This is a genomic window from Streptomyces sp. TS71-3, from assembly GCF_018327685.1.
Taxonomy (GTDB): Bacteria; Actinomycetota; Actinomycetes; order Streptomycetales; family Streptomycetaceae; genus Streptomyces.
Genome location: NZ_BNEL01000001.1, coordinates 2,991,176 through 3,048,846, shown reverse-complemented (window position 1 = coordinate 3,048,846; position 57,671 = coordinate 2,991,176). Strand labels below are relative to the sequence as shown.

The 57,671-nt window shown below is 72.7% G+C and carries 25 protein-coding genes (2 of these 25 running past the window's edge); 5 read left to right on the top strand and 20 right to left on the bottom strand.

What is annotated here, in order from left to right:
• A protein-coding gene (locus Sm713_RS12335; RefSeq protein WP_212909672.1) for a CocE/NonD family hydrolase crosses the window boundary here: on the bottom strand, positions 1-1,222 show its 5' portion. Its footprint begins 674 nt before the window's first position; the window shows 1,222 of its 1,896 coding nt (coding positions 1-1,222); the start codon lies at positions 1,220-1,222; the stop codon falls past the left edge of the window.
• A gap of 371 nt (positions 1,223-1,593) precedes the next feature.
• Here Sm713_RS12335 and Sm713_RS12330 point away from each other — a divergent pair, with 371 nt between their 5' ends.
• Entirely contained in the window at positions 1,594-2,496 is a 903-nt protein-coding gene (locus Sm713_RS12330; protein WP_212909671.1) for a YceI family protein, read from the top strand.
• Positions 2,497-2,590: 94 nt separating this feature from the next.
• Here the strand turns inward: Sm713_RS12330 and Sm713_RS12325 are convergent, their stop codons facing one another.
• The 15 genes from Sm713_RS12325 to eccD form a co-directional block, all read right to left on the bottom strand.
• On the bottom strand, positions 2,591-4,156 hold the full coding sequence (locus Sm713_RS12325; RefSeq protein WP_212909670.1) for a metallophosphoesterase: 1,566 nt from the start codon (positions 4,154-4,156) through the stop codon (positions 2,591-2,593).
• 111 nt (positions 4,157-4,267) lie between these two features.
• Positions 4,268-6,952 (bottom strand): ABC transporter substrate-binding protein, encoded by a 2,685-nt coding sequence (locus tag Sm713_RS12320; protein ID WP_212909669.1) that lies wholly within the window; start codon positions 6,950-6,952, stop codon positions 4,268-4,270.
• A gap of 130 nt (positions 6,953-7,082) precedes the next feature.
• A complete protein-coding gene (locus Sm713_RS12315) occupies positions 7,083-8,303 on the bottom strand; it encodes a PQQ-binding-like beta-propeller repeat protein (RefSeq protein WP_212909668.1) in 1,221 nt (406 codons plus the stop codon).
• 893 nt (positions 8,304-9,196) lie between these two features.
• Entirely contained in the window at positions 9,197-10,576 is a 1,380-nt protein-coding gene (locus Sm713_RS12310; protein WP_212909667.1) for an RICIN domain-containing protein, read from the bottom strand.
• Entirely contained in the window at positions 10,573-11,412 is an 840-nt protein-coding gene (locus tag Sm713_RS12305; RefSeq protein ID WP_249416252.1) for a type VII secretion system-associated protein, read from the bottom strand. Before Sm713_RS12305 ends, Sm713_RS12310 begins: the two co-directional genes overlap by 4 nt.
• Before the next feature lie 274 nt (positions 11,413-11,686).
• Positions 11,687-12,442 carry a type VII secretion system-associated protein gene (locus Sm713_RS40320; RefSeq protein ID WP_249416251.1) on the bottom strand — a complete coding sequence of 252 codons (756 nt, stop codon included), beginning with the start codon at positions 12,440-12,442 and terminating at the stop codon, positions 11,687-11,689.
• 472 nt (positions 12,443-12,914) lie between these two features.
• Positions 12,915-34,019, bottom strand: a complete 21,105-nt coding sequence (locus tag Sm713_RS12295) for a hypothetical protein (protein WP_212909665.1) — start codon at positions 34,017-34,019, stop codon at positions 12,915-12,917.
• Between the two features lie 18 nt (positions 34,020-34,037).
• Positions 34,038-34,388 (bottom strand): hypothetical protein, encoded by a 351-nt coding sequence (locus Sm713_RS12290; RefSeq protein ID WP_212909664.1) that lies wholly within the window; start codon positions 34,386-34,388, stop codon positions 34,038-34,040.
• Positions 34,389-34,392: 4 nt separating this feature from the next.
• Positions 34,393-34,887 (bottom strand): YbaB/EbfC family nucleoid-associated protein, encoded by a 495-nt coding sequence (locus tag Sm713_RS12285; protein ID WP_212909663.1) that lies wholly within the window; start codon positions 34,885-34,887, stop codon positions 34,393-34,395.
• Entirely contained in the window at positions 34,887-37,907 is a 3,021-nt protein-coding gene (locus Sm713_RS12280; protein WP_212909662.1) for an AAWKG family protein, read from the bottom strand. Before Sm713_RS12280 ends, Sm713_RS12285 begins: the two co-directional genes overlap by 1 nt.
• Positions 37,908-37,966: 59 nt before the next feature.
• A complete protein-coding gene (locus Sm713_RS12275; RefSeq protein ID WP_212909661.1) occupies positions 37,967-38,428 on the bottom strand; it encodes a type VII secretion system-associated protein in 462 nt (153 codons plus the stop codon).
• Between the two features lie 128 nt (positions 38,429-38,556).
• Positions 38,557-38,880 carry a WXG100 family type VII secretion target gene (locus tag Sm713_RS12270; RefSeq protein ID WP_212909660.1) on the bottom strand — a complete coding sequence of 108 codons (324 nt, stop codon included), beginning with the start codon at positions 38,878-38,880 and terminating at the stop codon, positions 38,557-38,559.
• Positions 38,881-38,925: 45 nt separating this feature from the next.
• Positions 38,926-39,276, bottom strand: coding sequence for a WXG100 family type VII secretion target (locus Sm713_RS12265; protein WP_212909659.1), 351 nt, complete (start codon positions 39,274-39,276; stop codon positions 38,926-38,928).
• Positions 39,277-39,355: 79 nt separating this feature from the next.
• A complete protein-coding gene (gene eccB / locus Sm713_RS12260; RefSeq protein ID WP_212909658.1) occupies positions 39,356-40,906 on the bottom strand; it encodes a type VII secretion protein EccB in 1,551 nt (516 codons plus the stop codon).
• An 18-nt stretch (positions 40,907-40,924) separates the two neighbouring features.
• The gene (gene eccD / locus Sm713_RS12255; protein ID WP_212909657.1) at positions 40,925-42,325 is read right to left on the bottom strand and encodes a type VII secretion integral membrane protein EccD; all 1,401 of its coding nucleotides are present in this window, start codon (positions 42,323-42,325) and stop codon (positions 40,925-40,927) included.
• A gap of 216 nt (positions 42,326-42,541) precedes the next feature.
• Here eccD and eccCa point away from each other — a divergent pair, with 216 nt between their 5' ends.
• The gene (eccCa, locus tag Sm713_RS12250; RefSeq protein ID WP_212911962.1) at positions 42,542-46,465 is read left to right on the top strand and encodes a type VII secretion protein EccCa; all 3,924 of its coding nucleotides are present in this window, start codon (positions 42,542-42,544) and stop codon (positions 46,463-46,465) included.
• 80 nt (positions 46,466-46,545) lie between these two features.
• On the opposite strand, the gene Sm713_RS12245 is transcribed toward eccCa, so the two are convergent.
• Positions 46,546-47,475, bottom strand: coding sequence for a DMT family transporter (locus Sm713_RS12245; RefSeq protein WP_212909656.1), 930 nt, complete (start codon positions 47,473-47,475; stop codon positions 46,546-46,548).
• A 107-nt stretch (positions 47,476-47,582) separates the two neighbouring features.
• On the opposite strand from Sm713_RS12245, the gene Sm713_RS12240 reads away from it, so the two are divergent.
• A complete protein-coding gene (locus Sm713_RS12240; RefSeq protein ID WP_212909655.1) occupies positions 47,583-48,179 on the top strand; it encodes a TetR/AcrR family transcriptional regulator in 597 nt (198 codons plus the stop codon).
• Between the two features lie 137 nt (positions 48,180-48,316).
• Here Sm713_RS12240 and Sm713_RS12235 read toward each other — a convergent pair whose 3' ends face one another.
• Both Sm713_RS12235 and Sm713_RS12230 read right to left on the bottom strand, forming a co-directional pair.
• A complete protein-coding gene (locus Sm713_RS12235; protein WP_212909654.1) occupies positions 48,317-49,513 on the bottom strand; it encodes a S8 family serine peptidase in 1,197 nt (398 codons plus the stop codon).
• A 314-nt stretch (positions 49,514-49,827) separates the two neighbouring features.
• The gene (locus Sm713_RS12230) at positions 49,828-53,160 is read right to left on the bottom strand and encodes a right-handed parallel beta-helix repeat-containing protein (RefSeq protein ID WP_212909653.1); all 3,333 of its coding nucleotides are present in this window, start codon (positions 53,158-53,160) and stop codon (positions 49,828-49,830) included.
• A gap of 329 nt (positions 53,161-53,489) precedes the next feature.
• Between Sm713_RS12230 and Sm713_RS12225 the strand changes: the two genes are divergently transcribed.
• Both Sm713_RS12225 and Sm713_RS12220 read left to right on the top strand, forming a co-directional pair.
• Complete coding sequence (locus tag Sm713_RS12225) at positions 53,490-56,537, top strand: SMI1/KNR4 family protein (protein WP_212909652.1); 3,048 nt, start codon at positions 53,490-53,492, stop codon at positions 56,535-56,537.
• 351 nt (positions 56,538-56,888) lie between these two features.
• Positions 56,889-57,290: a hypothetical protein gene (locus tag Sm713_RS12220; RefSeq protein ID WP_212909651.1), complete on the top strand. Its 402-nt coding sequence runs from the start codon at positions 56,889-56,891 to the stop codon at positions 57,288-57,290.
• Positions 57,291-57,438: 148 nt separating this feature from the next.
• On the opposite strand, the gene Sm713_RS12215 is transcribed toward Sm713_RS12220, so the two are convergent.
• Positions 57,439-57,671, bottom strand: partial view of a helix-turn-helix transcriptional regulator gene (locus Sm713_RS12215; RefSeq protein WP_212909650.1) — the final stretch only. It continues 865 nt past the right edge of the window; only the last 233 of its 1,098 coding nucleotides appear in the window; its start codon lies beyond the right edge, outside the window — the gene reads right to left on this strand; its stop codon occupies positions 57,439-57,441.

Here is a 57,671-nt window from a genome sequence, read left to right as displayed (position 1 = left end):
GGTCCGCGACCGGCCACGTCTGCTGTGCGCGCCAGGCGCCCGTGGACGTCTCGACGGAGTAGGCCGGGTAGTGGACGGCGGGCCTGATGCCCTTGAGGTACTGGTCGTAGAACGAGAGCGTCTCGTCGTACCAGCCCTCACGCCCCATGGCCAGGCGCCCGTCGCTCACGCGGTCGCCGCCGCGCACGTGGTCCCACTGGCCGAGCCAACCGCGCTCGGGACCCCTGTGGTTGGTGAGGTACTCCTGCATCTCCTCGGGCTTGGTGTTGTTCTCGATGAAGCCCTGGGTGACGAAGAGCGGGGTGTCCGTGCCCCTGGCCATCTTCGCCAGGTCGCGGGAGGTCCAGTGCTTGTCCTTCTGGTCGGCTATGCGGTACCCGGCCAGCGCGCCGGTCAGGCACCCCGGATGGCTCTCCTCCCAGCGGGAGTTGGCCAGGTAGTGCGCGTCGTCGTCCGGCATCTGGTCCATCGTGGCGATGCCGTTGTACGCCTCGGCGGTGCCGGTGACGTTCGGACGGGGCACACCGTTCGAGTAGATGTACTGGTACATGTCCCACAACGGCTCACCGGCGACGACCGCCTTGAGCGGGCGCTGGTCGAGGTCGTTGCCTATGAGACCCGTCACGGCGTCGTACGACTTGCCGTACATGCCGACGGCGCCGGTCGACCACGGCTGCTTCGCCGACCAGTCGATCGCCGCCTTGACGTCGGCCTGCTCGCCGGGGCCGCCCCAGTCGAGGCAGCCGGTGGAGCCGCCGAAGCCGCGCAGGTCCACCATGACGAACGCGTAGCCGTGGGCGAACAGGTCGGTGCCCTCGATGAAGTCCTGGAAGCGGGACGAGGGTCCGGTGTGCGTCCACCCTTCGGGACCGGTCTGCCCGGAGTGCCCGAAATACGGGCCGATGGACAGGATGACGGGTACCCGCTGGTGTGCCCTCATGCCCTCGGGCAGCAGGACGTCCGCGTGCAGTTGGGTGCCGGAGTGGTCGGAGGACGGGAAGTAGTGCTGCGTCCAGACCGAGCCCTGCGGGACCCGGTCGTTCTCCTCGTGCGTGACGGGGCGGGTGGCGGTGGCGACTTCCTTCGCCGGGGATCCCGCGGTGGTGCCGGAGCCGGCCGCGGGGGCGGGCTCCGCGGCGGCGGGACCGGTGAGCCCCCCGGCCAGCATGCATGCGGTGACGAGCGCTGAGGCGGCCCAGGCGGCCGCGCGACGTCTTATCACTTGCTCCTCCCGAGGTGGTGGGTACGGGGTGGCGCAGGCGGTGCGGTCGGGCAGCGGCCCCTTCCGTCCCGTCAACAGGGCGTCAACAGCGCGACGGCAGGCGGGCGGGCGCCCCCGCGGTGCTGGATCGCGGGCGCGAAGATGGACCGACAACGCGGATCATATGATTTTCGTGAGAATTCTTCATCGGTCCGGCGTGTCCCCTGTGTTACCTCGGGTTGCACGGTCCCGGGGCCTGGGGTGCGTTTGCTTCCTTCAGATATGTTTGCGTCGTCTGAGCACGGTGGCCGAACGAGGTTCGCCCACCCCCATTCGCCATGACGGTGAGTTGCTCTCCTCGCCGCACCACCTGCAGAGGGACGCGTTAGAAAATGATCAGCCGCTTGCTTGGCCGTAAGTCCGCCGCGAAGCGCGGGGCGGGCCCGTTGTCCGGTCTCTCCGTGCCACCGACCGCGGGGGTCCTCACCTGCCGGGTCCTCGACCCGGTCAGCGAGCCGGTCAGGCAGGCGGAGTACACGCTGACCGACGCCCAGGGCCGCAAGGTCGCCGGTGGGGAGACCGATCCCTTCGGCAGCATCGTGGCGATGGTGCCGCTCGGCGAGTACCGCCTGTCGGTCTCGGCCGAGAGCTTCAGCCCCTACCGCGGAGGCGTCTCGCTCCTGGAGGGCGGCAAGATCGTCTCCCTGGGCGACGTCACCCTCCAGATAGCCCCGACGCTGCCCATGCCGGAGCCGGGCGACTGGGAGATAGAGGCGGCGCACACCCGCATCGGCTTCACCGCGCGCCACATCGGCCTCGCCCAGGTGTACGGCCGCTTCGACAACTTCGCGGGTGCGATCAGGATGAGCGATCCGATCGAGGACTCCGCGATGCACGTCGTGATCGACGCCAGCTCGATCGACACCAACGTCCGCATGCGCGACGACCACCTGCGGTCGGCGGACTTCCTGGACGTGGAGCGCTTCCCGACCCTGGAGTTCTACAGCGACCAGTTCCAGCACCGCGGCGGCAACAAGTGGATCGTCACGGGCGGCCTGACACTCCACGGCGTCACCCGCACGGTGAACCTGGACGCCCAGTACCAGGGCATCCGTGTCGGCATGGAGGGCGAGACCCGCGCGGCCGTCAAGGCCACCACCGAGCTCCACCGCGAGGACTTCACGATCAACTGGCAGACCATGCTGGCCCGGGGCATCGCCGTCGTCGGCTCCAGCATCAAGATCGACCTCGACATCCAGATCGTCCCGAAGGGGACGGAACTCAAGTTCAAGTGACCTCCGCGCGGCGCCGGGGCCCCTCGGCCGGCCCCGGCGCCGGCCGCGCTCATGCCGGCCTCACTCGCGCCCACCGCACTCGCACCCGCGGCGCTCACGCCTGAACGGTCAGGTCCCTCACCCCGGCGGGTTCGCCAGGAGCCGCCGCGCCGGCACGGACGGTCAGCGGGATGACCACCTCGTCCTCGACCGGCGGGTGGAGTTCCTGGGCGCGCTTGCCGGTCGCGGAGAAGCAGCGCAGCGTGACGGAGTCCGGTGTCACGTCCAGCCGCAGGAACGACTTGAAGAACGGCGGCCAGTACGTGGCCGAACTGGAGGAGAAGAGGTCGGAGCAGACCTCCCACACCGGAAGGCGGAAGCGGGAGCGGCCCTCGCGGCGGCGGCCCGCGCCGAGCAGGCTCGCCACCAGGCGGACGCGCCAGGTGATCCGGACGGGCGCGCCCCCGGTGCGCTCCGCCGGGACCCCGAGCCGCTCCGCCACGACGGCCGTCGCCTGCGCCGCGGTGAGCGCGAAGAAGCGGCGCAGGCGCAGCCGGCGCCCGTAGAGCACGCTGTACAGGGCCAGCGAGTCGCCGCGCAGCGGATAGCACCGGAAGTCCCGCTCGGTGACGTTCCCGACGGACACCGCGGGGATGGTGTGCGTGGCGTGCATGAACGCGCCGCCGCCGCCCGAGACCACGTACTGGATGGTGCGGCCGTCCACGTCCACCGGATACCGCTGATAGTTGTGGATGTCGCCGCCCACCGCCGCCACGTAGTGGTGTGCCGGATCGCGGACGATGTCGTCGACGGTGCCACCGCCCTCGATGGCGCAGGGGTGGCGCTCGCCGTTCACGTACAGGGGTGAGCCGGTGATGAGGATCTTCGGGCGGGGCCCCTGCGACACCTCGCGCAGCCACGCGCCCTGCTCGGCGTCGACGGTGCCGAGCAGGCCGGTGTCTATGCCCACGATCCGCAGCGGTCCCGCGTCGACGGCCCAGTACGGACCGGGCTGGACGGCCTGCTGCGCCGGCTGGGAGCGCAGCTCGCGCGCCTCGGCCAGGCGCCGCTCGTCGGCCGGGCGCGGCCGGTGCCACAGCAGCCGGCGCCACCAGGCACGGCCCAGCGGCCGGGGCGCGGGCTCGGGCGCGAGGGGCGGTGCGTCGCCGCAGAACACCCGCATGAAGCCGCCGAGGCCCTCGTACCAGTCGTGGTTGCCCGGTATCGCGTAGACGGGCGCCGGGTAGTCCCGGTACGGGCGGAAGAACTTGGGGCCGTACTCGTCGGTCCTGCCCACCGGGTAGATCACATCGCTGGCTATCACCGCGAACGCGGTGCCCCGGGCGGCCTTCAGGAACCCGGGCACCACCGCGTACTGGGCGTCGCCGCCCTCGCCGGTGTCCCCCAGCACCATGAAGGAGAAGCGGTCCGGGTCGTCGCGCCGCACCACCTTGTCCGCGGGGGCGCCGGCCTCGGCCCGCTGCGCCACCCACCGGCTCCGCTCCCGGCCCGTGGGGTCGCCGAACCAGGACGCCAGCAGGCCGTTGCGGGCCAGCCACAGCGTGCGCGGGTCGAGCCACGAGACCCGCTTGACGTCGGCGGGCATCAACCGGCGGTAGGTGCCAGGTCCGGCGCTCCCCCAGCCGGCGCCCTCGCCGGTCTCGCGTGACGAGTCAGACATGGGGGAACGGTAACCCGGCGGGTGCCCGCCGATCGCGCCAAGTGTGGTGTGTCACGGCTCTCTTGACACTTTCCTCACCGCCCCGGTCCCGGGGCCGCGATGTGGGCCGGGTCAGCCCCCGCACGGCACCCCCTGCGTCCGGCTGGGCACGTCGGGACCGTACGCCCCGCACACCGCGACGACCTCCGGCTCGTCGGCCAGCTGGCGGACCAGCACGAGGGTCTTGTCCTGCGGGGCCCCGTTGACACCCTTCTTGTACGAGACCAGTCCGGTGGCACCGTCGAAGGTGATGCCGGCGCCCAGGGTGAGCAGGACGGACGACCTGCTGATGGCCTTGTCGACGTGGCCCGCCTGGTCGACGGCCTCCGACAGCACGTGGAAGGCGTCGTAGGCGACCGCGGAGTGCCCGTCCTGCGCCCAGGGGTCCTCCCCGCGCGTCGTCTTCCGCACGAACGCCTCGTACATGGCGACGAACTGCCTGGTCCTCTCGCTGGCCCTGCGGTCCCCGGCCGGCAGGCGGTGCATCGAGTAGTACAGCCGCAGCCAGCTCTTGTTGCTGTACACCCCGGTCATCGAGACGTTGGTCAGCTCGTTGCCGCCGAGGACGGTGATGTCGTCGCTGGTGCAGGTGCCCTGGCGGTCGACGGCGTTGATGAACGCGGAGAAGTCGCGCGCCCGCGCCGACCAGTACACGACCGAGTCCGGTTCCGCCTTCAGCACCCGGCACACCTGGTCCGAGAGCTCGCCGGCGTCGGACAGGGGCACCGCACCGGACGGGGTGTGCCCGAAGACGTCGTCCTGGTTGTAGTCGAACACCTGCGGCCGGGGGCCGGTGAACTTCTCGATGAACTTCGCGGCGAGGCTGCGGCTGTAGAGGTCCTCGGCGTTCTCGATCACGATGGCCCGCCGGGCCGGGGAGCAGCTGTCCTGCGTGCCCGGCCGGGCCACGATGTTCTCCTTGCGGGCGAAGTCGGCCTCGATGGCCGCTTCGCGCGAGTTGGTGGGTGTCAGGGGCCAGTAGGTCTGGTGGGCCTGGCCCTCCAGCAGCTCGTCCGCGGTCGCGGTGGTGCCGATCGCGGGGATCCCGGCCCGGGCGAGCACGTCGAGCGCGGCCTTGGTCTCGCCCCGGCTCTGCGCGTACCCGAGCACGCCGACGACCTTCTCGTACTCCTTCTTCCCGGGCGCGTTCTCGCCGCGGACCCGCTGGACGAGCTTCTCGGCCTCCGGCACGGCGTCCTTGAACCCCGTCCCGGTGGGGCGCACGTCCACGCGCAGGAGGACCTGGGAGTCGTCGGAGTCCGCCTCCTGGTTCTGCCGCATCTGCCACAGGGCGATGCCGCGCAGCTCCGGAATGGTCCCGTCGAACAGCGCGTCCGTCTCGGACCGGGGAGAGTTGGACCCGAAGGCCACGACGGTCCGCACCGTCCGCTTCGCCGCCAGGTCCTCCACCCGCCGGTTCTCGGTGTCGACCGCCTCGCGCGCGGAGTCGTACCAGGTCTTGGGAAGCACGCGGGTGGGCGTGGCCTGGGCGGACTCGGCCACCGAGTCGCTGCCGCCGACGCACCGGGTGTCCACGGGCTTGGGGACGGTGTAGAGCGAGGCGCCGATCAGCGCGAGCACCACGACCGACACTTCGAGCCACGCCTCCGTGCGCCAGCTGAGACCGTGCCCCTTCCGCGGCACCGGGGGTACCGGCAGTCCCGGCCGCTCCATCGCGTTCGCGCTCAGGGGCACCAGCACGACCGGCGCGCCGTCCCGGTGGCTGAGCCGGTGCGCCGCCTGCGCCAGATCGCTCTCCGCGGGGCTGCCCAGGTCCCTCAGCAGGGCCTCGGTGGGCTGCCCCACGGCGACGACGAGGGGACCCGGCTGCCGGGCCCCCTCCTGCGCCTTGTGCAGCGCGCGCAGGAAGCGCTCGGCCGCCCGGGAGCCCTCCTGCCCGGGCGGCGGAACCGCCACGATGATCACCGGCCGCCGTGTCCTGCGGCGCCGCCTGGGCAGGATGCCGCCCACCCTCGGCACCCGCAGGTCCTCCAGCAGGGCCCGGGTGAGCAGGTCCTCGAACGTCTGGAGCGCCTGCTCGTCGAGCCGGTCCACCCGGAGCCGGGCGGCCTGCACGGCGGCGATCTGGTCCATCGCCGGGAACAGCTTCCTGTTGCCGCCCGCCATCTTCAGACCGGCGAGCCACCCCCGCATCACCTTCCGGGAGCGCCACCAGGCCCACAGCCGGCGCGGCACCTCACCGAGCGTCAGGGCCCACGCGAGCCGCAGCAGCAGGTTCCTGACGGTGACGTCGCCCAGCACCGGGGGACTGCCCGGAAGCGCCCCCAGCAGGCCCAGCTGCTCCGCCTTGTGCTGCTCGCACACGTACGCGCGCAGCTCCCTCACGTGCTCCCCGGGCCAGCTCTCGGGGTGCTCCCTGATGTACGCCACGAGCTGCCGTATGACGTGGAAGTTCGGATGGCGGTCGGGTGTCATGTGCTCAGGGCCCGGCACGGGCCTGCGGCCGGCCATGCCGTGCCTCTCGTACAGCAGCCGGTCGTCCTGCACGGCGTCCAGGTACGCGTACGGCACGAGCTTGCCGTCGTTGTCGATCGACCCCCGCAGCGCCTCCACGACGCGGTGCACACCGGCCCGGCACGCGGCGGCGTCTCCCGGGACCCGCAGGACGAGCAGCGGGCTCCTGTCCGCCAGGTCCCCCCGGTCCGCGGGCGCCACGCTCGCCTGGAACCCGCTGACGAAGACGTCCGCTCCGAAGTCGTCCGGAAAACCGGTGAGTCTGTCGGCCGGTACACCCATGAAGAATCCCCCCTCGGAACACGGCGCATGGCGCCACCCCCAACCCGCCCCGCACGGGGCGGAGTTGGAAAGGGGCTCCGAGGCTACGCTCCGCGACGAGCCGTCACAACGACCTTGTGAGCCAGGAAGTTCAGGACTCGCTCTCGAACGCGCGCAGGGTCAGCGTGTCCTTGCCGGTGCGGCCGTCGTCCGTCACCACGTACAGCACGTTTCCCGACCAGGTGAAGCCGGCTCCCTGGAGGTCGGTGGCCGAGGGGTTCCCCGCGACGTAGAGGGTCCCCATGGTCTTCACCGCACCGCTGTGCAGGTCGATGGAGACCAGCTTCGACGGCTTGCTCATGTCGCCCGAGCCCTGCACGGCGATCGCGCCGCCGTCCCCGGTCCCGACGGTGACCGTGTTCTTCTTCGACCAGAGCAGCTTGCCGGTCCTGAGGTCGACGGCCCCGGTCCCCGTGTTGTCGTCGTACGAGGAGACCATCACCGACTGGTCGGAGTCGACGTAGACGCCGTTCCGGTCGAACTGCACCTTGGCGGGCAGCTGGAACGCCTTCTGCGGCTTGCCGTCGTCGTAGGTCTGCACCGACTCGGGCGAGTCGTCGTCCTTGCCCTGGAAGACGACGGTCAGCGGGCGGTCGCCCGCCACGAGCTGGACGTCGCGGGCGTCGCCCGGGAACTTGTAGGTGTCGCCGAACTCCAGGTCGCGGATGTCGAGTTCGTTCTTAGGCTTCGCGTCGCTGCAACTGCTCGACGTGGCGAGGTGGTCGCCCGTCCAGTCCGCGTCGTCGCCGCAGTCGTGACCGCGGGCGTAGGGGATGAACACGACGTGGCCGCCGGAGACGGAGTACATCCGCACACCGCCGCCCGCGTCCGTGATCACGGCGTGGCGGCCGACGGCGATGCGCGGGGCCGTGCTCTTGTAGCCGCTCGCGAGGTTCTTCGTCCACAGGGTCCGGCCGGTGTCGGTGTCGAAGACGTCGAGGAACGCGCAGTCGTCGCCGCCCGCGTCGAACGCGACCGCTCCCACGCCGTCCGGGCTCGGCTCCGGGGCCGCGGCGCAGACCTCGCTGGCCCCCTTGGGCGTCTGGAGGGTCCACAGCTTCCTGCCGGTGGCGTGGTCGAAGGCGCGGACACCGCCCTTCTCGTCGGCGTATACGGGGTTGTCGGTCTTGGTGGTCCAGAGCGCGGGGAGCCCGCCGAGGGAGCTGCCGACGGTGTCCGGCTTGGGCAGCTGCGTCTGCCACCGGATCGGGAGCGCGTCGGCGGGCTTCTTCGGCGTGTCCGGATCCGCGGAGTGGATGATGCCGGAGCGGTCGAGGAGGAAATACCCGCCTATGCCCGCCCCGGCGAGCACCGCGAGGACGACGACGAGTATCAGGACCGTCCTTCCGCCGCCGCTTCGGGCGGCCGTGGGCGGCGCGGGCGGAAACGCCTGCCCCGGGCCGCTCCAGCCCTGGGGCGGCTGCCCGGCCTGGCCGTACGGGGTAGGGGACGGGGGCCGGCTGCGGGGCGGCGGGCGAGCCGTATACGGGTTGCCCCGGCTGTCCGTACTGTCCCGGCTGCGGCTGGGGCGGTGGGCCGAAGGCCCCCGGAGCGGGCGGGCCCTGCGGCTGTCCGAACGCCGGCGGCTGCCGGCCGAACGGCCCGGGGGCGGGCTGCTGTTGCGGCCAGGCGCCGGGCTGGGCGCCGGGCGGACCCGGCTGCTGCGGCGGAACGGGCGGGACGGGAGCGGCGGCGGGCGGCCGCGAAGGCATCGGCGGGGGTGCGGCGCCGCCCGGATCCTGCGGCTCGTCCTGGCCGGGCGGCGTGCCGCCCCTGTTCCCGTCGTTCCCGGACATCCCTCGGGCCCCCGGATCACCTGCTGTGGAGACCACCGGCCGCGGTGCGGCGGTGGCCACGGTGTGGGCTGGATGATAGCGAGGCCCGGAGCAGGGGCCCGGCCCGCGTCGGGGAACGTCCCCAGAACCGCCACAGCGTCGTGCGGGCCGGGCCGCGTTCGCCGGAGGTGCGGACGCCGACCAGCACGGCCTCTGTGCCTCACGGCGGGGCGCACGCGGGCCGGGTGGGGTGGGCTGATGCGAAACGTGTCCGGCGCGGACGCGGCAGGGCGGCGCGTGCGGCACGGGTGCGTTGGACGCGAAACGGCGGCGCGGCCACGGGTCGCCGTGGTCGCGCCGCCGTGTGGCCCGCGACGGGATGCCGGCCGGAGGACCGGCACCCCGATGGGGCGGCGGTGTCAGGCACCGCTCAGGCGCTGCTCCACTTCTGGTTGTCCTGCCCGTTGCAGGTCCACAGCTGGAGGCGGGTTCCGTTGGCGGTCCCCTGGTCCTTCACGTCCACGCACTTGTCGGCGCCCGGGTTGACCAGGTCGTGCGCGGCGACCAGGCGGAACTGCTGCGAGGAACTGCCGTTGCAGTCGTTCAGCGTGATCGGGGTGCCGTTGGAGGTCGACCCGGAGGCCAGCGTCATGCACTTGCCCAGCGAGCGGACGGTGCCGTCGGAGTAGAAGCTCCACTGCTGCCAGGCGACGCCGCCGCAGTCCCACACCTGGAGCGGCGTGCCGCTGGCCTTCTGGCCGTCCACGACGTCGATGCAGCGGCCGGACGCATGGCTCTGGATCCGGCTGACGGACTGCACGGTGGGACCGCTGCCGCCGGAGCCGCCGGACCCGCCGGACCCGCCGGACCCGCCCGATGAACCCCCGGCGTGCGTGCCCGTGGATCCCGCGTGGGCCTTCGTCGGCGTCTGGGAGGTCGCCTGGTGGTGCGAGGTGTGCCCGTCCGGCGACTTCACGTCGCTCGGGGAGCCCGACCCGTGCCCGGTCGGGGCCCCGGCCGCTCCCGCCGCGTGCTGCGCCGGGTGGTGGTGGCGCGGATCGGAGCCGGAGGACGAGGGGGACTCGGCGCCGAAGACACCGGACGACGAGCCGGCCGCCTGACCGTCCGACAGCACGGTCCCGGCCGGTGCGTCCGACCGGACCGCCTTCTCGCCCCCGCCGCCGTTCCCGGTGAGCAGGAACGGTACGGATATCAGCAGCGCACCCGCGATGGCGGCGCCGGCCAGCATGCTCTTGCGGGGCCTGCCGGGCGCGGGTTCGGCCGCCGCGGCGGGCTCTGCCGCCGCGGCGGCGAGTGCGTCGGAGGCGGCCTCGGCCTCCGGGGCGGCCTCGGCGGAAGCGGCGTGCGCGTCCGCCTCGGTGCCGGTCTCCGTGCGGGCCTCGGCAGCGGCTTCGGAGGCCGCTTCGGAGGCGGCCTCTGACGCCTCGCCGGCTTCGGACACCGCTCCGGCGACGCCGGGCTCCGGGACCGGCTCCGCTTCGGGCGCCTCGGCCTCTGCCGCCTTCACGGCCGGCTTCGCCTGGGGTGCCTTCGCGGCGGCCTTCGCCTCGGCCGCCTTCGTCGCTCCGGCCTCGGCCGCCGCCTCCTGCTCGGCAGGCTCGGCCTCGGGCGGAAGCGCGGCCGCCGGCGCGGTGGCCCGCGTCGCGGCGGACCCGGAGAGGAGTGCGCTCTCGGCCCTGGCGGAGGCCCCGGATCCGGACTCGGCCGGCGCGGAGGACGTGCGCTGGGGTTCCTCGGACGCGGCCTGCTCACGTCCGTCGCCGTGGGGAGGGGATGGGGAAGCCGTCATGGCGTCCTTCCGGTGGAGGTGGGGAGGTGGGGGTCGGGCGCGGCCTGAGTGGTCGTGGGGGCGGGGGTGTCCCCGGAGGGCGTGGCATCCCCGGTGCGGGGTGTGTCCTCGGAGGGCGTGGCGTCCTCGCTGCGGGGTGTGTCCCCGCTGCGGGGTGTGTCCCCGCTGCGGGGTGTGTCCCCGCTGCGGGGTGTGTCCCCGCTGCGGGGTGTGTCCCCGCTGCGGGGTGTGTCCCCGCTGCGGGGTGTGTCCCCGCTGCGGGGTGTGTCCTCGGTGCGGGGTGTGCTCTCGGAGGAGGTGGCGTCCTGGGCACGCAGTACCTCGTCCGCGCCGACGACGAGGTGTGCCGGGCCCGCGGGGTTGACGCTCAGCGCGGTACCCTCCGCCGCGAGGGTGCGCGCGAGTTCGCCGGCGGCCACGGTGTCGTGGGCGAGCGCCGGGAGGAAGGGCTGATGGCGCCCGGCGGTGAAGACGGGCACGAGCGGCGAGCCGTCGGGCCCCTCGGCGAGCAGCGGTCCGCCGCCGGGCGCACGCAGCACGGCCACCTCGGCCGCGGACAGGGCGCGGACGGCGTCCTCCCGCGGCCCGTAACCGGTGACGGCGAGTTGGGCGGCCTCGTCCACCGGGTCGGAGGGCTCGGGCCAGCCGCGCATCCGGGGGGAGGGACGGTAGTCGTCGTTGGGCCGCCACTCCTCGACCTGCCCGGTCGGCCCGGACCGCCACTCGCCGATGACGGCCCAGTCCGGCGGTGGTGCTTCGTCGGTCCACCCCGGGTCCACCATGCCCAGCCAGTGGTCGGGGGCGCTGCGGGCCGCCTCGCGGATGTCGTCGGGCACCGGCGGGCCATCGCCCGCGGGTGCACCGGCCGGCTGCGCACCGGCCGGCGGCGGAGCCGATCCTGAGCCCGGTGGGACGTTCGGCGGCACCCCGGCGTCCGGCGGCGCGTCCGTGGGAGTCCGCGGCGGGGCCGCCTCTTGGTCGGACGGCGTGCGGGGCATCGGGGGCATCTCCAACTGGTTCCTGTCCTCGCCTGTTCATGACCTGCGCGACCGCCGCCTCGGTTCCCGTTTCGCGTTCCCGATCGGCGGCGGGACTGTATGCCGGCGTGTCCTACCCGGCTGCCTCGCGGATCGCCTCCATGAGTGCGTCGTGGTCGACGACGAACCCGACAGGACCCGCCGGATTAAGGTACAGCCGGTGTCTTTCGGGGATCTGGCCGACCAGTTCCGATACGGGCACGACCCGGTGCCGGAAAGCACCCATCTTCGTCACATGCGACTGCGAGCTGAAGGCCGGCACCACCGCCGTGCCGTCCGGTGCCGCCGCCGTGACGGGCGTGTCCGCCGCGTCCACGAGCACCGCGACCTCCGCGGCTGCGAGCACCCTCGCGACCTCCGCCACGGGCCCGTACCCGGTGGCCGCCAGCTGGACGGCCTCGTCCACGGCGTCCTGCGGGTCGTCCCAGTCGAGCATCGCGGGCGAGGGACGGTAGTCGGGGTTGTCCGCCCACTCGACCACCTCCCCGCCGGCGTCCGACCTCCACTGCCCGACGATCGCCCACGCCGGGGGGTCCTTCTCGTCGTCCCACATGGGGTCGACGACGCCCAGCCAGTGGTCGGGGACGAGCCGTGCCGCCTCGCGGACGTCGTCGGGCACCTCCGGGACCGCCGCGGCGCCGTCGGACGTCGAGGGCGCGGTCCCGTCCTGGGTGCCGACGGGGACGGCACGCAGGCGCGCCGCCCAGCCGCCGAGGTCCGGGGCCCGGGCGCCGTCGTCCGCGACGGCCACGGTGCCGTCGGCCCCGGGGCCCGCAGCGGGCTCCGGTGCGTCCCGTCCGGGCGCCTCCTGAGGTGTCTGGCCGCTCACAACCGGCCCTTCCTTCCTGGCCACTCGGCCACGTTCCGCGCCTTTTGCCCACCCGGCTCACGCGGCCGGTCAGCGACCATCCGGTTCTCCTCGGCGGCCGGTTCCGGCCCGCCGGGCGCTCCGACCCTGTGCACTCGGGGAGTGTCCCGCTCTTCCCCGCGGGACTCCGGCCGTTCTCCTCGTCCCGTTCGATGATCGGTCCGGGCGCGCCGGACGGGACGGGAACGCGGCCGAAGGTGTCCGCCCGCATGTCCTGTTGGTGCCGCTGGTCCTGCCGAGCCCCGGGTGCCTTCGGATCCGTGTCCGGAACCGGCGCCTTCCCGAACAGCTCGCGGGTGGCCCGCCTGGCCGCTTCGCTCCGCACCGCGTGCAACTGGAACCTCACCGTTCACACCGGCGGCCTCATGATGCCAGACCGGGTCGACGCCCTGGTAGCCCGTACCGCCCCGGGTGTTCCGCTGGCGGCTGTGCATCATGTCGATGCCTGGCCACGGTCCGGCGGTGGGATGGCGGGGGTGGGTGTGGGCTCGGTGGCCCCGTGAGCGATCTCGTCGGGGAACAGCCCGTTCACGGCGACGTGCTCCCGCAGTTCGTCCTCGGTCAGCGGGGCCAGGTACCGGTACCGGCTCCACCCGTCGACGTAGCGGACCTCGTAGGATCCGTTGTGCATGTCGTCCCACAACTGGGCCGACCTCATCACCTCGTGCAGGCTGTGGTAGCCGACCACGAGCATGTGCCCGGTCAGACCCAGCCGTATCTCGTTCAGGTCGAACTGCTGGCCCGTCGCTTCCTGGAGGCGCGTGGCCGTTTCGAGGATCAGCGCCAAGGAGCCGGACGTTCCCGTGGCCACCAGGGCACCCGTTTTCTGTCCTCTCTGGTGCAACGGCGCCTCAAGCGGCAGATGCATCTGGTCGATGCCCCTGACCCACGTCAGACGGGTCTTGCCGAACGGGCGGTACTCCACGACCTCCTTGCGTTCGGCGTCACTGAGCGGAGGCACCGCGTCCTCCGGCCGGAACACACGGCGGCCGGGCCGCCTCTCCTCTCGGCGCCACACACGTTCATTGTCGACGTCCGGGATATCCGCGTGCGTGGGGACGTCGATGGAACCCTTCAGTGTTTTCGAACTGACCGAGTAGAAGAGCAACGCAGCCAACTCGCGCATATTCCCACTGCTTATGACTTCGCGCAGGGTACGTACGTTCTGTCCCACACTGCCGGGGGCGCCATCGCGCCGGCCCAGGTGAATCACCTGTTCGGGCGCGTCCGTCACAAGGGTGTCCCACATCGCCTTGGCGAACGTCCGAGCCGCCTCCGTCGCCTCCGGACGCTGGATCAGATAGCGGCCGAGCCGCTCCTCGAAGGCCTCCGCGGCCTCGGAGAAACGGATACCCCGGAGATCGGCCTCGCTCGCGGGTGGTGCGGTGGCAGGCGGTGCGGTGGCGGCCGCCTGCTGCGGGACCTTCTTCCGGAAGGGCAGGGACGGGCTGAACTCCGCGGATTCCAGGACCTCCTGGGACGGGTCCTCCGGCACGGCATCCGCCGCGGTCACGGCCGCGTCCTCCGGGGATTCCCCGTGACCCGTGCGGCCGGCCACCGTTCCCCGAGACGGGGTGAAGCGCCGGAACCTCAGCTCACCGGGGGCCGGCCTGCCGGACTTCGAGGACCGCAGGTACAGCGAGGTGCTGCCGTCCGCCCGGCGCTCCACACCGATCACGGCCGTCGGCGCGAAGACGACCCGACCGGTGGCGTCCGCAACGGCCTGCGCCCTTGCCGGGGTCATCACACCCGACCCGTTCACGCCGTCCGCCCCCGACTCGCACGAGACCGCGACGAGCGGCGTGGACGCGGGCAGCTCACCCAGCGCCCCGTTCACCGCGGTGGCATCCGCCCCCGCGAGGGAACCGTCCTCGTCGACCAGGGTGTCACCGTGGGCCACCACGAAGAACGGCTCCGCCGCATCCTCACCGCGCCGCGACCACGGCACCTCCCACGAACGGTCGCCACCCGTGCCCTCGGCACTCTTGATCCGGAACCGGCGGGCCTTCGCCAGGCCGCCCAGCAGGCGTTCCCGCTGCTTCCACTCCGAGTCCGCCAGCCTCGCAGCACCGATGGTCCGGCCCTCGGGGTCCCTGATCGTGTGGAAGCCGGGAGGGGGTGCGGTGACCTGCCCGTCCGGGGGCACGGTCGGCCTGGTGCCCGTGTCCGTGCCGGTGTCCGTGGGTGTGGGTGTGCCGGTGGTCGTATCCGTGTCCGTGGTCGTATCCGTGTCCGTGGTCGTGCTCGTGTCCGTGGACGTGCCCGTGGTCCCGTCGTCCGCGGCGGTGTTCCTCGGTACGGCGGCCCTGAAGCCGTCCGAGCCGGTCGCCAGCACCACCGGTGCCTGCCCGTCCGGGGCGGGGAAGCGCGTCACTTCACCGCTGCGGGTGTCCACCAGGTCGACGCCGACCGACAGCGTCCTGGCCGCGGTGCTCGCCACCGCCCGGGTCATCGTGTCGTTCCAGGGGCCGGGCGAGCGCAGCAGGACGGCGAGTTGCTTGTGGGGGGACAGCCCGGCGTCGGCGAGGGGCAGCCGGCCGCCGAGCAGTTCGGCCTGGGCGCGCTCCGTGGCACCCAGGGTGACTCCCGCGGCGTCCAGTTCGTCGAGGGAGACGTCCACACCGTCGACGGGCAACGGGCCCTCCGGCGGCATGTCGCTCTCCCCGACCTCGGCGGCGAGAGTGCGCCGCAACGCGTCGGCGACGCTCTCCCCCGGGTGCGGGGTCAGCCCCGGCGACCGCCTACCGTCCGGCCCGAGAGCGTCGGCGAGCGCCTCGGTGAAGCCGGTGGCTCCGGTGTCCCGCACGTCGAGCACCGTGCCGTCCCCGGCGGTCAGCTCCGACGGGCCCGACACCGTGTAGGCGGGCTCCGGCTCCGGGGCGGGCTCCTGGGCGAGCCGCGCCGGGGTGTCCTGTGTCGGGGTGTCCTGCGCCGGGGTGTCCTGCGTCCCGGTGGCGCCGGTCTGCCCGTCGCCCGCCTCCTCGGGAGCCGGCCCCCGGCGCGGCTCGAACCTCACCCAGCCCGCGGTCTGCCGCTTCGTCCCCGGGGCCACGATCGCCTCGACGTTCACCAGGCCGCTGGGGGCGTACACCACCCGCCCGGTCTCGTCGGCGACGAGCTGCGCCACCAGCCCTGCGTCCTGCTCCGTGCCGTCGCCCGTCGAGCAGGACACGAGCACGACGGGCGTGTCGGAGGAGAGCTGGGACAGGCTCGGGCGCCGGCGCAGGAAGCGGCCCAGTTCCGAGCCGTTCACGTGCACGCTGCGGTACTCCGTGCGGTCCGGCTGCGTCCGCCCGCCGACGACGGTCTGCAGCGTCACCGAGGTCGGGTTGCCGTGGGCGTTGAAGAAGTACGGGGTGCGGCCCGCGGCGATGTCCGCCGCCCACGGCACCTCGGCCTCCGGCTGCTGCAGGCTCCACAGGTGGCCGTCCACCGCGCGCCCGGGGAGGTAGCGGACCCGCCGGTGCAGGTCCTGCTGGTGCTCCTCGCGAGCTGCCTGGTCGGCCTGCGTGTGGGAGGCGCGCCCCACCGACCGGTGGGTGGGACCGGTGATCGTGTGCGTGACCACGTCGCGGTCCAGCAGGACGGTCCCGCTGGTGGTGCGGATGACTCCGGGCGCCGGCGACCCGCCGCCGTCCGCGGTGTCGCGCCGGTCCAGGTCGCCGGGCCGGCTGACGATCCAGTTGCCGACCGGGTCGACGGCCCGGGGCAACCGGAACTGGCTGATGACCCGCTTACGGGAACCGGGCACCGGCAGTGCCTCCAGCGCTCCGCTGGTCGACCACACCTCGCGCCCGGTCCTGGCCGCCACCAGACGGGGCAGGTCGAGTCCCCGTGCGCCGCCGAACGGCACGAGCAGGACCACCGGCGTACCCGGATCGGCGCCCTGGAGGTCGGGGTCGGCGGCGAGCAGGTCGGCGAACTCGGCGGGGCTCAGCTTCGTGGTCGTCCCGTCGCCGAGCTGCACCGTGACGCCGTGGGGGCCGCCCACCGCCCTGACCACGAACGGTGCGGGCCGGTCCTGGCCCGACCAGGGCGCCCGCACCCGGGTGAGGGTGTACTTCTCCTCGCCTTCTTCGTCCGCGAGTGCTACCTCGTCGGTCACCAGACCGGCGAGTCCCCCGGCCTCGCGGTCGGCGAACGGCGTGAAGTCCCGCCCGATCGTCCGCTGCGCGCTGCCGGTGCCCTTCGTCAGCGGGGTGCCGACCGGCGCCGACGGATCCGCCTCGGAGCCGGAGTCGGGGTGGAAGCCGGCCGGGGTGGCACCGGGGGCCGGGGAGAGCGAGACCTTCAACGCCAGGCCGTGCTCGCGGGCGAAGTCCTTCAGCCGCGTCCTGTTCAGGCGGGCCTGCTCGTGGGAGGCCTCGTCCGTGTACGTGAGCACGATCTTCTCGACGTCCCACCAGCGCAGGTCCCCGTGGATCAGGGCCCCGAAGCGGGCGTCCGTGGCCGGCCGTCCCGCGGTGAGCCGCCGCCGCAGATCGTGGTCGAGCGCGAACTTCGTCGCCTCGCCGAGAGCCAGCCGTACCGCGTTCGCGTCCCCGTGGGCGATCAGGGGGTGCAGCGAGGACAGCGTCGCGCCGTGGCCGGGGTCGGCCGGTGCGTGGACGTCGTCCGCGCTGAAGGTGTGGACGGTGCGCCGGCGGACGTTCTGCTCCCAGTGGATGACCGCGTTGCCCAGGCCCGGGGCGCCCGCCTTCTGGAACCTGCTGGAGACGAGCGCGGCCGGCAGCGAACCGTCCTTCGGGTCGGCCGCCGCACGCGCGCCGCCGGTGCCCGCCAGCACCCCGCCGAGGTCCACGTCCGGCCCGGCGGTCAGCGCCGCCAGCAACGGGCCGCCGTCGGTCCCGCCGTCCAGGTTGACCTGGCTGACCAGGGACATCCCCTCGGTCAGATGCCGGTGCACGGTGTCGAAGAACTCCTCGACCTCGTCGTCCGGAACGGGGTAGAGCCGCGCCGTGGCGGGGGTGGTCGCGATCCGGTCACGTGCCGCCTGCACGTCCCGGGCCCCGAGCTGCTTCGCGCGCCGCTCGGCCATCACCAGCCGCAGGGCCGCGGCCTGGCCGACCCGCCTCCAGGTGCCCCACCGCTTCACCAGGGACTGGTAGACGCTCAGGTCCTCCTCGGCACGGGCCATGCGGTGCTCGACGAGCTGCCGCAGGGAACCGTTCCCGTCGTCGTCGGCCGGCTGCGCTGCGTCCGGTCCCGTGGCGCCGAGCTGCCGGCTGCGCATCGACAGCTCGGAGGTCTCGTCCCACATGGTGTCGAGCACGTCCTCGGGGTCGGCCCCCGAGGTCAGCAGCCGGGTGATCCGCATGTCGCCCAGGCCGGGCACCATCTGCTGCGTGTGCGGCACGCCGGCCTCGCGCCGCGCCACCTCCGCGCGGATCTGCGCCTCCTCGGCCGCCAGCACCGCCAGCTCGTCCGAGAGGTCCTGGTGGTGCCTGCCGCCGCGGGAGCGTCCCGACAGGGCGCGGCGCAGTTCGCGGATGCGGTCCTGGCGCACTTCGAGGCCCTCCGCCAGATCGGCGTCGGGACCGGCCAGGAACGGGGTCAGATCGCTGTCGAGCAGGGTCTCCCTGAGCCCGGCGACCTCCTCGGCCATCCGGGCCGCCTCGTCCTGGCGCGTCACGGGGTCCGCCGTCCGGTCGTCGAGCGTCCGGGCGATGGCGGAGGACAGCTTGCGGATCCTCCAGCGGCGTACCTGGTCGGCGTCGAAGTGGTCCTCGACGGCCCGGCCCGTGCGCCGGCGCGGGGCGTCGGACGGGTGGGTGGCGACGGGCATGGGGGCGTCCGCGGGCGCGGTGTCCGCCGGCGCCGTGTCCGCGGGTGCCTGGCCGGTGCGGGACGGGTCGTCCGCGACCGGTGCCGTCCGCCGGGGCAGCAGGTAGTCGGTGATCTGGTCGAGGTCGGCGTCGGAGAAGCCCTTCGCGGCATCGCGGAAGTACTCCTCGGGCTTGGGCTTCCTGGGCTTGGCGACGAACAGCCACGTGGGGAAGCGGTGGTTCGGCAGCTTGTTCTTCTCGGCCTCCGGCGTCGCGGGGTCCTCGGCCACGGCCTGGACCCGCTTCATCACCTTCCCGGTACGGGTCGGCGGCTCCGCCACCAGGATGCGCTCGTACCCCGCGGCCAGCCCGCCCCGGCCGGTGCTCAGCGAGTTGTTCGCGGCGTGCCAGATCGTCATCCGGTCGCCGCCGGCGCTGTCGGGCTCCTCCATGTACCGCACGGTGTAGCCCAGCATCGCGAGGGACTCCATGTTGCCGCTGCGGAAGCCGAGGTGGTGCGTGGTGCGGCTGTTGCGCTGCAGGTACTCGTAGAGCTTGAGCTGGCCGATGCGGTCGTCGCCGCCCCAGGCGTGCAGTGCCTCCTTGTCGCCCTTCCAGTAGTTCGTCAGGTTTCGGACGTCCAGGCCGAGGGCCCGGGCCTCCCGGACGATGTCGGTGTACTTGTCCTTGTGGTCGGGGTCGGCGTACGCGTCACCCGTGATCACTACCAGCGGCGCTTCCCCGCGGTCACGCGACCGGTCCGCCAGGCGGCGCAGGATCTGCCGCATTCCCTCGTACGAGGTGTCGTGCTCCGCGTGCGCGCTGCCCGTCTTGCCGCTGAACCGCGACCACAGCACGACCGTGTCCCGGTCGCTCCGCGGCACCACACCCTTCTCGTCCAGCCACGCGCCGACCGTCTCCTGCGTCGCCGGCGGGAACCCGGCATCGTCGACGCCCCACGCCTTGCGCACCGCCCGGCGCACGTCCACGGTGAAGTTGGCGGCCACCCACTTGGTGCCCGCGTTGATCCTCAGCAGGTCCTTGTGCCGGTTGAAGTCGCCGGGCAGCTTGCGGCCGAGGATCGTCTCCGCCTCGCGCTGCCCCGCCTCCTCCAGCTTCCGGCCCCGTGCCTCGACCAGGTGGACCCGCTCCGGGGGCACGCCGCTCTTGAGGTAGTAGTCGGCGATGCCCTGTGCCGTACCGGGTTTGACCTTCTCCGGGGTGAGCCCGGCGACGACCACGACGTGCAGGTTCGGGTCGCTGATCAACGCCGCCGCGATGCCGAACTGGTCGCCTGTCGCGTACCCCTGGTGGACGAGCACCCGCGGGCGCGACGGCCGCTGGTCGCCGTCCTGCCGCCTGGACAGCGCGGCGGACAGCTCGTCGTCGAGCCCGCGCACGTGCATCACGAGCCTGGCCCGGTCCACGTGGCTCAGCCCCAGCGAGCCGACCCTGACCTGGGTACCGGCGCGCACCGGGCCCTGTCCGGTGATCCCCAGGTCCGCCAGGTCCCGGCCCCGCACCTTCTTGTCCAGCAGGCCCGGCTCGTCCAGGCGGCGGCGCATGTCCTCCGTCAGGTCGCTGTCGAACAGGTCGGGGAGCCGCCGCGGTTGGGGCTGGCTCGGCTGGGCGTGAGCCGTCTGCGCCTGGCTCGCCGGCGTCCGGTTCGCCGGGTGCTGACCGCCCTGGGGACGGTTCGGCCCTGACCGCCCCGGCTGCCGCTGACCGCCCTCTGGCCGGTTCGTCTGCGGCCGGCTCGCCTGTGACGGGCCGGGCTCGGACTGGTTCGCGCGTGCCCGGCTCGGGTCCGACGGGCCGGCCTCGGACTGGTTCGTCCCCGGGTGGGACGCCTCCGACTGGCCCGTCTGCTGGTCCGGCTGCTGATTCGGCTGTGACTGGTTCGTCTGGGCCTGGCGGCCCCGCTGCTGGCGCGCCCTCCGGTCCCCGTTGCCCTCGCTCAACGAGTCGAAGCCGTGCTCCAGCGGGTCCCGGAGCCGGATCGCGGGCCGGGGCGCGGGGCGGGCGAGCAGGAACTCGCCGCCGCGCCGGTACAGGGTGACCGTCCGGCCGTCCCGCACCCCGGCGCCGGTGTAGGTGCGTGCGCTGCCGTCCTCCGACACGACCGTGACGGTGGCGTGGTAGACGTCGGCGGCGAGCTGGGCCGCGGTCCCCGAGGTGGCGTCGTCCCAGTGGCGGGCGGTGTGCAGGTGGGTGCGGAGCAGGGCCCGCTCCTGTGCCGGCGACAGTGCCAGGTCCGCCGGGAGCCTGCCGCCGTCGCGGCGGAACTGCTCGGACTGCTCGGCGTCCAGTGCGACCCGGGCCCGTTTCAGCTCGTCGTGGCTGAAGCGGGCGCCCCTGTCGAGCACCGCGGTCGAGGGCAGGCGCGCGCCCTGGACCATGCCGACCGTGTCGCGCTCGCGGTTCGGGTGGAAGGCGGCGGCGAGGGCGGGCCAGAAGCCGTTGCCGTCCCCGGTGGGTGCGACCAGCGTGTGCGGGGTGCCGTCGGGGCCGGTGAGCACGGGTGCGCCCGTCCCGGTGCCGTACCGCCATCCGGCGCCCGTCCGCGCCGTCCACGGCATGGTGTCGTGCGCCGGCCGCACGGGCGGGTCCTCGGAGGTGGGGGTGCTGCCCTCGGACTCCGCGGATTCCGCGGACTTCCCGGGCTTCCCGTACTTCCCGGTCTCTCCGCCCTCCCCGGCCTGCCCCGGGGGCGTCCGCGTGAGCGCCGTCTCGGGTGCGGTCCCGGGGGCCGGTCGCGCGGGGAGCGGCGGCCGGTCCACGGAGGTGCCTTCGGGGACGGCCAGCCGGTAGTGGCGGTTCGCCAGGTGCAGCACCACGTGCGGGAGCCGGTCCGGGGTGTCGGTCCCGGGGGCGCCGGACGGGGGCAGGAAGTCCTGGAAGCCGCCGTCGGCGCGGACCACGGTGATCCGGGCGCCGAGGGTGCGGGCGGCCAGGGCGGGGAGCAGGTCGGCGCCGCCGTGGTCCCAGCCGCCGCCGTCGGCGGTGTCGCCGGGGCGGCGCAGGGCCGTGGCGGCGAGGCGGCTGCGCGAATCCTGCGGCAGCCGGGTGTGCAGGGGCAGCTTTCCGGTGGCGTCCCACTCGCGCTGTCCCGGCGGGTCCGCGTCGAAGGAGACGCCGGCGTCGGCGAGTTCTTCTTCGGTGTAGGCGTCCTCGGTGTCGGGGGACGTGAAGGCCGCCAGGTCGGAGTTGGCGGGGTCGTCCAGGCCGGCGGCGAGCAGTTCGCGCAGCTCGGCGGCGGTCTCCTCGCGTTCCCGCGGGTCCGCAGAGGCCGGCCCGCCGGCCCGGCCCGCCGGATCCAGCAGGCGCAGTCCGTCGGCCAGGGCGTGGTAGAAGGCGTCGCCGTCCTCGGGCACGTCGTGGAGCTCGTACCGCCGGCCCTCCGGTGAGGTCAGCGCGTCGGTGGTGCCGGTACCCTCCTCGCCGGTCGTGACGGTGTACCGGGCGACCGGTTCCGCGCTCTCCTTCGGCAGTGCGGGCAGCGGGCGGTAGACGACCGGCTCCGGCTCGGTGACCCCGGCGCGGCGCTCCGGCTCGCCGGGGGTGCCCTGCTCGGCGGGCAGCCGGTGCCAGCGGGTGAGCCGATCGGCCTCGCCCCGCACCCGGTGGAAGTCGGCTGCCTCGCCCTCGGCCCTGACCAGTTCGGCCCGCATCGCGGTGTGCCGGGTGTGCAGGCTCCGGCGGACCTCCTTGAGCTCGGCGGTCACCTCGCGCACCTGCCGCCGCGCGGCGGCCACGTCCTGCTCGGCGGAGTCGTCGGCGCTGTCCTGGCTGTAGACGCTGCCCGAACTCGCGGCACTGTCCTGGCTGTAGAAACTGCCGGAGGTCGCCGCACTGTCCTGGCTGTACACACTCCCCGAACTCGCGGCACTGTCCTGGCTGTAGAAACTGCCGGAGGTCGCCGCACTGTCCTGGCTGTACACACTCCCCGACGTCGCCGCACTGTCCTGGCTGTACACACTCCCCGAACTCGCGGCACTGTCCTGGCTGTACACACTCCCCGAACTCGCGGCACTGTCCTGGCTGTACACACTCCCCGACGTCGCCGCACTCTCCTGGCTGTACACACTCCCCGAATCCGCGGTACTCCCCTGGCCGGCGGCGTCCTGGCGGGCGAGCTCCCGTGCCCGCAGGGCCTGTTCCAGCCTCAGCTTGGCCGCGCTCCGCTCGTGCAGCAGCTCGTCGTGGCGGTCCCGCAGCTCGGCGGTCGCCCGCCGGTTCTCCCAGTACGCCTTGTCCGCGTCCGCCCACGCGGTGCCGGCCCTGGCGACCTCCGCCCAGGCGTCGGCGACCTGTTGCGGGAACGTCTCGTCGTCGATCAGGCCGAGTTCGCGTGCCACGTCCTCGCGCACCCAGGCCAGCACCGTGGTCTGCGTCTCCACCGCACGTGGCCCGTGCTTGACGTGGCCGAACGGGGTGAGGCGGTCGGCCAGCCAGGCGGCGGGGGCGCTGTCCTTGACGTGCCGGTGCACCTCCGCGACGCCCAGCCAGTCGGTCGGGACGGCGAAGAGGAAGCTCCGGCCCGCCTTGGGCTTGACGTTGGGCCAGGCGGTCTCGGTGCTGCCCAGGCCCCGGCCGTCGGTCTCGCCGGTGTTGATGCCGGTACCGGATGCCTGGGGTCCCAGGACGCCGATCGGATCGGTGGCCACCGTCGGCTGCCCGCCGACGACCGACTCCTGCACACCGTTGCGGGTGACCGACGTGTCCGAGCCGGTCGAGTAGCGGGTGGGGGCCTCCATCACGGTGTCCGGCGCCACCGCCATCAGCTGCGCGTTGCCGAAGTCGGGCCTGGAGTAGAACCGGATGCCGCCGTCCGCGCCGCCCACCAGGGTGTCCTCGCTCAGTCCCTCCACCCCGTAGCCGTCCGCGGTCGTGGTGTCCCGGTAGAAGGAGGTGATCGCGGAGTTGCTGGTGCCCTCGTACAGCGCGAGGGCGGATGCCGTGCCCGGCCTGGTCAGTCCCGTACGGCGTGCCTTGGTCACCGCCTCGTCCAGAGCGGTGTCCGTCAGCCGCGCTCCGGGGGGCATGGGCGTGACGGCGCCCATCGCGGTGGCGGTCGCGATGCTCGCGGCGGCCCGCAGCGCACCGTCCGGCGCGGCCTTCTCGGGCTTCACGGCCACCGGCCCGGCACCGTACGCCTGGGCGACCGCGACGTCGGCGGCGGCCCGCAGGTCGTCGAGACCGACGACGCGGCGGACCAGGAAGCCGTTCTCCGGAGACTCGAAGGGCGGCTGGGCGCCGCCGCGCGAGCGCCACGCGTCGATGGCCTTCCTGGAGACGGCCCCGGGCCGCCAGACGGAGACGCCCGGCGCCTTCTTCTCCAGGGCCGGGGTGCCGAGCGGGTCGTCCTTGCCGGCCTGGGCGGAGCCGGGCGTGGTGAGGCTGATCGGAATCTGCTCGCGCAGCCTGCCGACGTCCCCCTCGGCCTCGGCGACGGTGCGCTCGCCGAGGTCCAGGGAGAGCTTCAGGCGGTAGTCGGTGTGGAAGTTCGCGTGCGGTTCGTTCGTGTTGAACCAGTGCATCGCCATCTTGGTGAGGGAGCGGCTGGTCGAGCTGGACGCGGAGCTCGAACCCGACTCCCCGTAGGTGGGCCCGGCGGCGCTCAGCACCGGCTCGTGCGTGCGGACGGCCTCGCCGACGTTCGCACCGAGCGAGCGGTCGCGGCTGCGGGTGAGCCGGCCGCTGACCGTCTCGGTGGCGAAGCGCATGTCGAGCAGGCTGATGCTGTGGTCCAGGCCGGAGAACTCGGGCTCTCCCGCGACGAGTTCCATGCGCAGCAGCGCGTTGCGGCCGCCGATCCGCACCGAGCGGACGCCCCATCCGCCGACGCGGGTGCGGGCGCGGGTCCCGGTGGCGGCCAGCTCGTCCTTCAGGGCCCGCATCGCGCGCGGGGTCACCAGCGAGTGGATGCGCTCCCGGCTCGCGGTGTCGACGGCCAGGTCGTCCAGCTGCGCGTCGAAGTCGGCGAGCACGTCGGCCGTGTCGAAGCCGTTGGCGGGATAGGAGCCGAACGGGTTCTCCCGCAGCCACCGCGGCAGGGTCCACTTCTGTGCGGTGTACCCGGGCACCTCGCCCAGCTTGTCCTTGATGAGACCCAGCCGGTGCGCGGCCTTCTCCGGCAGGTGGCCGAGCCAGTCCGCGGCGAAGGTCAGGCGCTGCCCGGCCGCGGAACCGCGGTACCAGGTGGCGAGGCGGTGCAGCGGGGAGAGCACACCGTCGGTGCGGACCGTCGCGGCGATGTCGTGCTGGACGTCCGCGGACACCAGCACCTTGTGGCCCTCGTCGTCGAGCTCTAGCTCGGAGGTGCTGGTCTTGGTGACCGTGCGGGTCTCACCGCGGGAGCGGCCCCAGCCCCCGAGCAGCCCGTACGACCCGGAGACGGAGGGACCGACGGGGTGGCTGTGGGAGAGGCCGCCGTTGGCGGTGACGGTGAAGCTGCGGGTGGTGGTCACGCCGCCGGACGTCTCGTGCGAGGCGCTGATCGTCAGATCGCTCTCGACCTTGATCGGCTTGGACACCACGACGGGGTTGAGCAGCCGCGTGCGGTGCACCAGCGTGCCGAGCCGGTTCAGGTAGGGACCCTTGCCGAACAGGCCGACGATCCTGGAACCCGTGCGGCCCGAGGTCTGGTCGAAGCCTCCGGACAGGTACTGCGGCTGGAACGGCCGCAGTGCGGCGTCGTGCGACGCGGTGCCGATCGTCGTGAAGTGCCACAGGTCGCCGGAGGCGTCCTTGAGGACCTGCTCGACGCCCTGCACCAGCTCCCGGTGGGCACCGACGCTGATGGTGCCGGGGTTCTCGTCGCCGAACACGTCGGGGCCGTGGGTGGTGGGCGCGCCCCTGGTGCCGGCGTCCCCGGTGGCCGGCTTCTCCTCGGCGTCGACGACGATCAGCCGGGCGCTCCCGTCGGCGGGCCCGTCGGTGCCCCGGTCCGCGGTGTCGCCGGTCGCCGGTGCCCCGCGGCGGGGCGCGGGCCCGTCCTTGGGGAGCCCGCTCGCCAGCGCCGCGGCCTCCTGGGGGTCCATCCGCTCGGTCCGTACCCGGGGCTTGCTCGCGCGCCCGGCGTGCGGGTCGGTGGCGGGGGTGTGCTCGTCCGGGACGGAGAGCACGACACGGCCCCCCACCGGGGCGCCGGCCGTGCGGCCGACGAGGTCGATCTGCCGTTCCGGCATGACGAAGAAGTGCGTGCCGAGCAGTCCCAGCGAGCCGACGCCCCGCCAGATGCTGCGGAACCGCCAGTAGCCGCCGGTCTGCGCGGTCAGCTCCAGCTGGTAGCTGTGCAGCTGGGACCGGGTGGCCGTGATGGCCATCGCCTCGTGGGAGACGGAGGGGCCGTACCCGGTCCTGTTGCTCTTCATCCGGCCCCAGACCGCGGCGATCCGGCCGGTGCCGATGTTCCGGGGGACGCCGACGGTGTCCTTCTCCGCGTCGCGGACCGCGGCGCTCGCCTCGATGCCGTGCTCGGTTCCCCTGCTGACCTGCTGGAACCCGTCCAGGCGGTCCGTGCCGGGCGCGCTGTTCCGCAGGATGAGGTCGTTCTGGGTGCCCTCGTAGCGGCGGTCGCTCAGCCTGCCGTCGATCCAGATGTACCGGTAGGCGCGGGTGAACCTGCCGGGGACGACGAGGCCGATCCTGAGCCCGGTCCTGACGAGGTTCTCCAGGTTGCCCGAGACGCTGTGCTCGGAGAGCGTGGTGATGACGTTCAGGGTGTTCTGGAGCGCCATCCGGTAGTGGTCGGCGTTGCGCCAGCGCGGGTCGGACGGATCGCCGAACTCCTCCAGGGGCGCGATCATGCTGGGGTGCTCGCGGGCGGCGGCGCGGATCACCTGGTCGGTGAAGGACTCCAGCAGGGAGAGCGGGCGGTCCGCGCCCTCCACGGGGCGCACGGTCTCGCCGTTGTCGTACGTGAACGTCTCCGGCCGGGCCATGCCGAGGACGGTCGGGTCGTCCTTGGGCAGGTAGACCGGCGCGAAGGGCTCGTTCCCGCTCCTGCTGCGCTCGGTGGTGCCGTCGTCCCAGCCCCCCAGGCGGCGCGCCTCGGTGCGCGTCATCCTGTCCAGGCTCCAGGTGGTGAACGGCGTCGGCTCCGTGTCGCCCGTCCTGCGCACGTACACGGTCTTGCTGACCAGGTACAGCTCGGTCGGAACGCTCTTCGCGCGGCCGCCGATCCGCCGGGCGCCCGAGCCGCCGAACACGCTGCCGTGCGTCGTGCTGCGGCGGTACCGCCCGAAGAACCCGAACGCCGCCCGCAGGCTCGCCGGGGCGCCGAAGAAGCCCAGCAGGTCGAAGCTGGGACCGGCGACCGCGTTGACCTCCTGCGAGTAGGTCTTCGACAGCGTGCGTTCGTTCTTGACCGTCTGCTGGACGTAGTGGCGCAGCTCGGCGGCGCTGGTCTCCGAGAGCAGCCGGGCCTTGCCGGGCACCACCCGGTCCACCACGAAGGCGCCCAGCGGCGTGCCGGAGGAGTCGTTGTCGACGAGCTGGCGGCTGGTGACCGGGCCGCGCGCCATCCGGTCCGACATCCGGTGGAAGTTCTCGGTGGTGAAGAACCCGGCGGCCTCGTCGTAGGCCGGGGTGCCCGGCTCGGCGCCCACCTTCGCGAGCGCCCAGTCGCGGATGTGGGAGACGGGCCCGAAGTCCTGGGTGTTCACGAGCCGGTAGGCCGACTCGGGGCCCAGCTCCATGGTGCGCGGCACCCGGCCCGGCTCGCTCGGTGACGTCTCGCCGTCCGGCACCCGTACGGTGATCCCGTTGCGGACGCCGAACGTCGTGTGGGCGTCGCCCGCGAAGAACGACCTGGGCAGGCCGGACGTGGTGACGGTGCTCGGCGGGCCGCTCAGCCACGCCTCGTACTGCACGTCGTCCAGGTGCACGTGGGAGCCGTCGGAGCGGCGGGTCTCGCCCCGGCTGTGGGTCTGGTCCTGCATGGCGAACTCGAACGCGCGCTGGTAGCCGATCGAGCCGCCCACCCGCCCGTACGCCGCGAGGCCGGCCGGCGGTCCGATGGCCACGCTCGGCGCGAACCGGTGGGTGGTGTTGATCGCCTTGAGGCCGCCGACGGTGACCTGGCTGCGGTCGCCGGCGTCGACCTTCACGGGAACGCCGTGGGCGTCGGCGAACCTCTCCCAGTTGCCGTGCGGCCTGGCGACGACGTGCAGCACCCGGACCTGGCCGTTCGCGTCCACGAACGGCGGGGACTCGTAGCCGTCGCCCTCCAGGACCCGGGGCATGCCGCGCATCGTGTCCTCAAGGCGGGCGATCGGATCCGAGGACCGGCCGAGGCCGAAGTGGCCGCCGATCTCCCGGACGACGGCGTCGACGCCGCGCAGGGTGACCGCGTTGGCCCCGTACCTGGCGTCCGCCGCGTCCCCGGTGTGCTCGCCGGTCAGGTACTCGGGCAGCCGGCTGCCGTCGCTGAAGGCCACCGGCCGGCCGGCGGCCGGCGGGGGCAGCATCGAGCGGTCGAGGCGCGGCGGGCGGTGCACGTCGAGCTGGGTGTCGATGCGCAGGAACGGGTCCTGCGGCTCGGTCGCCGGTTCCGGGGTCTCGTCCGGATCCTCTTCGGAGGTGGTCCCGTCGTCCGTGGAGCCGTCGTGCCGCTTGCGTATCTCCGGGGGGTCGGGGGCGAAGCGGACCCGCTTGACGCGGGCTGGGCCGGCCGGTCCCGAGGTCGTGGACGAGTCCTGTGCCGACTTCTGGTCCTGTGCCGACTTCTGGTCCTGTCCCTGACCCGGCCTCTGCTCCCGGCCCTGCTTGGGCGGCTCGTTCACGGTCCCGGACAGTGCCACGGCCGAGTAGTGGTCGGTGCCGTTGTAGTGCACGTACAGGGTGCGGGCCGCGTCGGGGTGCTGGTGCTGGTCCCGGGCGGCGTCGTCCTGTGCCACCACCACGTTCATGTCCAGGTATCCGGCCACGACCGGTATCACGGGGTCGAAGAACGGCGTGTTCCAGAGGTTCACGTCGCGGATGGCCCGCTCCACCAGGTCCGCCGTGGAGGTACCCCTGATCTCGGCGAGGCTGGGTGCGGCGCCGTCGGCGGCCCACCTCGGGTAGGCGGTGCTGAGCAGCCTGTCCCAGTGCTCCCGGGCCGGGGCGCCGCCGGCCCTGAGCTCCGCCAGGAGCCGGCCGCGCAGGATGTCCCGGTGGAAGTGGTCGTCCAGTCGCCTCTTGACGGCCCTCCGGTCGCCGGGACGGCCGGCCGCGCGCTCCTCCTGCACCTGCTTGACGACGCCGTCGGCGACCTTGATCTGCTGGTCGAGGCTGAGGGCGGGCAGGGCCGCGCCGCCCAGGACATGGCGGAGGGTGGGGGTGTCGAGATCCCGGACCAGCGTCTCCAGCGGGTCCGTGCCCAGCGCCTCGACCGCCGCACGGGCCGGAGATCCGGCGAACCACTGGGCCGCGTTCTCCCGCAGGGCGCCCACGGTGGTGCCGGCGAGGTCGGAGCCCGGGTGCTGCTGCCGGGCGCTCGTGATCAGCGCGGCGAAGTAGCAGTCGCCGTTCCCCGGGACGTTCAGCACGTCGAGGCCGGGGCGACCGCGCGACGGTGCCAGCTTCTTGACGGGCCGGTTGCCCCGCGTCTCGCTCAGTGCGTGCGAGGAGGCAGCGGACGGCTCCGTGTCCGACGGCTCGGTGTCCGACTCCGTGTCCACGCGGCGGCCCGGATCCTCGTGCAGGCCGGTATCAGGCGCCGGGTCCGGCCGGCCGGCCGGGGGTTGCGGTGTGAAGGCGGCCCACGAACCGCGCGCGCCGTCCTTGTCGAGGTGCAGCCAGGGGCGGACCCTGCCGGTGCTGTCCCACGCCGTTCCCACCTCGGTCGTCGGGGCGTGCACGACGCGCCCGGTCGCGTTCGCCACGAGTTGCGCGACGGGCACCCCGCCGTGCTCGGGCGGCCGGCCGGTCTGGCACGAGTACAGCACGATCGGCCGGTCCCGCGGCCCGAGGTCCATCCACCGCTGCAGGGCACGGCCGAACTCCTCGCCGCCGACGGTGTCGACCGTGCCGTCCTGGCGGGACAGCTCCATCCCGTCGGTGCTGCCGTGACCGAACCAGTAGGTGGCGTCGTCGCCCCACGGGCGGGTCCGGGCCGAGCCCTGGAACGCCTTGCGGATGCCGTTCCAGTCCCTGTACTCCGGGTCGGACACCACCAGGGGCCAGCGGTCCGCGCGCTGCTCCTGCTCGGTCGCGGAGTGGGAGCCGAGACCGACCAGTCGGGCGTCCTCGCCCTGTCCCTCCCACACCGCGTAGCGCCGTACCTGCCGGTCCGGCACCTGGCGGTCGTCCAGCGTCCGCACCGACGCCTCGTCGGGGTCGGGGTCGGCCACGGGCCGCAGCACCACGCGCGACACCGGCGGGGTACCCGTGCCGGTGGCGGGGACCGGTCCCGTGCCGTTGGCAGGAGTGAACGTGGCGGTCCCGACCGTCATGGACCGTCCCGGCGCCTGCGGGGTGGGTGCCACGTCGGTGTCGCCGCCCGAACGCCCGGCCGCCGGCCTCTCGTTGACGGGGTCCGCCCCGCCTCCCCACCACTCTCTCCGGAGTTGCCGGGCGGCGTTCCCGCCCTGCCCCTGGTGGCCACCCTCCCCGGGCTGGCCGGCGTGCCGCACGGGGCGCTGGGTCCGCCGGGGCGGCAGGTGGTCGTTGCTCCGTGCCTGGTCCTCCCCGCCGTGCTCGCCGAGCTCGTCGGAGGCGGGTTCCGTGTCGGGTTCGATGGCGCGGGTGACGTCCTGCGGTGCCCCCTGGTGGGTCGTCGCGTCGCTTCCGGGAGGGCGGGACGGACCGGTTGCCGAAACGGTGGTCGGCGTGGGCATGCGCACCGACGGGCCCACACTGCGGGATGTGCCGCTCTCGGTCAGGATCCGCTGCCCCGGCTCCCCGTCGTACGCCTGGTTGTCGCTCTCGGGCGTCACCCACTCCAGGGCGGACAGGCGCGACACCTCGACCGGGTCCAGCGCTGCCCCCTGCTCGGTGGCGCTCACCTCGCCCAGGCCGTAGGCCGACGCGTGCTTGTGCAGCGCCTTGGACAGCACGAGGGGGCCGGTCAGGGCGGCGCCGTTGCCGACCAGCTCCTTCCCGGACATCTCCCCGGCGAAATCCGGGATCTCCTCGATGACGCGGTCGATGAACCGCGAGTTCGGCGGTACGGCGAAGAAGTGGTTGCCGAACTCGCCCTTGGCCATCACGTGTGCCGCAACCTCATCCGGCGAGACCTGGTCGGGGGTGGTACCGAGGTTCTGCGCGAGTTCGTCGCGGATCCGCTGGAACTCCGTGTTGTCCCGGATCATCGGCCCGAGGACGGGGATGTCGTCGGGCCCCATCCTGCGCAGCGGCCGGTCGAGGTCGACGGACCCCGGGGCGATGTCCACGTCCTGGTAGAAGCCGCCGCTCACTTTCAGGACGGCGTAGCGTGCGGCGTCCGAGGCGACCGGCAGGGCCCTCGGCTCGGTACGGGCGTTGGCGTAGACGTCACGCAGCTTGGCCAGTGCCGGATCCGTGATCTCGGCGGGAGGCTTCCGGCTCAGGAACCCACCGAAGACACCGGTGCGTGCCGGCTGCTTGAGCGGGAGGATCTGGGTGATCTCCCTGAACTCCACGCCCCGGGAGGTCAGATCGGTCCTCACCCCCGCGTCCCAGGTGCTGACGGCACGTCCCGAGGGTTCCGGGGCCGTGTCCGTCCAGATCCGCATCGTCCAGCCGGACCGGCGGGCCTTGTCGGCCCACTCCCGCATGTTCCGCACGGCGGCGGGCTCCATCGGCCGGCCCGCCCAGTAGAAGTTGAGGATCTTGGGCGGCTGCTTGAGGCCCAGGTCGTCGGCCATACCCGGGTCCTGGTAGAGCTCCGTGAGGCCGGTGACCGTCCCCGCCGCCTGCTGGTGCATGGTGACCGCCTCGGCGTGACCGAGCTGCCCGGCGAGCCGCTCGGCGCGCTCGCCGAGCCGCTGGACCAGCACGCGGGCGGCGCTGAACTGCCCGACGTTCGCGAGGTTCAGGACACCCTGGAGAACGGCGTCCCTCTCCTCCTCGTCCAGTGGGCGGTCGGCACGGGCCAGTTCGTGGAACGGTGTCTGCGTCCCGTCGCCGCTCTCGCTCAGGGCGCCCCAGGCGGGCTCGAAGCCCGCGTCCTCGTCGGCGGTGTCCACCGGGGGTGTGCTCGCCTGGTCGGGGCCGGACTGGGAGGTGTGCTGCGATGCGGGCTCCGGGCCGTGCTCCGAACGCGGCTCCGGACCGGACGCGACGGTGGAACGCGGGGCGGGCGGTGGGACGGACGGTGTGCCGGTGTCCGTCGCCCCCCTGTCCGCCTCCGGGGCACCCTCCGGCTTCGACGACGTGGGCGGCGGTGTCGATGTCGTGGTGGACAGGGGCGTGGGTGGCGGCGTCGAGCTGGTGGTGGGTGTGGAGGTGGGTGGCGGGACGGGCGTGGGCGACGGTGTGGTGGACGATGGCGTGCCCGAGGGCGTAGGTGCCGGGGTCCCCGCGGTCGGCGACGGTGTGGGGGTGGGCGTGGCCGAGGGTGTGGGGGTGGGTGTGGGGGCCGGACCCTGTGAAGGGGTCGGCGTGGGGGTCCCCGGAAGCCCCACCGGGGGTCCCGCGAGCGACGTCACGGGAGGCTCGGACGTGCGGAACGGGTCGCCGGCCGAGCTCCCGTTCTCCTGCGGCACGTCGGTGTTCCGGGTGCCGGTGCCGGTGCCGGTGTGGGTGCCCGTGCCGGTGCTCGTGTCGGTGTTGGTGTGGTCTTCGGTGTCAGTGTCAGTGTCAGTGCCGGTCTGAGTCTCGTCGCCGGTGTCGGTGTGGGTCTGCGTGTGGGTGTCGTTGCCGCCGCGCTGGGAGGTGTCGCCCTGCCCTGCCGGCCGGCCGCCCTGGCCCGGCTGATGCGGCACGTTCTGCTGATCGGACTGGTCCTGCTGGTTCTGTTGGTCCGCCTGGTGCTGCTGGTCCTGCTGGGCGGGATCGTCGTGCTGAGCCGGATCGTCCTGCTGCTGCTCCGACTGGTCAGGCTGGTCCGCCTGCTGCTGCCGCTGCGTCTGGTCGGGCTGGTGCGTACCGCTGCTCCCCGTACCGCTGCCCGTGCCGTGACCCGTGCCCTGGGGCACCGATTCGTGCGGCGCCCCCTCCCCGGTGTCCCCCGACGGGACGTGCCGCGGCGGCTGCTCCAGGCTGGAGTCGTCCGACACGGTGGAGGGTCTTCCGCCGCCGTGCGGTGTGCCCGTGCCCGAGGTGTGGGTGTCCGGGGCGTGCGTACCCGGCGTGTGGGTGCCCGAGGTGCCGCCCGGAACGTGCAGGCCGCCCGGGTCCGCGTCGGACACGTCGGACCCCACGGTGTCCGTGCTGCCCGGCCCGGCGTCGCCGGAACTGGTGGTGGGCACCCCGGACTCGTCGAACCGCGCGGACCCGGGGTCGCCGTCCGTGTCCCCGCCCGTACCCTGGCGGCCCTGGGTGCCCGCCCCGCGCCCGCCGCCCGACGGCGTGCCGTGGGGCACCCCGTGGCCGTCGGTGGTGCCGCCGTCGGTGAGGCCGTTCGCGCCGCCGCCGGGGGCGCCGGTGGTGGACGGGTTGCCCGCGTTGCCGATGCCGAGGGTCTTGTTCGCCCAGCCCCCCAGGCCGTGGGCACCGGCGCCCAGCGTCTCCTCGACCTTGCCGCTGATGCCTCCGCCCAGGAAGCTGTCCCAGCTGAACGAGAAGCCGTTGCCCGTCAGGGCGCTGATCGCACCCTCCGCGAGGGCCTCCGAGCCTCCCTCGGCGAGGAAGTTGCGGGAGTCGTGGCCCACGTTGCGCACGATGTTCACCGGCGTGAACCGGCCGGGGCCGTTGCCGGAGCCGTTCGGGGTGTTCTTCCCGATCGCGCCCGGCCCGTTGCTGACGTGCGGTTCCGGCGAGCCCTTGCCGTTCGGCGTCGGCAGGTCGTCGCCGTCGGGGCCCGGGGTGCTCTTCGGGTCAGGACCCGGGGACTTCGACCCGTCCACGTCCGGCGCGTGCTTGCCGTTCAGGCCGGGCGGGGGGTCCGCCTTCGAGTGGACGTCGTTCGGGAAGTCCTTGAACGGGTTGTTCTTGAGGTCGTTCTTGAAGATGTTCTTGAAGATGCCGTCGAGGTCGAGGGACTTGGAAATGCCGCCGTGGAAGAGCGCCGCCAGCCCGCCGAGCGCGCCGTCCAGGGCGATCTGGCCCCAGTCGAAGCCCTTGGGGCCCACGCCGTGCGGAGGGTCGACGATCATCGAGAGCCGCACGGCGAAGGCCATGAACGCCTCTTCGAACGCCTCGCTCAGGGTCGGCATCAGGTGCGTGCGGGACAGCAGGGTGTCCATGATCGTCAGAACGAGGACCCTGCTGCGGGCCTTCGCGACGGCCGCCTCTCCGGCGGACGACCCACCGCTGAAGACGGCGAGCACCGCGTCGATCAGGAGTTCGATGAGCAAGCGGATCAGCTCGGCGATGATCGCCCGCTTGGACTCCGCGATGTTCATCGAGGTGTTGATGCGGCCGTCGGCGATCTCGTCGAGCTGGTCGGCGAACTCGTGGAGATGGTTGGTGTTCCCGTCCCGCACGAACAGGTTCATCGCCTTGGTGTAGCGCTTGCCCACCTGGGGCGGCAGGGCCTTGCCGGTGCCGAAGACGGTCTGCTCGATGACGTCGGACAGGTCCCGGGCGTTCTGGCCGAGCTGCTTGAACGGCTTGTGGCTGTCGAAGGCCAGATCCTCGTTCGCCTGGAGCAGTCGCTCACCGATCAGGACGAACAGAAGGTCATTGAGCTTCTTCGAAGCCATGATGGCCATGGGCGCAGCTCAGTGTTTTCCGTGGTGGTTCGCACCGGGGGCCGAGTTGCGGATGGCGTCCATGTTGCCGTCCTGCGTGCGGACGATGTTCTTGAGGTTGGTGTTCGTGCCGTCGGCGATGCCCACCACGGCGTCGGAGATCGACTTCACGGTGTCGCTGGAGCCCTCGCGCTCCTTCAGCTCACGCGGCTGGACCTCCTTGGCGAAGCTGTCGCTCTCGCCCGGCCAGGTCTTCGTCTCGTTCACGTTGTCGATGAAGTCCTTCATCATGTTCGTGGCGAAGGAGCTGATCGTCTCGATCTGGCGGATGCCGCTGTGCAGGCGGGCGGGGTCCGCGTAGTACGCGTTGTCGTCGCTCATGGGCCTACTCCTCCGGGTCCTCGGTGATCTCGTCACGCAGCCTGCGCCCGCCCCGGCGCCGGGCGGCGCCTGGTTCGTCCTCGTCCTCGAGGACACCCGGGCCGAAGATCTTCACCCAGTCGATGTCGATGGCGCTCAGCTCGGGCATGTGCCTGCTGGGCTCGGTGAAGGGCTGGAAGGTGTCCATCACCTGGCGGGCCATCCGCATCCGGGCCCGCCCCACCGTCTCCAGCACGCTGGCCGCGAGCTCGGACGCGGCCATGGTGCGGTACTTGTTCTCCAGGAAGCGCAGCCCGGTCAGCTCGCCCTGCGCGGAGACGGTGACCTCCACCGCGCGGTCCTTGGACCGCAGGGTGGCACTGGCGCCGCGCAGTTCCTCCTCGGCCTTGGTCACCGCGGCCTCGGTGGCCTCCAGGTCGGCCATCGCCTGCGCCAGCCGCTCGCTGATCGAGCCGAGCGGGCTGGAGGCCGCGTCGGAGCCCTTCCGCTCGGCGTTCATCAGCCGATCACCGCCGGAGCCCCGCCGTCCTCGGTACCCCAGACGTCCTCTTCCTCGTCCACCACGTAGCTGGGCCGCTCGCCGCTCTCGGTGGACCGTCCGCCCTGCTTGGCACCGGGCGTCGTCGAGCCGGGCGCACCCGAGCTGGTAATGGAGCGCCGCGGCGGCACCAGGTCCTCGCCCTCGTCGACCGCCTCACCGCGGCGGGACGGCCGCCGGAAGGCGCCGTCGCTCTCGCCGTGCACGGTGCGGACCCGCTCGCCGTTGTTCGAGGAGCCGCCGGCGCCACCGCCGCCCATGCCGCCACCCATGCCACCCATGCCGCCGAGGCCCGGGTTGAGCGGTGTGCCGCCGGGCGGGAACCCCGAGGCGGCGGCGGCATTGGCGGCACCGCCGGCCGGGGCGCCGAGCGCGCCGCCGTTGAACGAGGGGTCCTGGAGGTCCTCGAAGGAGGAGGCCGCGTCGTGCCCGCCGCCCGACGACAGGCCGGAGTTGAGGGGGCCCGAGGTGTCCGGCAGCCCGCCGTGGTGGCCGCCGCCGGTGTCGAGGTTCGGGACGTTGAGGTCGTGCCCGGAACCGAGGTGGTTGAGCTTGTCCAGGGTGTCGTTGAGACCGCTGGTGTCGAGGTTCCCCTGACCGTTGTCCCCGCCGTTCAGGTGGCTGGTGCTGGTCGTGCCGTCCGGGTTGGTCGTCTGGAGCGTGCCGTCCGGCTTGACGACCTGCGTGGTGCCGTCGGGGAACTTCGTGGACAGCGACCCGTCGGGGTTGAGCTTCGTCGTGCTGCCGTCCGGGTTGTGGACGCTCTGGCCGGTGTCCAGGTGCGAGGTGTGCTGGGTGCCGTCGGGCGAGGTGGTCGTGACGGTGTGGTCGTGCGGGTTGATCGTCTCGGTGGAGCCGTCCGGGAACTTCGTGGACAGCGATCCGTCGGAGTTGAGGTGCGCGCTGCCCCCGTCCGGGGTGCTGAACGAGCCCAGCTGGGGGTTGAGGGCGGAGTGGCTGGTCGAGCCGTCCGCGTTGGTGGTGGTGACGGCCCCGGTGGACGGGTCGACGGTGCTGCTGGTCCCGTCGGGGAACTTCGTGGTCAGCGAGCCGTCGGGGTTGAGCTTCGTCGTGCTGCCGTCCGGGTTGGTGACGGTCTTGTTCGGCGACAGGGTGTTCACGCTCGTCTTGCCGTCGGGCGACGTGGTGGTCATCTTGCCCGTGGACGGGTTGAAGGTGCTCGTGCTGCCGTCGGGGTTGGTGGTGGTCAGCGAGCCGTCGCTGTTGAGCTGCGTCGTGCTGCCGTCCGGGTTGGTGAGGCTGTTCAGGCCTTCCTTGTCGCCGCCCGTCAGGGGGTTGTTGTTGGCGCCGTTCAGGCCGTTGTTCAGCGGGCCGTTGGAGAACAGGGCGTTGGGGCCGCCCGGCCCGCCTGCCAGGCCTGCCAGTCCGCCGGGCCCGCCGCCCAGCGCCCCGAGGCCGCCCGGCCCGCCGCCGAGGCCGGCGAGGTTGTTGTTCAGGCCGCCGAGACCGCCGTTCAGGCCGTCCCCGATGCCCTTCAGGCCGTCGTTGAGGCCGCCGCCGAGGCCGTTCAGGCTGTTGTTGAGACCGTCGCCGACGTTCTTGAGACCGTCGTTGAGGCCGCCGCCGAGGTTGCTGAGGTTGTTGTTCAGCCCGCCCAGACCGTTGTTCAGACCGTCGCCGACGTTCTTCAGGCCGTCGTTCAGGCCCTTGTTGATGTCGTTGAGGTTCTGGTTGTTCTGGTTCAGGGCGTCGTTCAGCTTGTCGTTGGCGTCGTCCTTCTCCTTGTCGGCCTCCGCCTTCTCCTTGTCGGCCTGCTCCTTCGTGTTGATGTCCGACAGGCTCTTGGTGTTCTTCGTCTCCAGTGGGTCGCCGAAGTTCTCGCTGGCGTCCGCCCAGGCGGTCTTGAGGGCGACGAGGGCGTTGCCCGCCGCCGGCGTCAGCACGTCGTCGACGTGCTTGTTCCAGCGCTGGACGGCGTCCTCGCCGACCTTCTTCCAGTTCGCGAAGTTGGTGAGATCGCCGTAAACCGGGTGGGTCGAGGTGAACTGCCCTGTGACGCTGCCGTCCTTCATCACCTGGGTGGCGTTGTTCTGGATCACCCAGGTGGTGAGGTCGGCCAGGACGTTGAGCAGCCACCGGTGCGGCCAGTGCGCGCCGTAGCCGGTGGCCCAGTTGCCCCACGCCGTCTGGAGGGCCGTCGCCTGGTCGTACAGGTTCCGCTGGGCCTTGGCCATGCTGTCGGCGTACTTGGACGTGGGTGTGTAGCCGCCCACGGTGGTGTTGCTCGCGGCGTAGTTCTCGCCGCCGAGCTGCTCCACGTAGCTCTCGTAGTTCTTGTTGAGCATGTGGAGCAGGTTCCAGAAGACGCCGGCCGCCTGCCCCTTCCACGAGGCCTGCTCGCTGCCCAGCGACTTCTCCCAGGCGGCGAGCGTCTTGCCGTGCTCGGAGAAGAACTTGGTGGTCCTGTCGAAGGACTTGGCGATGTCCTCGAAGGTGTTGAGGTCCACGCTGTCCTCGTGGGGCACCGTGGCGCCGCTGTAGGCGAAGTTGTACGTGGTGTGGTCGTTGACGAGTTTGTCGAGCGCCGCCCGCGAGCCGCTGATGTACTGGGACATCGGCCCGGTGTCCCAGTCGGTGTGCGTGTAGCTGCCCTGGAACGGGCCGCCCTCGCTCATCTGGCCGTCGTCGGGGAGGTCGACGACGCCGTTGACCTCCGGCACCCCGATGAAGACGAGCCTGGCCTTGTAGAGGCCGGCGGCACCCGCTCCGAACCTGGCGTAGAACGGCAGGTCGTAGGTCTCGCCCTTGGGCAGCCAGACGCCCTGGGCGAGCCCGGTGAAGTCGTCCGTCGTGAGGCCGGCCACGGGGTCGGGACCCTGGATGTCCCCCCGGAAGAGCGGGATCTTGTCCGGGACGCTGCTGATCTTGTCGAAGAGGGTGGCCCTGTCCGGCATCGGGTACCCCGTCAGGAGGTTGATCGCCTGACCCCAGACGTCGTTCTGACCGAAACTAGCTGCCATGACAGGACTCCGCGGGACGAGCTCAGGGGGACGGGGGGAGGAACACCGGTGTCAGCGGGTCAGCTCTTCGAGTCGGATCCGCTGCCGGATCCGTCGGTGAGATCGCTGTCCACGTCGGAGAAGATGTCGAGCAGCTTCTCGCCGTCGATCGCCGCGAGGCCGCCGCTCTGGTTCTTCAGCAGCGTGTCCATCGTCTCCTGAAGGTCATCGTCGATGTCCTTGAAGAGCTTCTTCTGCGACACCAGGATGTCGTCGACACCCTGTGCCGCGTCCTTGGTCTTCGTGTTCAGGCTCTGTCCGCCCACCGAGTCGTCGCCGGCCATCAGGCCGATCACCAGCGGGCTGGAGACCTCGCCGAAGGTGCTTCCGGTGATCAGGAGGCCGCCGAGGATGCTCTTGAGCGACTTGACCCCCGCGGGGTCGTCGTTGCGGATGGCATCGAGATCCGTGAGGAAGTCGGCCAGGTCGTTCTGCTTGAACTGGGTGAGCGCGTGGCTGTCGAGGTGCGTGAGGTCCGCCATGACGTTCTCCGGATCTACGCCGGCCGTCCGGCCTGCGGCCGGACGGCGGACGACGGGGGGTGGGCACGAAGGAGGGGGTCCGGACACCCTGTCCGGAGGAGGGTCCGGACACCCGGTCCGGGGCGTGCTCAGCGGCCGATGGTGACCTCGGACCACATCTGCGAGAGCGAGTTCTCGCTGTACTTGTAGTTGCCGGAGATGTCCGTCAGCAGCGAGGCGTGCGAGGTCAGCAGCTGCTCCATGTTGTGCACCGCCTGGTCCCACGCGGCCTGCTTCTGCGTGTAGACGTCGGCGTCGTTGCCGTACCAGCTCGCCTTGAGGGCACCGAGCTCGGCCTCCAGCGACGACAGCGTGTTCGCTATCGCCCGGGTCTGGGCGACCATGTCGTCGGCGGCGTTGGCCATGTGGTTGTAGCCGACGTAGATGTAACCATCCGTCAGGTTGTCAGGCATCGATCGTCCCGTCTCGGGTGGGGGTTGCGGAGGGGGAGGGCCGGGTCAGCCGGCGAGGGCCTGGAAGGCGGCCTCGGAGGACTGGAAGGCCTGGTTGATGGAGTCGTTGGACGCGCCCTGCTGCTTGCCGTGCTCGACGAGGCTGGTGTTCAGCTTGTCGATCATGTCTTCCAGATTCTTCAGGATGACATTCGCCTGCTCGTCCCACTGCTGGAGAAGCTGCCCGAAAGCGCCGCCGTCGCTGCCCTGATAGCCCTGCGACAGGTTGGCCCGGGTGCCGTCCACGTCCGACCGCGCCCTCATGATGCCGGTGAAGGCCTGTTCCAGGGCCTGAACGCCATTCCGGGTCGCTTGCTCGCTTGAAGCTTGGATGTTGCCGCTGCCCGTGTCTGCCATGGCACACCTATTCGTTGATCACAAATGTCGAGCGAGAGCCTAGAAAGGATCTCGTTTAGGTTGCAACTAGCTGTGTATTTCACTCAGATGTCGATATGGAAGCGTTACTTCCGGCATGCAGAGCGCCTGCCGGGGCCACAGGAGCTCCTGTGGACACCTTCCCGCAGCTCGGCGGCGTGGTCACAGGAACTCCACCGGCGGCGGCCTCCGGGCTCAGGTCGGGACCCGAGGGGAGCATCTGGAGCAAGGGGGACGGCAGCGGCTGCACGGCGTCCTCGGTGTAACCGAGCGACTGGAGCGCCTTGGCCGTCGGGATGCGGAATTTCACACCGGTGTCCGTGACGAAGTAGGTCGTGTTGCCCACCGTCGAACCGCCGGAGGAGAGCGCGCGCACCAGCACGCCGTGCCCAGGGCGGACCATCACCGCGTCGACGGGCAGGCAGGGCCTCGCCAGCTCGTCGTCGGCCGGCTGCGTGACCGGGCCGAGGGAGGAGAGCGGCACCTGCACGGTGGTGACCTCGGTGCCGTCGCCGCTGGGCCGCACGCGGGCGCAGGCCGCCGTACCCCTCTGCATGTCGGCGACGCGCGGCGGGGAGGGCGGCATGCCCGTCGCCGACAGGGAGTGCCCCGCCGCTCCGGGTGCCATGTGCTCCTTCATCGTGGCCGCGCCCATCGGCATGGCCTTGGGCGCGGCACCGCCGTAGGCCTTCTGGCGGGTTGCGTGGTCACCGAGCACCAGGGCGGCCTGGGTGTCCGTGAGCGGCACCAGGCCGTCGTGGCGCATCAGGTAGTAGTGCGCGTCGGAGCCCGGCACCCGCACCTGGAACACCTGGCCTACGGTGCTGGGCTTGCCCTCCATCGAGGGTCCCGGCTCGCCCCGGCCGGGCACGTCGGGCGAGACGAGGCCGGGTCCGGGGACCAGCGCGTCGAGGAAGGCCGCCGACACGGGGCGGGGCGTGACGGCGCCGTAGCCCAGCGAGCTGGCCGCGCCGGAGGCGGCGTCGAGGCGCAGCCGGCTGCCCTGCCACACCAGGTAGGTCGCCTTGTCGGGTCCCTGGACGATCAGGCCCTGGCTCGCGCCGAGGCCGGTGGTCTCCATCGGGGAGCCGGCCACCAGCGAGGTGACCGGGGCGGTCGTGGTGTTGCCGCCGTCCGACTCCTGCATCCGCACCGAGGAGCACACCTGCCAGGGGTCGCTCTCCAGGTCGCCGGCCGCGGGCAGCGCGTCCGGGGCGCCGGGGATGCCGACCGGCGTCCCGGTGGGCGTGTCGCGCAGCGAGCTGCTGCCCACGTCGGCGGTCTTGAGGCTGGTGCCGCCGATCAGGCGGGCCGACGCGTAGTTCCGCACCGGCCGCAGCCGGCCCCCGACGAACAGGTAGCGGCCGCCGGTGTCCTTGTTGACGATCAGGCTCGTGGAGTTCCGCCAGGAGTCGTTGCCGCCGGGCGCGATGAGCCCGTACACCACGGAACCGGCCGCCACCACGACGGCGATGATGATGCCGATCAGCACGGCGCGGGTGGTGCGCCCCAGAGGGGACTCCGGGGCGTCCGGGTCGGCGAGCAGCATGCCGGAGGTCAGCCGGCTCATGATGAAGGTGTGCGCCTGGACCTGGTCGCGCTTGGAGCGCATGGCTCTGTTCCCTCCCCGTCAGCCGTTGAGACCGCGCAGGGTGCCGAAGACACCCAGCACCCACAGGGTCAGCGGCAGCAGGCTGATCGCGAGCATCGAGTGCAGCAGTTCGGCCCCGCGGCCCCAGTAGGGCGACATCCGCCGGCCCGGAACCGTCCAGGAGACGATCGCGAGCACGGCCGCGAGTGCCAGCATCACGACCACGAACCCGGGACGCTGGTCCTTGTGGAGCCCGGCCGCGGTGCCCAGCAGGATCATGAGGATCCCCGCGGCACCCGGCAGGGCCAGCGTGAGGCGCTGCCAGACGTTGACCATGCCGCGGCCGTGCAGCAGCAGGAGCAGCGACAGCGCGACGGCCACCAGCAGCTCCGGCAGGTCCGGGCGCCTGACCAGCGTGAGCAGGCAGCCGACGCAGATCACTCCGGTCGCCCCGTACAGCGCGGTCATCCAGCCGCTCGCCAGCTCGGTGCGCACGGCGACGTCCCGGCCGTTGTAGGGCTCGATGCCCTCCTGCAACTGCCGTGCGGTGGTGGGCATCGCGGGCATCCGCATCCCGGCGAGCCGGAAGGACAGCGCCGGCACGAACCCTCCGAAGAGCACGACCACCGAGGCCACCACGGCGGCGGCGCTGTCCGCCGGCAGGTCGAACACGCTCATCAGCGCCCCGGCGAGGGTGGCCGCGATGACCACCACGGCGGTGGCGAGGAACAGCGGCGCGTACACCGCCACCGCGGCGAGCGCCAGCACCGCACCGCCGGCCCCGGCCGCTCCGGCGGCCAGCAGCTTGGCGCCGAGCACGTGGTAGGCAGCCGCTCCGCTGATCTCACCGCCGGGCAGCAGCCAGCCGGCCAGCGCCAGGCTGGGCGCCGCCATGAAGCCCAGGGTGGCACCCGCCTCCGCGTCGCCCACGGCGCGGCTCGCGGAGGCCGCTCCGGCGAGCAGCAGCAGGCCCGTCACGCCCGCTGCCGCCGCCCGGACGAGCACGGGGCCGCCGGGCCAGGCCAGCAGGGCCAGCACGGTGGTCAGGATGACGACGACCCAGCCGCGCAGCAGCCGGCGGCTCGCGGCGGGGGTCCAGCCGTGCAGGCGCTCGCGGGTGACGTTGGCTATCCCGTCGACGAGGTCGTCGAGGCGCACCTCGGGAAGCTGCTCGGTGTGCGGGCGGAGGTACAGCGCCTCGCCGTCGCGCACGTCCAGCGTCTCCAGGGTGCCTTCCTCGTCGAGCGGCCGCTCGCCGGCGCGCTGGAGGACCCAGCCACCGTGTTCGAGACCACTCTCCTCAAAATCTGCACCTGCGTACCTGAGGAGGGCGGGCAGGAGGTCGGCGATGGGCACATCCGCCGGAACCGCGAGGTCGAGTGACGTGGCAGGGGCCCGGATGGTGAGTCGGCAGAGACTCGCCACTGAACTTTCGGACATGGTGGGGACTCACACTTTCCTGAAGAGCACACGACCCGCTTGGAAGTGGGTGGGGGTGGCATGCAGACTACAGATGCCGTCCGTGGCCGGATACCGGCCCTTGTTACCTCTCCGCGGCCTCGCCAGGCAATCGAGGGACGGCAGATCAGCCGAAAAGGAGCCGGTTAGTTGAGTGTTGTGCTGTTCCGCCGTCCCGCCCGCCGCCGCGGTCCGGAGATGCCGGAAGGAGAGCTGAGCCTTCAGGAACCGCCGACACTGCCGGAGACCGTACCGGACAATTCCGCAGTCTGGACGTATGTCCCGATGGCGATGATGTCCCTCTCCATGATGCTGATGTTCCTCCGCCCCGGTGGCGGCGGTGTGTTCACGTACATGGCATTCGGTGTTCTCATCCTCGCGGCCGTCGCCATGCTCGTGGGCCAGGTCATGCGCAAGAGCACCGAGCGCAAACAACGTCTCGTCGGCGAGCGCCGGGATTACCTTCGCTACCTGTCGCAGACCCGCGGCCGTGTGCACCGCGCCGTGATGGAGCAGCAGGCGGCGCTCGCCTGGCGCCACCCGGCTCCGGTGGCACTGCGTTCGATCGTGCGCACCACCCGCCTGTGGGAGCGCCGCGCCAAGGACGAGGACTTCGCGGAGGTCCGGGTCGCGGTCGGCGACCAGCAGTTGGGCATGCGGCTGACCCCGCTTTCCACCAAGCCGGTGGAGGACCTCGACCCGCTGTCCGCACACGCACTGCGGCGGTTCGTGCGGGCCTACAGCACCGTGCCCGACCAGCCCATCGCGCTGTACCTGCGGTCGTTCTCGCGGGTGCTGCTGCGCGGCGACGAGACGTCGGCCCGGGGCCTGGTGCGTGCCGCGCTGTGCCAGCTCGCGCTGTTCCACGCGCCGGACGAGCTGTGGATCTCGCTCTGCGTCGCCGACGAGCGGCGCTCGGAGTGGGAGTGGGCGAAGTGGCTGCCGCACAGCCTGCACCCGCAGGAGCAGGACGGCGCCGGCCCGGCCAGGATGATCGCGTCGGCCTTCAATGACCTTGAGGACCTGCTCGGCGCCGAGTTCACCGAGCGCCCCACCTTCGACCCGGAGGAACTGCCCGGCCGCGAGGAGCCGTTCACGGTGATCGTGGTGGACGGCGTGACCGTGCCCGCCGGCCACCGCCTGGACGGCCCCGGCTTCCGCAACTGCGTGGTCATCGACCTGTCCGGGTCCCTGACCTGGCGGCCCGGGCGCACCACCCTCCGCCTCGACGTGCAGCCGAAGTCCCTCAAGCTGGTGCGCACCGACCGCACCCGCAAGGAGCAGACGACGGTGCTCGGGCGGCCCGACACCATGGGCCGGGGCGGCGCCGAGTCGCTGGCCAGGATGGTGTCCCCGTTCCGGATGGGCCTGTCCACCGACGCCATGGAGCCGCTGGCCGCCGACGTGGAGCTGACGACCCTGCTCGGCATCCCGGACCTGTACCGCCACGACCCGACGACGCTGTGGAAGCGCAGCACGGCCACGTCGCGGCTGCGGGTACCGGTCGCGGTGGGCGCCGACGGGCTCCCGGTGGACCTCGACATCAAGGAGTCCGCCGAGGGCGGCATGGGCCCGCACGGCATGCTGATCGGTGCCACGGGCTCCGGCAAGAGCGAGCTGCTGCGCACCCTGGTGCTGGCCCTCGCGCTCACCAACTCCTCGGAGACGCTCAACTTCGTCCTGGTGGACTTCAAGGGCGGTGCCACCTTCCTGGGCCTCGACGAGCTGCCGCACACCTCGGCGATCATCACCAACCTCTCCGAGGAGGTGGCCCTGGTGGAGCGCATGCAGGACGCCCTCCACGGTGAGCTGATCCGCCGTCAGGAACTGCTGCGCGCGGCCGGCAACTACAGCTCGGCCCTGGAGTACGAGAAGGCGCGCGCCTCGGGCACCCCCCTCGCACCGCTGCCCAGCCTCTTCGTGGTGGTCGACGAGTTCAGCGAACTGCTCGCCGCACACCGCGAGTTCATGGACCTCTTCGTGATGATCGGCCGCCTCGGCCGCTCCCTCGGCGTCCACCTCCTGCTCGCCTCGCAGCGCCTCGACGAGGGGCGCATGCACCAGCTGGAGAGCCACCTGTCGTACCGCATCGGCCTGCGCACCTTCTCCGCGATGGAGAGCCGGGGCGTGCTGGGCGTGCCGGACGCCTACCAGCTTCCCTCCCAGCCCGGCAGCGGCTACCTGAAGAGCGGTGTGGAGGCGCTGACGCGGTTCCGCGCGGCCTACGTGTCGGGTGGCTACCGGCGCCGCCGGGGTGCCGTGGCGCAGGCCCGGGTGGCCAGCCAGGTGGTGCCGTGGACCGCGGACTACGTGGTGCCGCGCGCCCCCGTGCAGTCGGCGGAGCCGGAGCCGGTCGAGGAGGAGACCGAGGGCGGCCCGTCGCTGCTGTCGGTGGCCCTGGAGCGACTGCGCGACTCCGGCCCGGACGCCCACGAGGTCTGGCTGCCGCCGCTGGGCCTGCCGCCCACCATGGACGCCCTGCTGCCCGGTCTCGCCCCCGACCCGGCGCGCGGCCTCACCGCCGCCGGGTGGCCGGGGACGGGCAAGCTGCGGGTGCCGGTCGGCCTGGTCGACAAGCCCTTCGAGCAGCGGCGCGACCCGCTGGTGGTGGACCTGTCCGGAGCCGGCGGCCACGTCGGCGTCGCCGGCGGCTCGCAGAGCGGCAAGTCGACCGTGCTGCGCACCCTCATCACCTCGCTCGCGCTCACCCACACACCGCGCGAGGTGCAGTTCTACTGCCTCGACTTCGGCGGCGGCACGCTGGCCGCGCTGGCCGGCCTGCCGCACGTCGGCGGTGTGGCCGCGCGCCTCGACAGCGAGCGGATCAGCCGTACGGTCGCCGAGGTCAACGCCGTCCTGACACACCGCGAGCAGCTCTTCCTCGACCACAACATCGACTCGATGTCGACGTACCGCAGGCGCCGCGCGGCCGGCGAGTTCGCCGAGGAGCCGCACGGCGACGTCTTCCTCGTGGTGGACGGCTGGGCCACGCTCCGCTCGGACTTCGACGCCCTCGTCCCCGCGTTCAACCAGCTCGCGGCGCGCGGCCTGAACTACGGCATCCACCTGGTCATCGGCACGGCCCGGTGGATGGAGATGTCGGCGCAGGTGCGCGACCAGCTCGCCACCCGGCTCGAACTGCGGCTCGGCGACACCATGGACTCGGTGGTCGACATCCGCAAGGCGGCCACCGTGCCCCGGACCCCCGGCCGCGGCCTGACCGTCGACGCCAAGCTCCACTTCCTGTCCGCGCTGCCGCGCATCGACACCAAGGAGAGCGCCGAGGACCTCACCGACGGTGTGGCCCACATGGTGGAGCAGGTCGCCGGCAACTGGTCCGGACCCGTCGCCCCGAAGGTGCGGATGCTGCCGCACCGGCTGCCGGCCGCGGAGCTGCCGCAGTCGGAGATCGACGCCACCTCGACGGGCCTGCGCATGCCGCTCGGGTACGACGAGGAGACCCTCTCCCCCGTCTGGCACGACTTCAGCCGCACGCCCCACCTGGTCGCGGTCGGCGACACCGAGAGCGGCAAGACCAACCTGCTGCGCCTGGCCGCCGCCGCGATCACTACCCGGTACACCCCGGCGCAGGCCCGCGTCCTGGTGGTGGACTACCGGCGCGAACTGGTGGAGGCGGTGCCGGAGGCCTACCGGCTCGGGCACGCGGTGTCCCTCGACGCGCTGCGGGAGCTGGTGGGCGGTTCCGCGCGGGCGCTCAAGACCCGGCTGCCCGGCCAGGACATCACCCCGGCGCGCATGCGGCAGGCCGACTGGTGGAGCGGCCCGCGGCTGTTCGTGCTGGCCGACGACTACGACATGATCGGCGGCGGCAACGCCTTCGACCACCCCTTCGCACCGCTCTTCGAGTACCTGGCCCTCGGGCACGAGGTGGGCCTGCACATGGTGGTGGTGCGCTCGGCCACGGGTGCGGGACGGGGTCTCAACGACCAGTTGCTGCGGCGCCTCGACGAGGTGAACACGCCTGGGTTGCTGATGTCGTGCCCGCCGTCGGAAGGGTATGTCTTCGGCAACATCAAGCCGCGGAACCTGCCGGCGGGGCGTGGGCAGTACATCGCACGGCGGAAGGCGACGCTGATCCAGACGGCGGTGCTGGGGGGTTGACGGGTCGGGGGTGCCCCGGGCTCGGGGTGCCCCCGGCTTCCCTCCCCCCCCGCAGGCTCCTCTGCGAGAAGGCGGAGGCATCAGGACCGCTGTCCGGCCGGTCTTGGTGCCTCCGCCGTTTCCGTTCGCCCCGCGAAGTGCCTGCTCGACGACGTGCCGCCTCGATGGACGACGACCACCGCCGCCAGACCGAGGCCCAGGCCGAGAGCGGTCTGAACGCCGAACGGTTCTCCGAACATCAGCGCTCCCCACACCGCCGTGACGGGAGCCATGAGGAACATGAGGGTGTTCACCTTGGTGACTCCCGAGCGCCGCAGGATGACCCAGTACAGCCCGTACCCCCCGAAGGTGGAGAAGACCACGAGCCAGGCGATCGCGCCCCAGAACGCGAACGAGGCGGGCGGCCGAGCGGCTCCGGTGCCCGCGGCCAGTGCGGTGAAGACGACGGCGCTGGTCAGGCAGTGCGTGGTCATCGCCGCCACGGGCGCGACCCTCCTGCGCGAGCGGCCTTCGAAGAACGTGGCCGCCACCAGCGACAGCATGCCGAGAAACGGTATGAGGTAGGCCCACCAGGCCACACCGCTGCCGGATGAGGCGTCGGCGGTGGTGACGATGACGACACCGCCCACCCCCATGCACAGGCCGAGCCACTGCCGGCGCGAGACGTACTGGCCCAGGAGCGGTCCGGCGAGCGCTCCGGCGACCAGGGGCTGCACACCGTCGATCAGGGCCGTGGTGCCGCTGGCGACCCCGAGCTGGATCGCGTAGTAGACCGTGAGCAGGTAGCCACTCTGCGACAGGACCCCGATCACGGCCTGCCGTGCCACGTCCCGCACCGCGAGCCCGCGCCACGCCACCGTGGCGGCGGCGATGACGATCAGGACGACGGCAAGCGGCAGGAATCTCCACATCAGGATGGTGACGGCGGACGCGCTCCCCGCGCCGAGCCTGGCCCCGATGAACCCGGAGCTCCAGCAGACCACGAAGGCGATCGAGAGCAGGAAGTTCACACCCCACCTCCACTAAACAGATCGGTATACTCCCTCCTCGTGGACACTATACAGATCGGTATACTCCCTCCTCGTGGACACTATACAGATCGGTATACTTCTGGAGCATGGGCACTACGGAGAAGCCGCGACGGATCACCATGACGCCTGCCGCACGGCGTGTGCTGGCGGCGGCTGAGAAGCTGTTCTACGAGCGCGGCATCCATGCCGTCGGCGTCGACCTGATCGCCGCCGAGGCCGGGGTGACGAAGAAGACCCTCTACGACCGGTTCGGCTCGAAGGAACAGATCGTCGTGGAGTACCTGGTGGATCGCGACGAACGCTGGCGGGCCTTCCTCGCCCGCCACCTCGACGCCGCACGCCCACAGCCGCCGGCGCCCGTCCTGGCCGTCTTCGACGCCTCACGCGCGTGGTCTCGGGAGAACAGCCCCAAGGGATGCAGCATGGTCAACGCCCACGCCGAGATCAGCGACGCGTCCCATCCCGCGTATCCGGTCATCACCGGGCAGAAGGAGTGGATGCTCGCGCTCTTCACCCGCCTCGCCCGCGACACCGCCCCGGACCGGGCCGACCAGCTGGGCATGACTCTCACGCTGCTCCACGAAGGAGCGCTCGTCGCCCACGGCCTGGACATCTTCCCGGACCCCATCGGCCAGGCGCGCGAGCAGGCACGGGTTCTCCTCGCGGCGGCCGGGAACGCGTGAGGCAGAGCCCACGTGCACGCCCTTCGTACTAGCCCAGGGCCGCCGGGTCAGCCCCGCACCCACGCCTTTCGTTCTCACCCGGGCCGCCGGGGTCCGTCCCCCGCTCACGCCCTCCGTGCGTGCCCGGGGCCGCCGGGTCAGTCCCGAGCGGGGCGCCAACGGCGGGCGCGGCCGCGGGGGACGACGACCGCTCCCCAGCCGACGAGCAGGACCACGACGGCGCCGAGGGCGGCCAGCAGCAGGGCCCGCTGGGTGACCTGCTTGCCCGCGGCGGTCGACGGCAGGCTCACCGGAGCGGTGTGCCGGGCCGCGGCCCCGGGGCGGTGCACGGCGGTGTCACCGACCGAGGTGACGGACGCGTAGGGGTCGAGCCGGGGCACGGACGCCGGATAGGCGGCCGTGATCAGCCGCTTCGCGACCTGAGCGGCGGTCAGCTCGGGGTACGCGGACCGCACGAGGGCGGCGGTGCCGGCGACGTAGCCCGCGGCCAGCGACGCGCCCGAGCCGATGAAGTGGCCGGTGCCCTTGGGGCCGATGCCGATCACACCGACGCCCGGCGCCGACAGGTCGGCGTCCAGCGGGTTGAGCGCGGTTCGGGGGCGGTTGCCGTTCTGGTCGACCTCGACGACGGACAGCACGCCGGGCTCGGCGGCCGGCCAGTAGTCACGCGGCGGCGGTGTGGACGCCCCGGTCTTGCTGGTGGCGTCGGGCACCGCGGCGGCCACGACGAGCGCGTCGTGGTCCGCGGCGTAGGAGACCGCGGACTTCAGCGCGTCGGAGTCCTCCTCCAGGGCGGGCGAGACGTCCACGACATCGGCGCCGGCGTCCACCGCGGACCGGATCCCGGACGCCACCGTGGCGGCGGTGGCCTCACCGCGTCCGTCCGTGCCCCGCACCGCGAGCACGTGCGCCTGCTGGGCCACCCCCGCGAAGTGGACGCCCTTGGTCGGCGCGGCGGCTATCAGCCCGGCGACGAAGCTGCCGTGCCCCACGCAGTCCTCGGACGCACCGCCGACCTGGGTGACCACACCGGACAGGGTGGGCGCCGACGCGGACACACCGGTGTCGACGACCGCCACCTTCACCCCGGCGCCGTTGGCGAACCCCCACGTCCTGGGGAGTTCGAGGCTCCGCTGCTCCCACGGCGCCGCCTGCGCCGTCTTGGCCGACGCTCCGGTGCAGTCGTCGTCGGGCCGCAGCTGGGAGGGCATCACCGGTAGCTTCACGTCCCCCTGGGACGCGGCCGAGGCGACCGCGGCGGTGCCGATGGTCGTCGCCGCGAGGAGTGAGGGGAGCAGGACCGCAAGGGTGCACCTGAGGGTCGGACCGCGCATGTGGGCATCCTAGGCCGTAGGTGTGGGCGTCCACACAGCGGTGTCCTCTGCCCTGGATCGGGGCGGAGCCCCGCCGAGGGGCGCGGGGTACTTCGCGACGAGCCACGACGAGACAGTCAGGTCGTCGCCGTCCCGAGGGGGCTGGTTCTGTCGTCTCCGGACCACCGGCCGGTGGTGGGTTGCTCGCGCAGTTCCCCGCGCCCCTGAATGCGTGCCCTGGGCCGTCGAGTTGCCGCGTCACACGCCCCCGCGGCGGAGCCTCCCCCACTGCCTCAAGGGCGTGGGAGATGCCCCCAGGCACCGTAGGACGCCGCCTACCCCACGTTCGCCCGCGGTGTCACGTCCTCCGGAAGCAGCGTGCGCAGGTCCTCCAGGCTGGGTGCCGCCATCGCGCTCAGCCGGCCCGCCTGGCGGGTCATCATGCCCTCCAGGACCTGGCGGGCGAGGCGCGCGTTGCCGAACGTGCGGTCGCGCGGCAGCGTGTCGAAGTACTCGCGCAGCAGCTGACCGGTGCCCGTCGCGCACTCGTAGCCGGACGACAGGGCGTGCTGGCGGACGATGGTGACCAACTCGTCCGAGGAGTAGTCGGCGAACTGCACGCGCCGGGAGAACCGCGACGACAGGCCGGGGTTGGAGGTCATGAAGCGCTCCATCTCGGCCGTGTAGCCGGCCACGATGACGACCACCTCGTCGCGGTGGTCCTCCATCAGCTTCAGCAGCGTGTCCACGGCCTCCTGGCCGAAGTCGGAGCTGCCCGCGGACCCGGAGGGTGTGAGGGTGTACGCCTCGTCGATGAACAGCACGCCGCCCAGGGCCCGTTCGAACATCTCACGGGTGAGCTGCGCGGTATGGCCGATGTACCGGCCCACCAGGTCCGCGCGTGCCACCTCGACGAGCTGGCCGCGGGGCAGCACGCCCAGCGACACGAGGAGCTCGCCGTAGAGCCGGGCGACGGTGGTCTTGCCGGTACCGGGCGGACCCGTGAAGACCAGGTGGTGGCTGATGCGGGGCGCGGGCAGCCCCGCGGCCTCCCGCCGCTTGGCCGTGGAGAGCAGGTTGACCAGGTCCGTGACGTCCCGCTTGACGGCGGCGAGGCCCACCAGGTCGCCGAGGCGGGCCAGCGGGTCGCTCTCCTGCTGGACGTCCCCCGGCGCCGCGGAGACGGCGGCGGCCGCGGCCTCGCTGACGTCCTCCGGGAGCAGCAGTCTGAGATCCCGCTCGGTCATGTCCGTCAGGCTGCCCAGCCGCATCGCCTGCCGGTCCACCATCTCCTCGAACACCTGCCGGGCCGCACGGCCGTTGCCGAACGACGCGTCCCTCGGCATCCGCTCGAAGTGCACGGTGAGCGCCTTGCGGGTGGAGTCCTCCAGCTCGTACTGGTGCTGGGCGCACATGCTCTCCATGATCGCGACCAGTTCCGGCACCGAGTAGTTCTCGAACTCGACCGTGCGGGAGAAGCGCGAGGCCATGCCGGGGTTGGAGGCCAGGAACGTCTGCATCTCCGCGGAGTAGCCCGCGGCCACCACGACGACGTCCTCGCGGTGGTCCTCCATCAGCTTCAGGAGGGTGTCCACGGCCTCCCGGCCGAAGTCGGCTCCGGAGCCGCGCCCGTCGGAGAGCAGGGTGTACGCCTCGTCGATGAACAGCACACCGCCCAGGGCGCGCTGGAACGTCTCCGTGGTCTTGATGGCCGTGCCACCGAGGACCTGCGCCACCAGGTCGGCCCTGGAGACCTCCACCAGGTGCCCGGAGCGCAGCGCGCCCAGCCTGGCGAGGATGGTGCCGAACAGCCGGGCCACGGTCGTCTTGCCGGTGCCGGGCGGGCCCGCGAAGATCAGGTGCCGGCTCATGGGCGGCGCCGACATGCCGAGCCGGGCGCGGCGCTGGGCGAGCTGGGTCAGGTTGACCAGGGTGCGCACCTGCTGCTTGACGTTCTCCAGGCCGATGAGGGCGTCGAGTTCGGCGAGCGGTCCCTCGTCGCCGTTGAGCCACGCGTCGTCGGTCTCGATGCCGGGCGCCGCCGCGGGGTCGGTGCCCTCGGCGTCGCCGAGGCCCCAGGCGTCCCGCTTGCCGTTGCCGGTGCTGGTCAGGCCCTCGACGGCGACCCGGTCGGCGACCTTGGCCTGGATGAGCCCGCCACCGGCGTTGTCCCGCGCGGTGCAGTTGACGACGGAGACGGGCGCGGTGGTCTCGATGCGGAACCCGTCCTTGCCGCTGCCGCTGATCTCGCAGGCGTTGAACGAGCCCCGGGCCCCGTCGGAGATCAGCACCCCGTACTGGGTGCTGGAGCGCACCTGGAGCCGGGTGGCGGTCGCCTCGCCGCGCTCCTCGACGGTGACACCGGTCTCGGCGGCGTCCTGGATCACGCAGTCGCGCGCGGTCAGGGCGCCCTCGGGGCCGATGGACAGGCCGGTCGTGCCCGGCGAGGTGATGCTGCCGCCGCCGACGTAGACGTTGCCGTCGTCCTCGACCCGGACGCCAGAGCCGCCCGCCCGGTCGATCTCGCAGTCCTCCAGCCGGCCCCGGCCGCCCTTGACGACCTCCACGCCGTGGCCGCCCGGTGCGCTGATGCGCGCCCGGCGCACCAGCGGGTTGGCGCCCGTGCGGATGGACAGGCCCGCGCCGGCCGCCTCGACGATCTCCAGGCGGTCGAGCTCGGCCGTGGACTCCTCCTCCAGCAGCACCGCGGACGCCTCGCAGTCACGGATCGTCAGGCCGATCAGCACGGGCGAGGCGGAGCCGCCGACGCGCAGCGCGGGCGCCTGGGCGCTCTCCAGCCAGCAGTCCTCGAAGGTGCCGCGCGAGGCGTCGGCGACCACCAGGCCGTGGTCCTTGGTGCGGGCGGTGCGGCAGCGGCGCAGCACCGGGTCGGTGCCGCCGCTGAGTACGATGCCCGGCCCGCTGGTGCCGCCGACCCTGACGTCCTCCACGATGTTGCGGACCCCGCTGCTGAGGTGGAGGCCGATGGTGCCGTCGTTCACGACGGTGCGCAGCACCTGGGTGTTGCTGTTGCCCTCCAGGGCGATGGCCGGCTTGTCGGTCGAGGAGATGTCGCAGTCCTCGACGGACCCCTCCGCCTCTCCGTTGGCCAGTACGCCGTTGCCGCGGGCGTCGCGGATGGTGCAGCCCCGCACCGTGACGCGGCCCTGCTCGCTGATCACCACCGCGGACGTCTTGAAGTGCTCCAGCGTGCAGGACTCCAGGGAGCTCTCCACGGCGGAGGTGGCGACGAAGCCGGCGCCCGCGCGGTTGCTGATCCGGCAGTCCCGCATGGCCACGGAGCCGTTGCTGCGGGCCACCAGGGCGGCCCAGGCGGAGCCGACGATGTCGCAGCCGTCCATGGCCAGCTGCCCGCGGGGCGCGTCGATGACGGGCAACTCGTCGTCACGGCCGCGCAGCACGAGGTCGGTGAGCCCGACGGCGTCGGCTATGAGAGTCAGGGCGCTGCCGCTGCGCGGGGCTATCTCGACGGTGCCGCGGGCCTGCTCCGCGACGATGGTGACGCGGGTGGTGATGGTGAGGTTCTCGGCGTACGTCCCGGGCTGGACGCTGATCACCGCGCCGCTGCGTGCCCTGGCCAGGGCATCTCCGATCGTCGGATAGCCATCGGCCCGTCCCGGGCCGACCGTCAGTACCTGGCGTGACACGCGCGAATCCTCCTCTAGCGGACACCGGTGGCCCCCGGGCCGGGATGCCCAACAATGGCAGCCCCATCATGCCGGGCTCCATCCGGCCAAGCCAGCGGTGGCTTCGCGCGCGCATCCGGCGATCGGGCTCCGGGTCCAGTGTCCGACGGCCCCGGCACCGGGTCGGCGGGGGGGGTGCCGGCCGCGGCAACCCCGGTGCCGAGAGCGCCAGGTAAGCACCGCCCTGTCCGCCCGCCGCGCCGGAGACGGTGCCGCGGGGACGGGTCGATGTCACACCGCTCCACTACGGTCACGCCTGAATCCAGCCAACGACACCCCAAGGGGCAGCCGTGCAACCGATCTACGCGGACTTCTCCGTGACCCCGGCCAGACTGGGCAACGTGACGTCGAGGCACGGCGGCTGCGTGCAGCGCGACGGCCACCTCGGCCTGCTCGCGGGCGGGTCCGTCGAGTTCGCCTTCGACCTGGCGGAGGAGGACGTCGTGTACGGCGCGACCCTCTGCGTCACCTCCATGGTCCCCCTGGACGACGAGCCCTGGGGGTACCTGCGGATGGAGGTGCTCCTCAACGGCGAGACGCTCTTCGACTCGGTCATCGTCTCCCAGCGGGACTCTCCGTCGGACTCGAACCTCGGGATACCGGGCGACCGCCTCTTGCCCGGCCGGAACACGCTCGTGCTGCGCGCCCGGCCCGACGCGCCCGGCACGCTCAGGCTGCACCGGGTCACTCTGGACCCGTCGAACCGCCCCGGACAGTCGCTGCGGGCCCTCACCGACCTCGACGCGCCGCGGTCGGTGTTCGCCTTCGACACGCAGGCGCGGCCCGACGGCGGCGGCGCCTGGCGGGCGGGCCGGCCGGTGCTGGTCCACCTGGACCGCGAGGGGCCCGCGCTGCTGCGGCAGCTGTCCTGGCGCAACGCGGACGGCTCCGAGGCCGCCGTCGCGTTCCAGAGCGGGATGACCGAGTTCTACGGGCACCACCGCACCGCGGACGGGCAGGGCGCGGAGTTCCGCGGACGGCTCTCCGCGGCCCGGGTGTTCCCGGCGGGCACCGAGGGCGTCGTCGTCCACAGGTTCCACACCCAGGAGGGCTGGGGCGGCGGCTGGCACGCGTCGGGGGACCTGCGGCTGGCGGTCGAGGACGGCAGCGGCGACGTGGCCCGGATCAGCTGGCGCGACCAGCGGGACGAGTCCGGCTCCGTCGTGCTGCGGACGCCCCCGCCGGGCTCCGGGCGCGGCGAGGTCACGGGACTCGTCGCCACGGTCCGGGCCGACCGGGAGAACCTGCGCGGCGGCGAGATCGCCGACAACCTCCTCGACGGCGTCCGGGGCGCCAAGTGGCTGGCCTTCAGCGACCGCGCGGACCTGCTCTTCTCCTTCGACCGGCAGGTCACCGTCCGGCACTACGTCCTCGTCTCGGCGAACGACTTCGCCGAGCGCGATCCGCGCGACTGGACCCTCGAAGGCTCGAACGACACCCGGAGCTGGACGGTCCTGGACTCCCGGACCGGAGTGTCCTTCTCCGAGCGCCACCAGCCGCGGGCCTTCACCTTCGCGGGCGAGAGGGCCTACCGCCACCTGAGGCTGCGGATCTCCCGGACCGGCTGCGACGTGGTCCAGCTCGCCCAGGTCCGCTTCTTCGAGGCGGCGTCGCCCGCCCTGGGTTTCACCGGCTTCTACCAGCGGGTGGGCGAGGGCCCGATCGGCTACCGGGGGACGGCCGCGGAACCGGCCGGGCCCAGGGAGCCCGAGCCCTTCGCGGGGTCCGCCGCGGGCGCGTTCGCCGGACGGCCGATGACCCCGTTCTCGAACGTCGCCGCGTCGGCGCTGACCGCCGCGGTGCCCGGCCGGCCCCTGTCCCGGGCCGCCACCGCAGGGGTGCCGGCGAAGGCCGGTGAGCCGGTCCGGGCCACCGCGCCGGCTGAACACGGTGAGCCGGTCGAACTCGGTGAGCCGGTCGAGGCCACCGCGCCGGCCGATGCCGGTGAAGCGCTCTCCACCGTGGAGCCGGTGAGCGCCTTCTCGGAGCCGGTGAGCGCCTTCGCGGAAGCAACCGCCGCCGTCCCCGCCGAGCCCGCCTCGCCCACCGTCGCCGCCGAGCCTGGGGAACCCGCCGAACCCGCCGAACCCGGCGAACCCTCCGCGCCCGCCACCGACCCCCGCCTCACGACGGTCGACGGATGGCGCGCGTTCCTCCGCGAGTACAGCGCCGACTTCCTGCGCGTCGCCGACGAGAACGAGCGCTTCAACGTCACCGACGAGCAGACGGAGAGCGGCTGGCTGGGCTTCGAGGGCGCTGGCGAGGCGGAGATCGCGGAGCTGGAGGGCAGGCTGGGCACCCCGCTGCCGCCCAGTTACCGCACGTTCCTGGCCACCTCCGACGGATGGCACCAACTCGGCTCGTCCATGTGGGAGATGCGGACCGCCAAGGAGGTCGGCTGGTTCCGCGACGTCGAGCCGGAGACCTGCGACATCCTCGACGAGGGCGACGACGAGCTGGGCGCGCTCGTGCGCCGGGGACTGCTGATCTCCCGGGAGGGCGACGCGGAGTACTGGTTCCTCGATCCCGAGACCGTGTCCCCGGACGGGGAGTGGGCCGCGTACACCTGGTCGAGCTGGGCGTTCCTCAGCGACGAGTACCCCTCGTTCGCGGCGCTCGTGGCCGCGGAGCGCGAGGCATGCGAGGAGCTCTGGGGCCAGGACGGCCGCCCGGTCCGCACCGAGGGCGCGGACGAACTGGTCGCCGAGGGCAGGGCGCTGGCGCTGCGCGGCGAGGTGGACGCCGCGCTGGCCGCGTTCGACCGCGCCACCGTCAGGGGCTCGGGCGCCGGCCTCTACCTGAAGTCGCTCCTCGGCGCGTTCCTCGACCTCAGGAACGCCCATCACACGCTCCGCAACAGCGTGCTGTCCACGCCGCACGTGGCGGCCGCGATCGGCCCGGAGCGGATGCGCGCCGAAGCGGTCCCGCTGTTCCTGCGCGCCTTCGAGGCCGACCAGCACGCCCGGCCTGAGCACTACCTGCCGATGGTGCGGGAGTACCTGCCCGAGACGGACACGGGTTCCCCGACCGGTCCGGACGCCCGGGAGTACTGGCTCGCCCGCCGGGCCGCCTTCGTCCCGCCCGTCCTCGACGAACCCTCCGCGTTCCAGAAGGCGCTCGCCCACGCCCGGCACCACGTGGCCATCGGCGACCCCGAGGGGGCCTGGAACATGGTGCGCCACTCGCTCACCCACTGGCACTCCGACGACCCCCACGCCATCGCTCCGGTGATCCTCCTCACCGATCCCGCCTTCCGCGAGGTCGTCACCGACCGCCGGGCACGCCTGATCGTGCGCACGCCCCGGGGAGAGGGGAGGGCGCCGGAGGCCGGGGGGTGACGCCGGAGGCCGGCGGATGAGCCGGGGCGGGTGCGGCGAGGGGGTGGGCCGCGGCACCCGGGGCGAGGCGGACGCCCTCTCCGGGGCACGGCGCCGCGTTGTGGGACCGGGGCAATGTCCGGTGGCGTGTCGGGTGGCGGCGGTGCTCCAACAGTGCGGACGGGGGCCGTTGTCCAGCATTGTTCACAGCCCCGTTCCGGCCGGTGACCAGGGCTTTCCAGGCCGGTAGACCTGTGGCCCCGACGGGACGTCCGCAGCCGGACGTCCCGACAGGACGTCCGCAGCCGGATCGGCGACGGCGTCCGACACCCGGCCCGCCGTGCGGGCCACCGCCACGAAGGAGAGACCGCAATGCACCGTCCCCGTCCAACAGCGCTGCTCGCCGCGCTCACCGCGCTCACGGCGTGCGCGGCGGCCACCGCTCTGGCCGCCGGCCCCGCCGCCGCGTCCGAGCAACCCGACCCGCACGGTGTCACCGGCACCGTCGACGCGCCGGCGGGCCTGAACCTGCGCTCCGGGAGCCCCACCGGAACGGTCGTCGGCACCATGCCGCGGGGCACGCGGGCCCACGTCGACTGCTGGGTTCCGGGACCGTCGGTCACCGGGCCGTTCGGCGCGACGACCGTGTGGGACGCGGTGGACAGCTACACCACACCGACCGGCGACATCATCGACTTCAACGGGCGCGTCCTCGCCTCGGACGCGTGGATCGACACCGGCGGCGACACGTCCCGCATGGTCCCGCGCTGCTGACGGGCCGCCGCCGGGCCGGGTGACCGGCCCGGCGGGGCACAGCCGACCGCTACAGGCGCCCGGCCGACCGCCACGGGGGTGCGGCCGGCCGGGCGCCGTCGTTCGCCACGCGCGTCCCGCACGGCCCCCGGCCCCGGTGGGCGGGGGCTCAGGGCGCGGCGGGCTGGAAGCACGACGTCCGCGCGTGCTGGCCCGTCTTGCCGGCCTTGGTCACGAACGCCTCGACGGACACGCATCCGTGGACCGTCGACAGCACGTTGCCCCAGCTTCCCGGCAGCTTCTGGTCACCGGTGTACTCGGACGGGGCCCGTCCCCCGTCGGGGTCGCGGCGGGCGACGATGTGGGCGGTCCAGGCGTGGGAGACCCGGCCCTGGAGGTAGC

What these genes read in the sequence shown, in the direction of transcription:
- Sm713_RS12325 (WP_212909670.1), bottom strand. Translation starts at nt 4,156, where the DNA reads ATGTCTGACTCGTCACGCGAGACCGGCGAGGGCGCCGGCTGGGGGAGC.
- Sm713_RS12270 (WP_212909660.1), bottom strand. Translation starts at nt 38,880, where the DNA reads ATGCCTGACAACCTGACGGATGGTTACATCTACGTCGGCTACAACCAC.
- Sm713_RS12295 (WP_212909665.1), bottom strand. Translation starts at nt 34,019, where the DNA reads ATGGCTTCGAAGAAGCTCAATGACCTTCTGTTCGTCCTGATCGGTGAG.
- Sm713_RS12330 (WP_212909671.1), top strand. Translation starts at nt 1,594, where the DNA reads ATGATCAGCCGCTTGCTTGGCCGTAAGTCCGCCGCGAAGCGCGGGGCG.
- Sm713_RS12285 (WP_212909663.1), bottom strand. Translation starts at nt 34,887, where the DNA reads ATGAACGCCGAGCGGAAGGGCTCCGACGCGGCCTCCAGCCCGCTCGGC.
- Sm713_RS12310 (WP_212909667.1), bottom strand. Translation starts at nt 10,576, where the DNA reads ATGACGGCTTCCCCATCCCCTCCCCACGGCGACGGACGTGAGCAGGCC.
- Sm713_RS12220 (WP_212909651.1), top strand. Translation starts at nt 56,889, where the DNA reads ATGCACCGTCCCCGTCCAACAGCGCTGCTCGCCGCGCTCACCGCGCTC.
- Sm713_RS12265 (WP_212909659.1), bottom strand. Translation starts at nt 39,276, where the DNA reads ATGGCAGACACGGGCAGCGGCAACATCCAAGCTTCAAGCGAGCAAGCG.
- Sm713_RS12275 (WP_212909661.1), bottom strand. Translation starts at nt 38,428, where the DNA reads ATGGCGGACCTCACGCACCTCGACAGCCACGCGCTCACCCAGTTCAAG.
- eccB (WP_212909658.1), bottom strand. Translation starts at nt 40,906, where the DNA reads ATGCGCTCCAAGCGCGACCAGGTCCAGGCGCACACCTTCATCATGAGC.
- eccCa (WP_212911962.1), top strand. Translation starts at nt 42,542, where the DNA reads ATGCCGGAAGGAGAGCTGAGCCTTCAGGAACCGCCGACACTGCCGGAG.
- Sm713_RS12280 (WP_212909662.1), bottom strand. Translation starts at nt 37,907, where the DNA reads ATGGCAGCTAGTTTCGGTCAGAACGACGTCTGGGGTCAGGCGATCAAC.
- eccD (WP_212909657.1), bottom strand. Translation starts at nt 42,325, where the DNA reads ATGTCCGAAAGTTCAGTGGCGAGTCTCTGCCGACTCACCATCCGGGCC.
- Sm713_RS12290 (WP_212909664.1), bottom strand. Translation starts at nt 34,388, where the DNA reads ATGAGCGACGACAACGCGTACTACGCGGACCCCGCCCGCCTGCACAGC.
- Sm713_RS12320 (WP_212909669.1), bottom strand. Translation starts at nt 6,952, where the DNA reads ATGGGTGTACCGGCCGACAGACTCACCGGTTTTCCGGACGACTTCGGA.
- Sm713_RS12240 (WP_212909655.1), top strand. Translation starts at nt 47,583, where the DNA reads ATGGGCACTACGGAGAAGCCGCGACGGATCACCATGACGCCTGCCGCA.
- Sm713_RS12235 (WP_212909654.1), bottom strand. Translation starts at nt 49,513, where the DNA reads ATGCGCGGTCCGACCCTCAGGTGCACCCTTGCGGTCCTGCTCCCCTCA.